Genomic DNA, 55,043 nt, shown 5'->3' with positions numbered 1-55,043 from the left:
ATCGGGGGAGCATTTGAAGTAGGATTAACCAATGCCTCTCGACGATCATTCCCCCGCACCGAACATCATCGCCCCGAACAACCTGTCGGCCGAGGCCGCCGTGCTGGGCGCCATCCTGTTCGACAATAATGCCTACCAGCGCATCGCAGATATCCTGCGCCCGTCGGACTTCTACGCCCCCGCGCACCAGGAGCTGTACGACGTTGCCGCGACGATGATCCAGCAAGGCCGCGTCGCCGACGGCGTGACCCTGCGCGAGCATTTCGAGAAGGCGGAAAAGCTGACCGAGATCGGCGGCGCCCGCTATCTGGAGCAATTGCTCGACAGCGCAGCGTTCGGTCCGGAAGTGTCCGACTATGCCCACATGATCCGCGACCTAGCGATGCGCCGTGCGCTGGTCGACATTGGCAGCGAACTTAAGGGCCGCGCCCTGACGCCCGGCCCGGACGAGAGCGGCGAACGCCAGATCGAACTGGCCGAACGCCAGCTGTTTGACCTTGCCGAACGCGGCGCCACGGGCCGGGGCTTTACCAGCTTTTCCGAGGCGCTGACCGAATCCCTGAAAATGGCCGAGGCCGCGTTCAAGCGCGAAGGCAAGATTGCCGGCATTCCGACCATGCTGCGCGACCTCGACGAAAAGCTTGGCGGCTTTCACCGCTCCGACCTTCTTATCCTCGCCGGCCGTCCGTCGATGGGTAAAACCTCGCTCGCCACCAATATTGCCTACAATGCCGCCGCGGCCTACCGGGCCGAGGTGCAGGACGATGGTTCGAAGAAGACCATCGAAGGCGCCGTTGTCGGCTTCTTCTCGCTCGAAATGTCGAACGAACAGCTCGCGACGCGTATCCTCGCCGAGCGCACGGGCATTACCACGCACCGCATCCGGCAGGGCGATCTCGACAAGTCCGACTTCGAGCGCCTGCGCGAGGCGACGGAAGAATTGCAGAACCTGCCGCTCTATATCGACGATACCGGGGGCATCTCGATCAGCCAGCTCGCGGCCCGTGCCCGCCGCCTGCAGCGTTCGGTCGGCCTCGACCTGATCGTCATCGACTACCTGCAGCTGATTACGGTCACCAATGGCAACTCGAATGCCAACCGTGTGCAGGAAGTCACCCAGATCACCACAGCGCTCAAGGCGCTGGCCAAGGATCTCAACGTTCCCATCCTCGCCCTGTCCCAGCTTAGCCGTGCCGTCGAACAGCGCGACGACAAACGCCCGCAACTGTCTGACCTGCGCGAATCCGGGTCGATCGAGCAGGACGCCGATGTCGTCATGTTCGTTTACCGGGAGGAATACTATCTCGCGCGGTCCGAGCCCGGCGCTGACCCGAATGATCCGTCCTCAAACGAGAAATGGACCCAGTGGCGCGCCCGCATGGACCAGATCTACGGCATTGCGGAAGTCATTATCGGCAAGCAGCGCCACGGCCCCATCGGCAAGGTCGACCTCGCCTTCGATGCCAACATCACCCGCTTCGGCGACCTCGAACGCAGCCGCCACCTGGAAGACACCAGCGAATAGGCGTGCGGCGATCTCCCGCTTCAGGTTTTCAGGCCGCCGCGGGAGACCTCGAGCCACGGCCAACAAGATTGCATGCCTCCGCAAAAGCCCGCATGGTGAGGCCAGTGAAATCGAGAAAAAGCAGGATGGAAGCGCATGACGGACCTCAACAGTGAACTCTTCGAACTCAGCATGTCGGAAAAGGCCAAGCCGCTTCTCGCCCGTGTGATCAAGCACCTCGAAGAGAACGTCGCCCCGTGGCGCGACGAGTTCGAGGCGCTGAATGCCGAGAAGGAGGATCGCTGGACGTGGCACCCGCGCCAGCTTGAGCTGATGGAAGCGGCCAAGACCAAGGCGAAGGAAGCGGGCCTCTGGAACTTCTTCCTGCCGGATGCCGAAACGGGCGAAGGCCTGTCAAACCTCGACTATGCCTATATTGCCGCCGAGCTGGGCAAGCATCCCTACGGTTCCGAGACGATGAACTGCAACGCGCCCGACACCGGCAATATGGAAGTGCTGGAACGGGTCGGCACGCCGGCGCAAAAGGAGCAATGGCTGAAGCCGCTGCTCGCCGGTGAAATCCGGTCGGCCTATGCCATGACAGAGCCGAACGTCGCCTCCTCCGATGCCAAGAATATCAGCACGACAGCAGTCCTCGAAGGGGATGAATGGGTCATCAATGGCGAGAAATTCTATATTTCCGGCGCCGGCAACCCGCGCTGCAAGATCATGATCGTGATGGTCAAGACCAGCCCGGATGCCCCGGTCAGCAAGCAGCAGTCACAGATCCTGGTGCCGATGGACACGCCCGGCGTGAAGATCCTTGGCGCCATGGAAGTCATGGGCGAAGACCACGCGCCCATCGGGCACATGCACCTGAAATTCACCGATGTGCGCGTACCCAAGGACAATATCCTGCTGGGTGAAGGGCGCGGCTTCGAGATTTCGCAGGTCCGCCTTGGCCCGGGCCGCATCCATCACTGCATGCGCTCCATCGGCAAGGCCGAACTGGCTCTGGAAATGATGGTCAAGCGAGCCGGAACGCGCACCGCCTTCGGCCAGAAGATCGCAAAGCTCGGCAAGAATCTCGAAGTCATCTCGCGCGCACGGATCGAGATCAATGCGATGCGCCTGGCCGTCCTGCAGGCCGCCAAGGCGATGGACGTGCTCGGCAACAAGGAAGCCCGCATCTATGTCAGCGCAGTTAAGGCCATGGTGCCTGAGAAAGTGTGCCTGATCATAGACCAGGCGATGCAGATGCACGGCGCCGCGGGCATGTCGCAATGGTTTCCGCTGGCCGGCATGTATGCCGACATGCGCCATCTCCGCTATGCTGACGGCCCGGATGAAGTCCACCACATGGTTGTCGGGCGCGCAGAGGTGCAGAAGCACGGCCTCTGGTAGGTAGGCCGGGCTAGCTTGGCCGGGCCCGCTGGGCCGGGATGACGGCGACGGTAAACCGGCACAGGCAGACGAGGCGGTCGGCCTCATCGGTGATCCGGATGGTCCAGACCTGGGTCGTGCGGCCCAGCGCCTCGGCTTTCGCTGTCGCATAGACATACCCGTCCTTTACCGGCCGGACATGATTGGCGTTGATCTCGAGGCCGACGCCGACGCTCTCATTCGAATCGAGGGCAAGGTTGGCCGCGATCGAGCCGACTGTCTCGGCCAGCGCGACGGAGGCGCCGCCATGCAGGCGTCCATGCGGCTGGAGGGTGCGGGCATCGACCGGCATACGGGCCGTCAGTGTATCTTCTCCAATACTGACCAGCGAGATGCCGAGGACGCCGCCCATCGTGCCCTGCTGGGCCGCAGTGATTTGGTCGAGGTCGATATTCGTTTGCCGCCAGATCGACATGCGTGAGCCTTTCAGATTGTGCAGGGGACTAGAGACCGCCGAGCCAGTCGAGCAGCAGGGCGTTGACCTCATCCGGGCGCTCCTGCTGGGTCCAGTGGCCGCAGCCTTCCAGCAGGGTCGCGCCGCGCAGGTCAGACAGGTTTTCCTTCATCGCGGCCAGCATGTCACCGGGTGACATCTTCAGCACAAGGTCTTTCGTGCCGCCAATATAGAGTGAAGGCTGGGCAATGGTCATGGGCGCCGGATGAGTGGTGAGAAAGGCATGGTCGCGGTGCCAGTTGCGATAGCGGTTGAGCGGCCCGCGAAAGCCCGACTGGCGGAACTGGGCGTCATAATAGGCAACATCCTCAGCTGACAGCCAGGGCAGCGGCATCGGCGGCTCCGGCAGGCGGTGCAGCAGCGTATCGCCATGCTTCTTGTCGGTCGGCCAGGTGCCCTCCGGCGCGTCGCCTGAAATCGCATAGTAGAATTTGCGGATGGTTGCTGCCGGATCGCTTTCCAGCTCGGCCTCGGGCGGGCCCTCATCCTGGAAATAGACCTGGTAAAAGAACAGGCCGCGCGCAGTGAAGAAGGCCCGCACGGCATCGATGAACACAACCTCGTTCGGCGGAATATAGGGCACCGACAGGCCGGCCACGGCGCGTAACGTGTCGGCATGGAGCCGGGCCGTATTCCAGGCGATGGGCGAGCCCCAGTCATGGCCGACCACGACGGCCTTCTCGCCGGGCGACAGGGCATGGGCGAGACCGGCAATGTCGCCGGTCAGGCTTTCCATGTCATAGGCCTCGACCGGATGGGGCCGGTCCGAGCCGCCATAACCGCGCACGTCCGGCGCCGCGACACGGTAGCCGGCCTCCGACAGCGCCTTGATCTGGTGACGCCAGGAATACCAGCTTTCGGGAAAGCCGTGCACGAGAATGACCAGCGGGCCGTCGCCCGCCGTCGCCACGCGCAGCCGGATACCGTTGGTCTCGACGTGTTGAAGGTCTGGCGTCATGGCGGTCTAGTCGTTGCCGCCAATCCAGGTGAATTCCGGATCTTCCCACCATGGGAAGAAGTTCGGCATGCCGTCGGACACTTTCACCGGGTATTCCGGCTTGCGCTTCTCGAGGAAGCTCATCACGCCTTCCTTGGCGTCCGGTGTCTTGCCGCGTGAATAAATGGCAGCCGAGTCCACGATGTGCGCCTCCATCGGGTGGCTGGCGCCCAGCATGCGCCACATCATCTGGCGCGTGAGCGAGGTGGAGACGGCCGCCGTATTGTCGGCGATCTCGCGGGCCATCGCCTTGGCGACGTCCAGCAATTCGGCCTGCGGATGCACCGACAGGACAAGGCCGCCGGACAGGGCTTCGGACGCCGGGAAGACGCGGCCGGAATAGCACCAGGCCAGCGCCTGCTGGATGCCGACGAGGCGCGGCAGGAACCAGCTGGACGCCGCTTCCGGGTTGATGCCCCTTCGGTTGAACACAAAGCCGAAGCGCGCATTGTCCGATGCGATGCGGATATCCATTGGCAGCTGCATGGTCACGCCGATACCCACGGCGGCGCCATTGATTGCGCCGATAACGGGCTTGAGGCTGTCGAAGATGCGCAGCGTCACACGCCCGCCGCCATCCCGCTGGATGTCAACATCAGCCGAGCGGCCTTCCTCGCCGGACGTGGCGCGGGCATCATAATCGAACGTCTTGGCGCCCTCAGACAGGTCTGCCCCGGCACAGAAGGCGCGGTCGCCTGCGCCCGTCACAATCACGGCGCGCACACTGTCATCCGCGTCGGTAATGTCGAACGCCTCGATCAGTTCGTACATCATCTTGCCGGTAAAGGCGTTCATCTTTTCGGGGCGGTTGAGCGTCAGGATGGCAATGCCGTCCTCGATATCCAGGATAATCTGCTCAAACTTTTTCGGCTGTGCCATGTCGTATCTCCCTTGGGGCAATCGTTGGCCCCACACTGCCCGCCCGTCAGCTAAGGTCAAGCGCGCCGCAGGGGAAACCAGCCCCCGGCTTGACCGGCTGGTGATTTCATCCTGATAGTTGCGCCAAATCACAGCTGAACAGAGTACCTTCATGACATTTTCCCGACTCCTCCTTGGCGCCGCCGCCATCGCCATTAGCGCTGCAGCGCACGCAGACCCTGTCTATGTAAAGGCAGGAACGCTTATTGATCCGGTCACGGGCAAGGTGTCGAAGGACGCCGCACTCGTCATCGACGCGGGCAAAGTCATTGCCGCAGGCACCCAGCGTGCGACGAAGGTGCCCAAAGGCGCGACGGTGATCGATCTTGGCGGCGAAACAGTCATGCCCGGCTTTATCGACATGCACACACACCTGACCGGCGACGCGGAAACCGGCCCTTACGAATCGCTCGGCCTGTCCGACGAGCGCATGGCCATCACCGGCGTCAAGAATGCGCGCAGGACACTGCTGGCCGGCTTCACGACCGTTCGCAATGTCGGCGCTGAAAGCTATGGCGACGTGGCCCTGCGGGATGCCATCAACGACGGCGAGGTGCCCGGCCCGCGCATGTTCGTTTCCGGCCCGCCTGTCGGCATTACCGGCGGGCATTGTTCGGACATCAACCTGCTTCCGTCCGAATACCGGCTCGAAGGGGAAGGCGTGGCCAATGGCCCCTGGGAAATGCGCGCCAAGGTGCGCGAGAACATCAAGTATGGTGTCGACCTGATCAAGACCTGCTCAACGGGCGGCGTCTTCTCCAAGGGCACCAGCCTCGGCGCCGCGCAGGGCACGCTGGAAGAGCTGACGGCGGCAGTCGAGGAAGCCCACGCCCGCGGTCTGAAAGTGGCAAGCCACGCCCATGGCACGGTCGGCATCCGCAACGCCATCCTGGCCGGTGTCGACACGGTCGAGCATGCCAGCATCCTGGACGCTGATACAATCGAACTGGCAAAGGAACGCGGCGTCTATTTCTCCATGGACATCTACAACACCGAATACACGCTGGCCGAAGGCGAGAAGAATGGCGTGTTGGCTGAATCGCTGGAGAAGGAAAAATCGATCTCGAAAATCCAGCGCGACAGCTTCACGGCGGCCCACAAGGCCGGCGTGAAAATGGTCTTCGGGTCAGACTCAGGCGTCTATCCGCATGGCGACAATCCGAACCAGTTCTCGCGCATGGTCCAGTTCGGCATGACGCCGATTCAGGCGATCACGGCCGCCACGGCAACCTCCGCCGAGGCGCTTGGCAAGGCTGGCCTGCTCGGCTGTCTCGATGTCGGTTGCGCGGCGGACCTTGTCGCCGTCACCGGTGATCCGCTCAAGGACATTTCCCTTCTCGAAAACGTCAACTTCATCATGAAGGATGGCCACGTCTACAAGCAGGGCGGCGCCATCATCGCCGAGCCGAAATAATGCCTGAATGGCTCGCAACCATACAGCCGACAACGCTTGCTGCGCCCGTCTTCCTCATTTCCGTCATATGGGAATGGTGGGCGGTCCGGACGGGACACGCGAAGGGCAACTACGAGACCCGGGACGCCCTGGCCTCCCTGGCCATGGGCACCGGCAGCGTCGTCGTCAACACGCTGACAGGCATGGTCACGATCTGGCTGATGATGCTGGCCTGGCCCTACCACCTGTCCATCTCGGCGATTTCCGGCTGGGGCTTCGAAGGCATTCCGTTCACCTGGTGGAGCGTTCTGCTGGCCTTCGTCCTGTATGACTTCACCTATTACTGGAAGCACAGGCTGGCCCACCGCATGCGCTGGTTCTGGATGGAACATGTCACCCATCATTCCAGCACGCACTACAATCTCACCACAGCCCTGCGCCAGCCCTGGTACGGGCCGTTCACCGGGCTGATCCTGCTAGGCGTGCCCATGGTGCTGATCGGCTTCCATCCCTACATGATCTTCTTCGTCGGCGGCCTGAACCTGATCTACCAGTTCTGGATCCATACCGAAGCCATCGACCGGATGCCACGCTGGTTCGAGGCGGTGTTCAACACGCCGAGCCATCACCGCGTGCATCATGGGATCAACCCGCGCTATCTCGATTCCAATTATGCCGGTGTCTTCATCACGTGGGACAAGATGTTCGGAACGTTCGTGTCGGAACTCGAAACCGACAAGCCGGTCTACGGTATCGTCAAGCCCCTCGGCACGTTCAACCCGTTCATCATCGCCTTCCATGAATTCGGCGGCCTGCTGCGCGACTGCACCCGTGACGGCCTGCGGCCTGACCGCTGGATCCGGCGCGCGATCAACGCGCCCGGGTGGAGCCCGGATGGCCGGCATAACCGCTCTGCCGAACTCAAGGCCATCTATGTCGCACACCATCCGGAACAGGCTGGCACGCCCGGCCTTCCACCAGCAGGAACGCATGCAGCATGAGCCCGTCCGACCTGATCGCCCGCTATTATTCCGCCTTCAACGCCAAGGACTGGGACGGCATGCTGGCCTGCGTCAGCGACAATCTCAGCCATGATGTCAATGAGGGCGGGCGGCGCGGCGGGAAGGAAAAGTTTGCGGCCTTCATCGCGCACATGGACGAATGCTACGACGAGACCCTCACCGGTCTCGCCATCATGGTTTCGCCGGATGGCAGCCGCGCGGCTGCCGAATTCATCGTCAACGGCGTCTACAAAAAAACCGATGATGGGCTTCCGCCAGCCAACGGCCAGGAATACCGCCTGCCCGCAGGCGCCTTCTTCGAGATCAGCGATGACGAAATCACGCGGGTGACCACCTATTACAATCTCCAGGAATGGATCCGACAGGTCACATGATCGTGCAGTCATTGACAGGTGCGGACATGGAACAGGCCCTGCCTGCCCTTGCCCGCCTGCGCATCAATGTCTTCCGCAGCTTCCCCTATCTCTATGCTGGGACCGAAGACTACGAACAGGACTATCTGCGCAGCTTTGGCACCGCACTGGATGCGTTCATCGTGGTGGCCGAGACAGACCATGGCAACATTGTCGGATGCGCCACCGGGTCGGCCCTGACCAGCCATCACGCAGAATTTGCCGATCCGCTACGCAAGGCCGGCTTCAACCTCGCCTCGACATTTTATTTCGGCGAGTCTGTCCTGCTGCCGGCCTATCGAGGACGGGGGCTCGGCCACGCCTTCTTCGACGCCCGTGAAGCCCACGCCATCTCCCGTGGCTACACATCCGCCTGCTTTTGCGCCGTCGACCGCCCGCCTGGCCACCCCCAGCGCCCGCCCGCCTATCGCCCGCTGGACGCATTCTGGACCAAGCGCGGCTACAACCTGCTGCCGGACACGACCTGCACGTTCGACTGGCCCGAAAGCGAGGGCGGCCCGCCCGTATCGCACCTGATGCACTACTGGCTGCGCCGCTTCTGAGGTTTCCCTTGCGTCGGCAGTGGACGCAGGATGCAGGTCGGATAAGTTTGGCCAAACCATCCGGCAGGCGCCGTGAACGGCGCCGCCAGTCCAACGGAGCGAAACGCAGATGCACCCCTTCCATCACGCCAGGACCCGGCCTGACCACCCCGCCTACACCATGGCTGGCAGCGGCGAGGTCGTCACCTTCCGCCAGCTCGACGAACGCTCCAACCAGATCGCCCATGCGCTGCGCGAAGCCGGATGCCAGCCTGGCGATACGATCGCCCTGTTTGCCGAAAACTCGGCGCGGTACTTCGAGATCTGCTGGGCCGCCCAGCGTTCGGGCCTGTATTACGTCTGCATCTCGTCGCGCCTGACCACGCCGGAAGTGCAATACATCGTCGAGGATTCCGGCTCGAAGCTGCTGATCGCGGATGCCCACAAATCCGCCGTCGCAAAGGACGTGAAGGCCGTCACCAAGCTTGACGCCTACTGGTCGATTGACGGTGATATTGCGGGCTTCACGCCGCTGGAAACGCTGCGGAGCAAATTTCCCGTCATGCCAATCCCGGACGAGATGGCTGGCACCGACATGCTCTATTCATCCGGAACGACCGGCCGACCCAAGGGCATCCGCCCGCCGCTGGAGCGAGGCCTGCCCATCGACGCCGACAACGTGCTCGTGCAGATCTGCCGCGGCCTTGCCGGCGTCACGGAGGATTCCGTCTACCTGTCACCTGCTCCCCTCTATCATGCCGCGCCGCTGCGCTGGAGCATGTCAATGACGAAGCTCGGCGCGTCACTCGTCATCATGGAGAAGTTCGATCCGGAGGCTTACCTCCAGCTTGTCGAGAAATACAAGGTGACGCATTCCCAACTTGTCCCGACCATGTTCGTGAAGATGCTGAAGCTCCCGCCGGAGGTGCGCGAGAAGTATGACGTCTCCAGCCTGCAATTCGCCATCCACGCCGCCGCGCCGTGCCCGATCCCGGTCAAGCAGCAGATGATCGAATGGTGGGGGCCCATCATCGACGAGTATTATGCCGGCTCCGAAGGCAACGGGATGACCTGGGTCAAGTCCGCCGACTGGATGACCCACAAGGGCACAGTGGGCAGGCCCGTACACGGCGTGGTCCATATCTGCGACGAGGAAGGCAATGAAGTGCCGGTCGGCGAAGAGGGCCAGGTCTATTTCAGCGGCACGGTGCCGCCGACCTATCACAATGATCCCGACAAGACCAAAGGTGCCCTCCACGCGAAGCACGCCGACTGGTCATCGCTGGGCGATGTCGGCAAGCTGGACGAGGACGGCTTCCTCTACCTGACAGACCGCAAGGCGTTCATGATCATTTCCGGCGGCGTGAACATCTATCCGCAGGAATGCGAGAACATCCTCATCACCCATCCGAAAGTCGCCGACTGCGCAGTGATCGGCGTGCCGGACGAGGAATTCGGCGAGGCCGTGAAGGCCGTGGTCCAGCCGATGCCCGGCCAGGCTCATTCGCCGGAACTCGCCGCCGAACTGATGGCGTTCTGCCAGGCCAACCTGTCGAAGATCAAATGCCCCAGGAGCATCGACTTCGACCCGGAATTGCCGCGCCATCCGACTGGCAAGCTCTACAAGCGCCTGATCCGTGACAAGTACTGGGGCAATTCCCAGAGCCGCATCGTCTGAACAGGGCGCCGAAGTGAAAACAGCCGCCCCGGAAGGAGCGGCTGTTCAATGCGTGACGTCCAGTGATACCGGATCAGAACAACCAGCTGCCCGGATTCTCGATTGCCTGGCCAGCGGACAGCGCCTGCATGCCCTTGACGCAGCGGATGATGTACCAGACCAGCGCAGCGAGCAGGATCAGCACACCGATCAGAACGGCCGTCAGCACAACGCCGATCACGCTGTAAAGCAGGCCCTTCCAGAAAATGTTGATCTGGTTGTTGTAATGGCTCTCCAGCACGGCATCGCCCTTGCCCTTGCCCAGATAGGCCATGATGACGCCGACGATCGGCGTGATGCCGACCACGATGCCGACGAGGTAGAGAATATAGATCAGGTTGGCGTTGCCCCTGGTGTTCGGATCAACGGAAATCTGGTTCGGATCAGTCATGTGCGTCTCCCATTTCAGCCCATTCATGCAGTATTTGCGAGAATCAGCCCTAGGTCCAGCGAATTGACGCTTGGTAAACCTTGCCGGAATGGCCTGCCCGCGCCAGAACTAGCGCCAGCAGAAACTCTGGAGGAAATCCCCATGGCCAATCCGAAAAAAGTCGCGTTTGCCGACCTTGAATCCCTTGCAGGCACTGAAGTCGGCGTGTCCGACTGGCACACAATCGACCAAGACCGCGTCAACATGTTTGCCGAGGCCACCGGCGACCACCAGTGGATCCATGTCGACGTCGAGCGGGCCACCAAGGCCATGGGCGGCCCCATCGCGCACGGCTTCCTCACGCTCTCGCTCCTGCCCATGCTCGGCTCCGAAGTGCTCAACGTCTCGGGCGTGACGCGCGGCATCAATTATGGCTCTGACAAGGTCCGCTTCACCAACATGGTGCCGGTCGGTTCCAAGGTCCGCCTTCGCCAAAACTGCAAGTCCGTCACCGAAAAGTCGGGCGGCAAGCAGATGATCATGGAAAGCACGGTCGAAATCGAAGGCCAGGAACGCCCGGCCCTCGTCGCCGAATCGATCACGGTTCTCTACGGCTGACCGGCAGGCCCCGCTGAATGATTTGCCCCATCTGGAGGGGCAGGAATGGGAGGCCAGCCGGGCTTCCCATTTTCATGTCAGGCATACGCCAATCATTGCTCCCGGCCTGGCTGGCAAAGGATGGCCACCATCGTTGGCGGTATCAGCAGGACGGCCTATATAGAGGACAAACCCGGCACAGGAGGCTCCCATGTCTGCCACAGGCACCAAAATCCAGCGTTCAGACCGCGAATGGCGTGACGTCCTCACGGATGAGGAATTCCGCGTCGGCGTGAAGGAAGGCACCGAACGCGCTTTCACCCCCGGCAATTACGAGGGCGAGAAGCGCAAGGGCAACTATCACTGCAAGGGCTGCGACACCGTGCTCTGGTCGTCCGAGCACAAGTTTGACAGCGGCACCGGCTGGCCGAGCTACTGGCAGCCCGCCTCCGAAGGCGTCGTCGCCACCAAGACAGACTTCAAGATGATCATCCCCCGCACAGAATGCCACTGCGCCATCTGCGGCCTGCATCAGGGCCACGTCTTCAAGGACGGCCCGCCGCCGACCGGCGAGCGCTGGTGCATCAACGGTGTGGTTCTGGACTTCCAGCCAGCCGAATAGGTCTGGACAGGCGCAGGCGCGCCTGATCCACTCCACCCGAATTCAACGCCTCAACATGACAGGAGCCGGCCGCATGCGCCTTTCAATTCTTCTCGCCAGCGCAGCCACGGCTGCCCTTCTGACCGGATGCACCATGACAGATACCAAGCCTACCGAGACCGTGGCTGAAACACCGGCCGCAACGCCCGCGCCCCAGCCTCCGGTCGCTGAGCGCATTGACCACGAGATCACGCAGGTGAACCGCACCCGCAATGATCCCTATAACTGGATGAAGGATGATAACTGGCAGGAAGTCATGCGCGATCCAACCGTGCTGCGCGCCGACATCCGCACCTATCTGGAGGCCGAGAACGCCTACACCAAGGCCGTGCTGGAAGAGCCGACAACGGCGCTGCGCGACGAACTGTTCAAGGAGATGCGCGGCCGCATCAAGGAAGACGACAGCACCGTCCCGGAAATCGATGGCCCGTGGGCCTATTACACCCGCTACCGGCAGGGCGGCGAGTATCCGATCATTGCCCGCCGGCCGGCGGTTGACGCCTTCAATCCCGAAGCAACCGAAACCATCCTCCTGGACGGTGATGCGATGGGCAAGGACAAGGAGTATTTCTCCTTCGGCGGCATCGACACCAGCCCCGACCACAAGCTGGTTGCCTATTCGGTCGATACCCAGGGCAGCGAATTCTACAAGATCCATATCCAGGACATTGAATCCGGCACTGAAACCGCCGCCGTGATCGACAATGCCTATGGCAGCTTCGAATGGTCCGCCAACGGACAGGCCATCGTATGGGTGCATCGCGACGAGAATGCCCGCCCGGACGCCGTCTACCAGCGCAACCTTGCCACCGGCGAAGACACGCTGCTCTATGAAGAGAAAGACCCGGGCTTTTTCGTCGGCATCGACAAGAGCGCCAGCGAAGAGGTGATCTTCATCAATGCCTCCGGCCACACGACATCGGAAATCCACTGGTTCAAGGCCAGTGAACTGAACCCCAACCTGCGCACGGTGGCGCCGCGCCAGACCGACAATGAATATTCCGTCGTCCATTGGGACGGCCAGTTCTATATCTCCACCAATCTTGATGGCGCGGTCGACTTCAAGATCATGAAGGCGCCGATGGAGGCCACCTCCCGCGACCAGTGGGAAGAGGTCATCCCGCACCGTCCCGGCACGCTCCTGCTCGGCATGCAGCCCCAGAAAGACTATCTCGCCCGCATGGAGCGCGAGAACGGCCTGCCACGCATCGTCGTGCGGGCCCGCGCCGACGGGGCAGAGCACCAAATCAGCTTCGATGAAGCCGCCTATGATCTCGGCCTCGACAGCGGCTATGATTTTAACACACCCATCCTGCGTTTCGATTACGCCTCGCCCACCACGCCGGACCAGGTCATCGACTATGACCTCACCACGCGCGAGCGCACCCTGCGCAAGACACGCGAAGTGCCCTCCGGCCACAATCCGGACGATTATGTCTCGGAACGCGTGATGGCGCCGTCATGGGATGGCGCGCTTGTGCCGGTCACGGTGCTGCGGCGCAAGGATACGCCCGTCGACGGGTCTGCCCCACTCCTGCTCTACGGCTATGGCTCATACGGCATCACCATCCCGGCAGACTTCCGCACCGGCCGCCTCAGCCTCGTCGATCGCGGCTTCGTGTACGCCATCGTCCACCCGCGCGGCTCAATGGCCAAGGGCTATCAATGGTATCTCGACGGCAAGCTCGAGAAGAAGACCAATACGTTCAAGGACTATATTGCCGCCGGCCAGTTCCTCGTCGATCAGGGCTATTCGTCGAGGGGCAAGCTGGTCGGCCATGGCGGATCGGCCGGTGGCCTGCTGATGGGCGCCGCGGCGAACATGGACCCGGAACTCTTCGCGGGCATCATCGCGGCTGTGCCCTTCGTCGATGTCGTCAACACGATGTCGGATGAGAGCCTGCCGCTGACACCGCCGGAATGGCCCGAATGGGGCAATCCGCTCACCAGCGAGACTGATTATGACATGATCGCGTCCTACAGCCCGTATGACAACGTCACCCGCCAGCCCTATCCGGCCATGCTGATCACCGGCGGCCTGTCCGATCCGCGTGTCACCTATTGGGAGCCCAGCAAATGGGCAGCCAAGCTGCGCCACGAGGCCCCCGAAGGCGGCCCCTACTTCCTGCGCATCAACATGGAAGCCGGCCATGGCGGCGCCTCCGGCCGCTTTGAGGGCCTGAAGGAAACCGCGATCGAATACGCCTTCGCCCTCGCCGCCGTCGGCAAGACGGACGAACTGGATCTGGAGAAGAAATAGGTAAGATGCCGGGCCTGTCTCAGCCTTCGTGCTGGGGCAGGCCGTCGGCGATGTCGTAATAGTCGCCCTTGTAAGCGACGAAGATATGAATGTGGAGACGTGTCTGCGTCGGCGTGTCGAATGCACCCATGGCAACGCCGATCCAGTCACGGTGGGGCGGATCAAAGAACAGTGACGAGCCGCAGGTGGCGCAAAAACCGCGTCTCACCTTTTCGGACGACTGGTACCAGCTGACCTTGTCCTCACCATGAACTGTCAGGCGATTCCTCGGCACATCCGTCGAGGCAAAGTAGTGGCCGGAATGCTTCCGGCACATCGTGCAATGGCAGGCGTCAGGCGGCGGCATATGGCTCGTCTCCTTCATGCACTATGACCTCGGATACGTTGACCTCGAGCAGAGAACCCTGCAGACAATCGACAACCCGTTCGGAGCAAAAGTGTAACCCATCTCTCCGGTACATACTGTTACCTATGTGTCCGGGCCGGACAACGCGAAAAATGGTCGGAGCGATAGGATTCGAACCTACGACCCCTCGCCCCCCAGGCGAGTGCGCTACCGGGCTGCGCCACGCTCCGACTCTGGCGGCTTGTAGCCAAGCCACCGGCCTTCCGCAACAAGTGAATGCCGCTTTTGGTCACCGCAGGTTTCAGGTGGCTTGCCCCGGCTGCAACAGGCACCCTGTCTCCCATCCCGATGGAGACAGACATGACCTTCCAGATAGTGCCGCTGCCCGCAGCCCCCTTTATCCCGCTCTTCAGCCTCAGCGATCAGGAACTCGCCGCCCGCCGGGCCCGGCGCGTGATGGTCGATGCGCACCCCGGCTATCCCTGCCGGGTCAGTCTCGCCGATGCCGAAGTGGGAGAAACCGTCATCCTGCTGAACCATGAGCACCTGCCCGCCGATACGCCTTACCGGTCCAGCCACGCCATCTATGTCCGTGAAGGCGCAAGCCCGTACACGCCGCCGCCCGGTACCGTGCCGGACGTGATCGCGCGGCGCCTGATCTCCGTGCGCATGTTCGACGCTTCGGGCAACATGCTCGCCGCAGACGTCAAGGAGGGAACACTACTGGCGCCTGTGCTCGAAGCGGCCTTTGCCGACCCCACGGTCAGCTTCATCCACCTGCACAATGCCCGGCAGGGCTGCTATGCGGCGAAGGTTGTCAGCGCCGCCTAGGCTGCGCGCCTGACCCGCATGGCGTCGAGCCGGGCCTTCAGATCGGTCAGGCCGACCAGCGCCCCTTCGAGCCGCTCCTGGCGCTCTGGCGCGGTTTCGGATGGAATCTCGGTATTGAACGCCTTCGCAACCGTCTGCTGCAGCTCGCGCGCCGGGCTGGCGGCCGTCGTGCCATGGCCCAGTGTTGCGGCGCCCGACAGCACGGCCTGGAGGCCCTGTTCGGCCAGCAGCGATTTGGCGCCTTTCAGCGTCAGGCCGCGCTCATGCACCAGGATCTGGATCGCGCGCAGGGCGTCAATGTCCTGAGGGCGGAACAGGCGGCGGCCATCGCTTCGCTTGACGGGTTTGACGTCGCGCGGAAACTTGGATTCCCAATAGCGCAGGACATGCGTCTCCAGACCCAGTTCGGCGGCCGCCTCGCCAATCGAACGAAAGGCCGTGGCTGATTTCTCGATGCGGTTCCGGGTGGCAGTCATGTCGCTATCCTTCTTGTGGGTCAGCCCTTGTCGACGCGGGACTTGAGCATGGGGGATGGGCGGAACGTCACCACGCGGCGCGGCGCGATCACGGCTTCTTCGCCTGTCTTGGGGTTGCGGCCTTCGCGGGCGGATTTTGACCGCACAACGAAATTGCCAAAGCGGGAGAGTTTCACTTCGTCTTCATGCTCGAGGGCGCTGCCGATCATGTCGAGTGTCCGGTCGAGCAGGTCCGAGGATTCCTGACGGGTAACGCCCACTTCGCGGACGATGGCATCAGTCACTTCAGCACGGGTCAGGGTCTGGTTGCTCATGAGGTTCTCTCGCCTTTCGTTAATGGATAGCCAATGAAACTTAACGGATTCCTAGCGAAACCGTCAGCTTAATTCGTTGAGATGTTTCGATTTGTCCGAAACGCGCCCAAAACTGTGGATCAATTTGAGGCCTATGCCTTAAAGGCGGAACAGGCTGGCGCCCCAGGAAAATCCGCCGCCCATCGCTTCAGACAGGATCAGGTCGCCCTTCTTGGCCCGGCCGGACCGAACCGCATGGTTCAGCGCCAGCGGAATGGACGCCGCAGACGTGTTGGCGTGCTCGTCCACCGTGATCACGACCTTCTCTTCGGGAATTCCGATTTTCTTGGCCACGCCGTCGAGGATGCGCTTGTTGGCCTGGTGCGGCACGAACCAGTCGATATCCTCGGCCGTCAGGCCCGTCTCGTCGAGCACGGCCTGGATCGCCGAGGAAATATTGGTCACCGCATGCTTGAAGACGCGATTGCCCTCCATGCGTACATGGCCGATCGTGCCGGTCGAACTGACGCCGCCATCGACATAGAGCAGGTCGGACTTGGTGCCGTCAGTGCGGATATGGTGGGTGATGATCCCGGCATCGGCCGCGCCGGTCCATTCCTCGGCCTCGATGACCACCGCGCCGCCGCCATCGCCAAACAGCACCGCCGTGCCCCGGTCAGACCAGTCGAGAATGCGTGTGAATGTCTCCGCGCCAATCACCAGCGCCCGGTTGAACAGGCCCTGCTTCAGCATGCTGTCAGCCGTCGCGAGGCCAAACAGAAAACCTGAACATACGGCCTGAACGTCGAACGCAGCGCCGGCACCCGTGCCCAGCTTGGCCTGCACGGCCGTCGCCGTGGCCGGGAACGTCTGGTCCGGCGTTGTCGTGGCCAGCACGATCAGGTCGATGTCTTCGGGTTTGATCCCCGCTGCATCGAGCGCATTGCGGGCTGCCGCCGTCGCAATATCGGATGTCAGCTCACCGTCGGCCGCCACATGGCGCTGCTTGATCCCGGTTCGCTCGCGAATCCATTCATCGGACGTGTCGAGCATGGTCGACAACTCGACATTGGTCAGAACCCTCTCGGGAAGGTATCCGCCCGTGCCACGAATGAAACTGCGACGTGCCATCTAATTCCTTTCCATGCCGGCCGCCCTATTCGGCAGCCATGCCGCCTTCCCTGATGCGGGCCAGGTTTGCAAGTATCTCGTCCCGGTAATGGCTGCCTGCCAGGTTGGCCGCCAGCTGGCAGGCCTGTGCAAATCCACGCGCATCGGTGCTGCCATGACTTTTGACTGACACCCCGCGCAGGCCCAGCAGGACGCCGCCATTCACATTGCTCGGATCCATCTGCGCGCGCAGCTGTTTCAGCCCGCTCGACGCGAACACGGCGCCCAGCTTGGTCATCAGGCTGGCCATGAACGCCTCACGCATCCGGTTGCCCAGCATGCGGGCCACGCCTTCGCCCGCTTTCAACGCCACATTGCCGGTGAACCCGTCAGTCACGACGACATCAACGGCGCCCTTGGAAATATCGTCGCCTTCAACAAAACCGCGATAGTCAATGTCCAGCGTGGCCGCGCGCAGCCATTCATGGGCTTCGCGCACCTCGTCATGGCCCTTCATCTCTTCCGAACCGATGTTCAGGATCCCGATGGTCGGCTTTTCGATGCCGAGGGCCGCACGGGCATAGGCTTCGCCCATGATGGCAAACGTCACCAGTTGCGCCGCATCGGCCTCAAGGTTGGCACCGACATCCAGCACCACGGTGCGTCCGCGCATCGTGGGCCACAGCGCCGACATGGCCGGGCGGTGCACGCCTTCCATCTTGCGCAGGATCAGCATGGAGATCGCCATCAGCGCGCCTGTATTGCCAGCAGACACTGCCGCGCCCGCCTGCCCCGTCTTGACCGCTTCGATGGCGTTCCACATGGACGATCCCTTGCCCCGGCGCAGGGCCTGGCTCGGTTTCATGTCACTGGTGATAACGCTGTCGGAATGCACAATCTGGCACCGTCCGGCCAGCCCGGAATGCGCGGCAACCAGAGGCGCCAGCGCCGCTTCGTCGCCATGCAGAAGAATGCCAATATCGGCGCGGTCTGCCAGCAGGCTTGCCACACCATCGACCACCACGCCCGGCGCGGCATCGCCGCCCATGGCATCAATCGAGAGTATTGTGCCTTTAGCCATTCGGGCCTTCCAGATGCCTTGGAAACCAGATGTTCCCTGAGTGGCGGTGTTTACGGCGCGTCAGGGGGGTTGGCAACGCTGCGCCTGTACCTGCTAAGGGATTTTTGGCAGGTCCTGCCAGGCGGGGTTGCCCGCCAGTATCTCGCTATCGGGCTGTTGTTTCAGGCGATCTGCGAGGCGGATCAGATATGTTGCCAGCCCGGCCGCCTTTCCCTTTTGCGTGACGCCATTGCGTTCCAGAACGCCGATGAGGGCTGATTCCCGGTCGGCATCGTCCAGCGCGGCAGATACGGCCTTGCCCAACCCGTAATGCGCCTCGGCCAGCTTGCGCACCTTGCGGGCAATCGAGGAATCGCCAACGCCCTGTTCGCGAAAGGCGGCATCGAACCCGTCCAGCACACGCCCGTTCAGCGTGGCGGTGATTTTCGCCGATTCGGCCCCGGCAATGGCGTTGATCCGCCGGATCACCAGTGCCGCATGGAGGGTGACCATCTGCGCGCGCGCCTCGAACGTGTCCGTGACGTCTCCCGCGAGATAGAAATCCGGGGCCAGTGCGGCTTTCATCAGGCCGTCATAGGCCTGTCCGGCCGCTGCCTTGCGGGCCCGGCGCCGCGCCAGCCAGCCGATTGAAAATCCCGTCACCATGTACTCCTGTGTTGCCAAGGGGGGGCTGCAACCGCTAGGTCTTTCGCGAAGCCTTATCAGGAGTTTCTCCATGTCGCGACGTGCGATTTTGGCCATTGGCCTTCTCATCCTGCCCCTCACGGCGTGCCTCACGCCGTCGCGGGACTTTCACGGCTATGTGGCAGACGATGCCCAGCCGCGAGACATGAAGCCGGACGAGGACACACGCTCCTCCGTGCTCGCCCAGCTGGGCAGCCCGTCAACGGAAAGCGTGTTCGACAACAAGACCTGGATCTACATGACCGACGTTCAGGAACGTGTCGCCTTCTTCAAGCCGAAGGTCACCAAGCGGTCGGTTACCGCCATCCGCTTTGGCGAGGATGACAAGGTCGACGAGGTGCTCGAATACGACGTCGACGATGGCGAAGTCATCAATTATGCCGCGCGCGAGACGCCAACCCGTGGCCGCGAACTCGGACTCTGGGAGCAGATCTTTGGCACGGTCGGCGGCGTACGCCTGCCGAACTCTGAGGAAGCCACTCCGGGCAACCCGACCGGCCGCCGCCAATAGCGCTGGCCTCCACCGCCCATTGATCCCAGGCCCTGGAACCCCGGTTCCGGGGCTTTTTCATTTCTGTCCGTTGTGTACTCGTGGCCCGGATGCCCATGCCTGCAGGCGAATGCAAACCTATAGACGTTCTCTATAATTCGATTCCCCATAATCGATTGGATCAATGGCGCCGGAAGGCGTATCCTCGCGCACAAGGCGAGTGGGCCGCAAGATAACAGCAATGGGAGAGCAAAATGGACGGAAATGATATGGCAAGTGCCGGCAAGTGCCCGGTGATGCATGGCGGGATGACCGCCATCGGCAGGACGGTCATGGAATGGTGGCCCAACGCGCTCAATCTCGACATCCTGGGCCAGCACGATACGAAGACCAACCCGTTGGGCAAGGGCTTCAACTATCGTGAAGAGCTCAAGAAGCTGGACGTGAAGGCCCTCAAGCAGGACCTGAACGACCTGATGACCGACAGCAAGGAATGGTGGCCGGCCGACTGGGGCCATTATGGCGGCCTGATGATCCGCATGGCCTGGCACGCAGCCGGCTCCTACCGCCTGTTTGACGGCCGCGGTGGCGGCGGCACGGGCAACCAGCGCTTTGCCCCGCTCAACTCCTGGCCGGACAATGGCAACCTCGACAAGGCGCGCCGCCTGCTCTGGCCGATCAAGAAAAAATACGGCAACAAAGTCTCCTGGGCCGACCTCTACATCCTCGCCGGCAACGTCGCCTACGAATCCATGGGCTTCAAGACGTTCGGCTTCGCCTTCGGCCGCGAAGACATCTGGGCACCTGAAAAGGACGTCTACTGGGGTTCGGAAAAGGAATGGCTGGCTGACAGCGTCCTTCGCTATGCCAATGCCGAAGACCCGACTTCGCTCGAAGCGCCGCTTGGCGCCGTCCATATGGGCCTGATCTACGTCAACCCGCAGGGCCGCGACGGCAAGCCTGATCCGCTCAAGTCCGCCCATGACGTGCGCGTCACCTTCAAGCGCATGGCCATGAATGACGAGGAAACAGTCGCCCTCACCGCTGGCGGCCACACGGTCGGCAAGGCGCATGGCAATGGCCTGGAATCCAATCTCGGCCCTGCCCCGGAAGCGGCACCGATCGAGGAGCAGGGCTTCGGCTGGATGAATCACAAGACCCGCGGCATCGGCCGCGACGCCGTGACCAGCGGCCTTGAAGGCGCCTGGACCACCCACCCGACCCAATGGGACAATGGCTATTTCGACCTCCTGCTGAACCATGAGTGGGAACTGAAGAAAAGCCCGGCCGGCGCATGGCAGTGGCAGCCTGTCGACATCAAGGAAGAGGACATGCCCGTCGACGTCGAGGATCCCTCGATCCGCAAGATGCCGATCATGACCGACGCCGACATGGCGATGAAGATGGACCCGGAATACCGCAAGATTTCCGAGCGTTTCTACAATGATTTCGAGTATTTCTCGGAAACCTTCGCGCGCGCCTGGTTCAAGCTGACCCACCGCGACATGGGCCCGAAAGCACGCTATTTCGGCCCCGAAGTCCCGCAGGAAGACCTGATCTGGCAAGACCCGGTCCCGGCCGGCAATGCCAGCTATGATGTCGATGCCGTGAAGGCGAAGATCGCCGCCAGCGGCCTGTCCATCAATGAGATGGTCTCGACAGCCTGGGACAGCGCCCGCACCTATCGCGGGTCAGACATGCGGGGCGGCGCCAATGGCGCCCGTATCCGCCTTGCCCCGCAGAAGGATTGGGAAGGCAACGAGCCGGTCCGGCTTGCCAAGGTTCTGAAAGTCCTCGAAGGCATTGCCGCCAGCACAGGCGCCAGCGTGGCGGATGTCATCGTGCTCGCCGGCAATGTCGGCATCGAGCAGGCCGCGAAGAAGGCTGGTGTCGATGTGAAGGTGCCGTTTGCACCGGGCCGCGGCGATGCGACGGCCGAGATGACGGATGCGGAATCCTTTGAACCGCTGGAGCCCATCAATGACGGTTACCGCAACTGGCAGAAGGCGGAGTATGACGTCAGCGCCGAGGAGCTGATGCTCGACCGCACACAGCTTCTCGGCCTGACGGCGCCGGAAATGACGGTTCTCGTCGGCGGCATGCGCGTCATGGGCACCAATCATGGCGGCACCAGGCACGGCGTGTTCACTGACAAGGAAGGCGCGCTGACCAATGACTTCTTCGTCAACGTGACCGACACGGAAAATTACTGGAGGCCGTCAGGCAACGGCATCTACGAAATCCGTGACCGCAAGACGGATGCCGTGAAGTGGACAGCGACACGCATGGATCTCGTCTTCGGATCCAACTCGATCCTTCGCGCCTATTCCGAACTCTATGCCCAGGATGACAGCAAGCAAAAGTTCGTCGACGACTTTGTTGCCGCCTGGACCAAGGTGATGAACGCGGATCGTTTCGACCTCGCCTGATCTCCCCCAAGAGGCAGGTCCCCGATTCAGGGAAAAGCCCCGGCGCATATGCACCGGGGCTTTTTTTATTTGCGTACGGAGCGCGCCTTAGTGCGCGGCAAGAACCGCCAGAAGCAGCAAGGCCACGATGTTCGTGATCTTGATCATCGGGTTGACGGCTGGTCCGGCCGTGTCCTTGTAAGGATCACCCACCGTATCACCGGTCACGGCAGCCTTATGGGCTTCAGAGCCCTTGCCGCCATGATGGCCGTCTTCGATATACTTCTTGGCATTGTCCCAGGCACCGCCGCCCGAGGTCATCGAGATGGCCACGAACAGGCCGGTCACGATCACACCCAGGAGCATGGCACCGACAGCTGACAGGGCTGCACCGGCCCCGGCGATCACGAAGATCACACCGAACAGCACGATGGGCGACAGCACAGGCAGCAGGGACGGCACGATCATCTCCTTGATCGCCGCCTGCGTCAGGATATCCACGGCCCGGCCATAATCAGGCTTCACTTCGCCTTTCATGATGCCCGGCATTTCGCGGAACTGGCGGCGCACTTCCTCGACCACCGACTGGGCAGCGCGCCCGACGGCCATCATAGACATGCCGCCGAACAGGAAGGGCAACAGGCCGCCAAACAGCAGGCCAACCACGACGTACGGACTGGAGATCGAGAAGTCGACCACGACATTGTCGAAGAAGGTTCCCGGGTCGGCCTGAGCGATGAAGTATTTCAGGTCTTCCGAATAGGCCGCAAACAGGACCAGCGCGCCGAGGCCCGCAGACCCGATGGCATAGCCCTTGGTCACCGCCTTGGTCGTATTGCCGACCGCGTCCAGCGCGTCGGTCGTCTTGCGCACGTCCGATGGCAGTTCAGCCATTTCCGCAATGCCGCCGGCATTGTCCGTCACCGGACCGAAGGCATCGAGAGCCACGATGATACCGGCGAGCGCCAGCATGGTCGTCGTGGCAATCGCGATTCCGTAGAGGCCCGCGAGATTGAACGTGAGCAGGATGCCCGCCATGATCGTGATCGATGGCAGCGCCGTCGACTCGAGCGAGACAGCAAGCCCCTGGATCACGTTCGTGCCATGGCCCGACTCCGACGCCTTGGCGATGGAGCGCACGGGACGGAACTTGGTCTCGGTATAGTAGGCCGTAATGTAGACAATCAGCGCGGTCACGACGAGGCCCGTGACGCCGCACAGGAACAGGTCGAAACCGGTAATGTCGCCCACCATGCCAAGCCGCGCACCGGCTTCGTTCAAGACACCGAACCCGTTGGGCAACACGCTGCTGATGGCGATGGCCAGACCGCCAACCGACAGAACGCCGGTCACGATGAGGCCCTTGTAGAGCGCCCACATGACATCCGTGGACCCTTTGCTGAGGCGCACGAAGAAGGTGCCCACGATCGAGGTGATGATACACACGGCGGCAATCGCCAGCGGCAGCATCATCACGGCGGAAATGTCCGGCGATCCGGCGAAGTAGATGCCGCCCAGAACCATGGTCGCGACCAGGGTCACGGCATAGGTTTCGAACAGGTCAGCCGCCATGCCGGCGCAGTCGCCGACATTGTCGCCGACATTGTCCGCGATGGTGGCCGCGTTGCGCGGGTCATCTTCCGGGATACCGGCTTCCACCTTGCCCACCATGTCACCGCCGACATCTGCACCCTTGGTGAAGATACCGCCGCCAAGGCGCGCGAAGATCGAGATAAGCGAGGCACCAAAGCCCAGTGACACGAGCGCATCAATGACGTGCCGCTTCTCGTCACGTACCGACAGGTCCAGCCCGAGCGGGCCGGTCAGCAGGCCGTAATAGAGAACGATCCCGAGCAGGGCGAGGCCGACCACGAGCATGCCGGTGATCGCACCAGACTTGAACGCCAGGGCAAGACCGGCGCTGAGGCCGCTCTTCGACGCTTCCGTCGTGCGCACATTGGCGCGGACAGACACGAGCATGCCGATGAAACCTGCAGCGCCCGACAGGACGGCGCCGAGGATGAAGCCGACAGCGGCCATCCAGCCGAGCAGAACGAGCAGAATGACGGCAACAACGGCGCCGACAATGGCGATCGTCCGGTACTGGCGCTTCAGGTAGGCGTTCGCGCCTTCCTGAATGGCCAGGGCTATTTCACGCATTCGTGCGTCGCCTGACGGGGCCTTCATGATCGAATTGATCTGAAGGTAACCGTACAGGACCGACACAACGCCTGCGGCGAGTGCTATATAAAACCACATGGGTACTTCCTTCCTTCCCTGAGTCTCTTTGCGGGTCCGGGTTTGCCCCGGATCTCCAAAACCTGGTTATTATGGGTAAATGCCTGCCAGCCCCTCCTGATCGAGGCAACCTGCCTCCCTTCATACGCGAGTCACTGGCGACCCGATTCATCCATGCTCGAACCCTAGGGTTTCAGGCAGGTTAACGTTCCGGCCCCGCAAAATCAGTGACAGGCCTGACATGTCAGAGATTTTCCCGATTCGGGCGAGTTGTATGCCCTCATCACTCGCCTGTTGCGCGATCGTGGCCGATGCGGCCTCCGGCGCCGTGAACAGGACCTGGTAGTCATCGCCCCAGGTCGCCAGCTTCAGCATCTCCGCCTCGCCATCCGCCCCGCCCGCAAACGGCACCGCCCCAAGGTCGATCTCCAGGCTGACCCCTGAAGCCGCCGCCAGCGACCTTGCATCAATCAGCAGGCCGTCCGACACGTCCATGGCGGCGCTTGCATGACGGGCGATGAAAGCGGCAGCGGCGAGCGGCGGCAGGTCCGGCAGCCGGTAGGCGTCCCGCCACCCCCCTGCCACCCCCTTGTCACCCCCCGAAACCGCCTCCCACCCCCTCGCGGCACCCCCGATGCACCCCGTCAGCCACACGGCATCACCCGGTTTGGCGCCCGTCCGGCGCACCGGGCCGTCAGCCAGGCAGCGCCCCGTCAGCGTCAGGGACAGGAACAGGCCGAGGGGGCTGGTCACCGTGTCGCCGCCGATCAGCTGCGCGCCCCACGCGCTCAACTCGTCGCCCAAAGCTGCAGAAAATGCTGCGATTTCCGCCTCTCCGCGGGCTTTTGGCCAGCCGAGTGTCAGCAGCGCCTCAGCGGGCTCGGCGCCACTCGCCAGCAGGTCCGACACGTTCGCCCGCACCAGCTTGCGCGCGACCGTATCAATCGGGTCGCTGGCCAGGAAATGCACCCCTTCCACCATCGCATCCACAGTGATTGCTACAGGACCCGTCGTTCCCAGCTGCGCGACATCGTCCCGCAACCCGGCCGCCCCCTGCCCTTTTGCCAGCGGCGCGAAGTAACGCGCAATCCAGTCCTTTTCCGCCATTTCAGTCGCCCAACTGGCGTGTTTCACCCGCCATGTTCAGGGGATTTGCATCTAAAGTGAAACAAAACAAGGAATTGGCCTCCAAGGATCTGGCATCAGCCTGACCGTTCGGACGCACGATTACAAGCGGCGCTTAAGCGATCTCGCGGCCGATGGCATAGAACCGGTCGCGGCGCTGGCGCCGCAATTCCTGCGGTGACATGCCTTCCAGTTCCTTGAGGGCGGCATCCAGCGCCTTCGCCGCTGCCGCCATGGCCCGCTGCGGATCGCGATGCGCGCCGCCAATCGGTTCCTTGACCACACCGTCGATCACCTTTGTCTTCAACAGGTCCGGCGCCGTGATCTTCATGGCTTCCGCCGCATCCCGCGCCTTGGCCGGATCGCGGTACAGGATCGACGCACAGCCTTCCGGCGAGATCACCGAATAGATCGCATGTTCCATCATCAGCACCTTGTTGGCCGCCGCGATGCCGATGGCACCGCCCGACATGCCTTCGCCGATGATCAGCGTCACGAAGGGAACACCCAGCGACAGGCCGCGCTGGGTGCCACGCGCAATCGCTTCGGCCTGCCCGCGCTCTTCCCCGCCCTTACCGGGATAGGCGCCCGCCGTATCGGGAAAGCTGAGGACCGGCAGGTTGAACTTCTCCGCCATGTCCATCAGGCGCACGGCCTTGCGATAGCCTTCAGGGTGAGCCATGCCGAAATTGTGTTTCAGGCGTTTCTCGGTCGTGCGGCCCTTCTCATGCCCCATGAGGACCACAGACCGGCCCTTGAACCGGGCGAGGCCGCCAATAATGGCCTCGTCATTGCCGAACAGGCGGTCGCCGGCCAGTTCCTCGAAATCCTCGAAAATCGTGGCGATATAGTCAGACAGGTGCGGGCGGTCCGGATGCCGGGCGACCTGCGTCTTCCGCCAGGCGGAGAGGTCTGAGTAGATGTCTTTCAGCTGCTTGGTCGATTTGGCCTTCAGCTTGTTGAGTTCGTCCTTGATGGACGGCCCGCCCTTCTGGCCTGAGAGGGCCTCGAGCTCCGCAATCTTGGCGTCGAGTTCAGCAATGGGCTTTTCAAAATCGAGATATGTTGTGCTCATGCGTCTGTTTCTATCAATAGTGGCCTGACTCGCCTAGCGCCCATTTCATCAAAGAATTTCCTTGAACATCACCACCGCAGGCAGAGTCAAGACGCCCAGGAGAACCGGAAAAACAAAGAAAACCAATGGCAAAGTGAGTTTTGCGGGCAAGGCCATGGCCTTTTCTTCAGCATACAGGATGCGCCGCTGGCGCATGTCCGCGGAGAAGACGCGAAGCGTCTGCCCCAGGCTGGTGCCCATTTCTTCGGCCTGGCGCAGCATGGTCGCCAAAGACCCCGCCTCTTCAATTCCCATCCGGTCTGCAAAACCCCGCCAGGCAGTCTTTCGGGCCCGTCCGGCACGCAGCTCAAGCGAGAGCGACCGCATGAAGCCCGCAATGATGGGGTGGCGCAGTTCCAGCTCTTCGCCGACACGCTGGACAGACGCATCAAGGCTGAGCCCGGCCTCCACGCAGGCGACGAGCAAGTCCATCATGTCGGGAAAGCCGGCCGAACATTCCTGCCTCCGGGCCTTGGCGCGCTTATCCAGATACATTCCAGGCGCGATCAATCCGATCATGACCAGCATGACAGAGATGATGAGCGGCGTGTTGCCGGGCAGGTGTGCAAGGTAGGGCAACGCCGCCAGGAGGCCGAGTTGAGGCAGTACGATACAGACAAGCCGGGCAAAATAGTAACGGCCGACAGCAGACTTGCTGGTAAAACCTGCTGAGGCGAGGCGTGCCTTGGCGGCGCTGACGCCCTGCTCGTCATCGCCGGGCGCCATCTGGTCGGCCATCCCCGCCACCGCCTTGCCGATTCGGCTCTGGTTCCGGCGCTGTTCGGTGTTTGCAATGGCCGGTCCGCGCCGCTCCAGCCGGCGCTCGACGCTTTCAAGGTCGCGGCGACTGCGCAGAAAGGACAGCAGGCTTGGGAACAACAGCGCAACCGCCGCGCCCAGCATCAGAATGGGCGCCCAGATTTCCGGAGAAGATGACAGGTCGAGGTTCACTTCGGCGTCCTACATCTTGAAATTGATCATCTTGCGCATGACCATGTTGCCGATGAACATCCATACGAACAGGCCTGCGAACCCATATCGGATGAGCGGATCGTGGATCACGTTGCCGTAGAATTCCGGCCGCGTCAGATGGATGGCCAGCATGACGAGGAATGGTGCCGCCGTCAGGATCAGCGCCGACATGCGCCCCTCAGATGATGCTGCCTTCACTTTCAGGCGCATTGTCTGGCGTTCGCGGATCGTCGTTGTGTTGGCTTTCAGCAAGTCACACAGGTTGCCGCCCGTCTTCTCCTGAAGGCGGACGGTCGCGCCGAACAGCTCGACATCCGGATCGCCTGAACGCTCGGCCATGCGCTGGACGGCATTGGTCAGCGAAAAGCCATAGGACACTTCATCCGCCGTCATGCCGAATTCCGTTCCGATCGGGTCAGGCATTTCCCGCGCCACTAGCGCGACAGCCGTCGCCACGGGGTGGCCAGCCTCAAGGCTGCGGCAGACGATCTGCAAGGCATCCGGCAGTTGCGCCGCCAGCTTCTTGCGGCGCTTGCCGGCGACATGCTTGAGCACAGCCAGTGGCCCGAGAAAGAACACCACAATCGCAATGCCGCCAGCCGGCAACCAGCCGCCAACAAAGTGGACATAGGCAATCGCCGCGACCAGTCCGGCTGCGAGCGACATGGCGGCCCATCTCAGAGGCTGGTACGGCAGGCCGGAACGAACAACGAGACGGTTGAACCGCTCGAGCGGCATCGCAAAGTTGCCGTCGGCATCAAGGCCCCGGCTCTTGCGCAGTTCGACCATGGCCTCGCTTGTGCTCGCAAACTTGACCTTGAACTGAAGCCTGCGGTTCACAATGCGCTGGGTCTTTGCCTGTGTGACAAGCTCCGACCCCGCCTGGATCACGAAAAAGAATGCACCCGCCGCCATGATCGCACAGATCACGAGGAACATATTGTAACCGGACATATCTGGCAGGCCGAGCACGTCGCGAACCTCTAGAAAACAGTTGCAGGGTCGAACATGCCGGCGGGCATGGGAACACCGCGCCGTTCCATCTCGTCTAGAAATTTCGGGCGCAGGCCGGTCGCGACGAACTTGCCGATCACCTTGCCCTCTGCCGTCGTGCCAGTGCGTTCGAACTTGAAGATTTCCTGGATCTGGATGACCGAGCCTTCCATGCCGGTAATCTCGGCAATCGACATAACCTTGCGCGAACCGTCTGATAGGCGTGAGGCCTGAACGATGAAGTTCACGGCAGAGGCAATCTGCCCCCGGATGGCTTCTTCGGAGATCTTCATTCCGCCCATCATGACCATCTGTTCGAGGCGCGTGATGGCATCGCGCGGATTGTTGGCGTGGATGGTCGCCATCGACCCTTCATGGCCTGTATTCATGGCCTGCAGCATGTCAAATGCCTCTTCACCCCGCACCTCGCCGAGAATGACCCGGTCAGGCCGCATGCGCAGCGCGTTCTTGACCAGTTCTCGCTGGCGGATTTCGCCTTTGCCCTCGATATTTGGCGGGCGCGTTTCCATCCGCGCGACATGCGGCTGCTGCAGCTGGAGTTCGGCGGCATCCTCAATCGTGATCATACGCTCTTTCGGGCTGATCGCCGATGACAATGCGTTGAGAAGCGTTGTCTTGCCTGAACCCGTACCGCCCGAGATGACGGTTGACGCCTTGCACTTGACCGCTCCGAGAATGAACTCGGCGACAGGCCCAGGAATGGCGCCAAAGCTGACCAGCTTGTCCATCGTCAGCGGAGACTTGGAAAACTTGCGGATCGAAACCAGTGGGCCGTCAATCGCAATCGGCGCGATGGCGGCGTTCACGCGGCTGCCATCCAGAAGGCGCGCATCGACCAGCGGCTGGCTTTCGTCAACGCGGCGGCCTACCGCGGAAACAATCCGCTGCACGATGCGCAGCAAATGGTCGTTGTCGGCAAAGCGGACTGGCGCCAGCTGAAGTTCGCCATGGCGTTCGATGTAGACCTGATCGTAGCCGTTGATCAGGATGTCTGCGATGGAATCGTCCTTCAGCAGGGGCTCGATGGGTCCCAGACCGGTCATTTCATCCATCACGGCATCGGCGAAGGATATCTCTTCCGACGAGGAAAGCGCCATTTCTTCCTTGCGGATGATTTCCGAAATGATCCCGCGCACACGCTGGCGCATCGTGCCGTCATCCAGCTTGTCCAGCGCCGACAGGTCAAGTTCGTCGATCAGTTTTGCATGCACGCGCAGCTTGGCGTCGAGCAGGTCGAATGCCTTGGTTTCGTCCTTGGCTTTCGTGAGCACCTGAGCAAGCAGCGCTTTTGCGTCATCGGGTTTCGCAGTCGGCATGATGACCGGCGCAGGCGCCGCAGTACTCGATCCGAACCGGCTCATTTCGCGCGCTTCCTTGCTTGGGGTTGTGCCGCTCCCGCGGCAACGTCATCCGGCAGGAGCCGGTCAACGAATTGTTGGACGTCCAGCACGAGCTGGCTCTTGGGCTTCACGTCGGCAATGGGCTTGCCGAGATTGACTGCCGTGCGCGCCGCGTCCCAGTCGGACGCGATCGTCGTGTGTATCTCCCGCTCGATAGCCTGTTCGGCCTTGTCGACCGCAAACTCGGCACGGAAGCGCTTCTTGGGGAACATGCGGTTCAGCACGAGTTTCGACGTGCCGCGGTCGCCCCGCAGGGCATCCGTTTCCCGGCACATGTCAGCGGCCGCATGCAGGCTCGGCACCGTCAATTCGCTTACGATGATCGCCTCGTCGACGGCGCTCAGAATGGGCTTTGTCCAGGGCATCATGTGGCGAGGCATATCCACCAGCACGTATTCGAATGCGCTGCATGCCACATCCAGCAGGCGAAGCATGGCAGGCTCGCCAGCCAGAAGATCGGCATCCGGGTTGCGCGGCGCGGCGATCAGCGACACGCCGTCGGCGTGCTCCCAGCACCAGGCCGCCAGCAGGCGCTGGTCAAGGCGTTCAGGCGCATCGGCGAGGGCATAGAGATCCAGCTTCGGCACGGCTTCCAGAAATGACGTGACCATGCCGTCGGCGACGTTCAGGTCGACCAGGCAGACCTTTCCGGGGCCCACCTTGCGCGCCAGAGCAAAGGCGCTTTCAATGGCCAGCGTCGATACACCCGCACCGCCAACCGCGCCGCGAAATGCCCAGCATTTCGATGTCGCGCCAGACCCCTGAACTGACTGCGTCTCACGCAATTGCTCGGCAGCATCGATCACTTCCTCAATGCCGGCCGAACCGGGCACGATATCGGATGCATCCAGCTTCATTAGTGCCCTGACCATATGGCCAGGCAACTGGTCGGATACAACGATGACCGCCGTGTTGGGACGCTCCACAGCCAGTGTCAGGATCACCTGGTCATAGCCGTCAACGCCCTGCTCGACGAGCACCAGGCCCCCGCCATGGCGCAGGACGATCTCGGACGATGAAAGCCCCGAGAGATCTGAAAACTCTGCGCAACAGGCCTTGAGCGCCGCCATCCGCTCGGGGCTGGCCAGCGCGGCAAGCGAAGGGATCACCCGGTTCGACGGCGGCAGTGTCGGTTCCGGTTTCAGGACGGGTTCAAACATGTCAGCGGCCCGTTCCGCCGGCGGACGCCTGACGCAGTTCTTTCGGCTTGCCTTCGTTCAGTGCCTTCACGGCATTCGCGGCTCTTACGCCCGACGTCGACTCGATCTGCCGCGAGTTCGGAAGATTCACATCGCGCACGGATTGGGCGGCAATGTTTGTCTCGGTCGCACCACCCAACAGGTAAACATCCTGATGGTCGTGGCTGGCGCATGCGGTCAGCAGGGCAAGGGCGGCGATCGTGCCGGTGCTCCGGTTGTATTTTCTCATGTCGTGGCCTCCCTAGTTTGCCAGTGGAACGATGGCCGTCTGGTCCAGCAGGAACAGCTCGGCTTCAGTCGGTTCAGCGAATGCATCCAGCGGCGAACTGAGCATGTCCGGATGCGGCGCCGGCTGCACGAGACGCGGCGTAACGATGATTACAAGCTCGCTCTCATTCTTCTGGTAGCGCTTGGACGCGAACAGCTGGCCCAGCACTGGCACATTGCCCAGCCACGGCGTCTGGCGCACATCATTGGAATAGTCGTTTTGCAGGAGGCCCGCGATCGCAAAGGCCTGGCCGTCGTGCAGCTCGATCGTCGTATCGGCCCGGCGCACGGAAATACCCGGTATTTCAATGCCGGCCGACCGGATGCCATTGGCGCGGTCCAACGACGACACTTCCGGACGCACACGCAGGTTGACGAGTCCGTCGCCCAGAACCGTTGGCGTGAAGTCCAGGCTCACGCCGAATTTCTTGAATTCCACACTGATCTGGTTGTTCTCGTTGGCAACCGGAATGGGATACTCACCCCCCGCCAGGAAGCTGGCCGTGTCACCCGACAGTGCCACAAGGTTCGGCTCTGCCAGTGTACGGATGACTCCCTTCTGCTCCAGTGCACGCAAGGTGATATCGACATTCTCGTTTCCGACATTCGTGAACAAGGCGATTGTCTTCTCTGCAATTCCCGAAATCGTGCCGCCGTCAGTCACGCCGACAACATCATTGGCATCGAACGAATTGCCAAAGCCGATTTCCTTCACCGCACTGCGGCTGGCCTCGACAAAGCGCACTTCGAGCAGGACCTGCTGGCTCTGACCGACTGAAAGCCCATTGGCCACTCCGCCCGGCACATGCCGCTCGGCAAGTTGCAGCGCCATTTCGGCCGCCGCCGCTGTTGTCAGTTTGCCATCCAGGAAGACGCCATCATGCACGGCGTAGACATTGATGTCTTCGCCTGGCAGAAGATTCTTCAGGTCCGTTCTCAATTCATCAAGGCCAAGCTCGACTTCGACTTCAATGAGCTCGGCGATTTCACCGGCGGCATCATAGATCAGGACCGTTGTCGTGCCTGGCAGCTTGCCGCGCAGGAAGAAGGACCGGTTTGATGTTGCCATCGCGTCGGCAATTTCGGGATCGGCGACAACCAGTGTTGCAAACTTGAGATCGGCTTCGACGACCGTCGAGCGGCCCTTTTCGAGCACGAGCACCGTCGCACCATCAGGTGCGTTGCGCTGTATCCACGCGCCAGAGGACGGGGCCGCCAGGATGATCGCCGCAAAACAGGCTGTCAGGAATTTCTGGAAACTTTTCATTTGCTGGCACCTCCGGCCGGAGCCTTTTCCTTGGCCACCGGCGTGGTGACTTCCGTTTCTGCATCGCCGTTGATCACCCGGATACGCGCCGTCGATGGAGCCCGTACCACGCGCGGCCGTGACACGACACGCACCGGCTCCGGGGCCTTGCGTATCTCGGCTACCAGATCGGCTTCCTCGCGGCGTCCGATCAGGGCCAGGCCCAGCGCACCGCGCTGGCTGGCTGCGCTCAATGCAAGCGCATCATCCGGCGTCACCTCAAGGGTCACCGTGCTGGAGGGGCGTGCGCCTTCGAGGCCGGCTTCAAACGTCTGGTCGATGGCCAGCACATTCACATTCCTGAGCACGGATCGCGCGATCACGTCGCCCGATGCACGCTCGCCATCGCGCACAGAGGAGCGGCCGCTTTCCTCAAGCGACACAAATTCGTTCACATCGACCCTGTCGCCTGGAAGGACAAAGCCTGCCACTCCCGTATCATTGCCCACAACAACGGATACGGCTCGCATGCCCGGCGTGATCGACGCGGCAAGCGTCAGCACTGACCCGGTTTGATCGAGCTTGGTTCGCATCAGGGGCTCGCCCGGCACAATCAGTCCGCGCGCATAGGCAATCTCATTGAGCTCATCAAAGCTGCGCAGGGCATCGGCCGGAACCGAATCGGCCGGCCAGGGCGTTGCCTTCAGTGCGGAGCGATCGATGAGGTCTCCGGTCTCGATAACCGAGGTGGCGACGAGCACGGACGACATCTCGACAGCTGGCATGAGACTTGCTGCAGATGCATCAGACGTATTCGACGTCATGTAGTTGCGGCCAAGGAAAACCGCACCTGCGCCCAGCAACAGCGATAGCCCCAGACTTATCAGGGTTGTTGGCTTCATCGTCGGATACCCTCTTTCCCATGACCGCCACCTGGTCAGATTGGGACACTAGAGTGCAGGCGATAAAGTCTGTTGAAGAGCGCCGTCCAAATCTTGGACAGCGCCCGAACCCCCTGTTAACCAAAACCTAAGAGGTATTAAGCGGTGTTGAATCATGCCGTTGCGGGCAATTCATCGCTCTGTCGATAGGGATTCTCGGTTCGTTTTCTTAGCTATGAAGGAAACGCGGTTCGGCGCCTGGCACAAGGATCGCCGCCGTCAGTTTCCCGCCATAGACCGCCCCGGTATCAAGATTGATCCTGCGCCCATCGGCTGCGACATCGGGCTTCCAGTCCATCGTTGGCGTATGACCGTGCACCACGACCTGGCCAATCAGGGCCGGCGCGGTCCAGCATCGCGTATCAAAGAATTCCCGGCGCCGCGTCCACATACGCACACGTTCGCCGCACTCGGGAAACGCGTCCGGGTCAACCCCGCCATGAACGAAGACGAGTCCCTGCTGTTCGTCCCGGTGGATGGTCGGCAGGGCGTGCAACCAGTCAAGATGGACGTCCGTCGGTCCATCCAGCCCCCGGCGATGATAGCTCTCCATGGTTTCCTCACCGCCCCATTTCAGCCAGTTGGTGCGTGAGGCCTCGTCATCGAACCGAAGCGACTCGATCATCATCTGCTCGTGGTTGCCCCGAAGGGTTATGCAGCGCGGCCCCAGGCGCGCTTCCATTTCGATCAGGTGATCGACCACGCCGCAGGAATCCTCGCCCCGGTCGATCAGGTCGCCGAGGTGCACCCAGGTCAGGTCCGCCCCGCCCAGCTCCCTGTCGGCGTAAAACCGCACCTGGTCGTGTAATTCCTTCAGGCGATCAAGTTCACCATGAATATCGCCGATTGCAGCATAAACGGTTTGTGTCATGCCTCACACCTAATGCCAGACTACGGGCATAAAAGGGCCGCACGGCCAAAAGGTGTCAGGGTCAGGCCGCACAAGAAGATAACCCATCATCAGCCCGGCCGGCGCAATCAGCCGTCGGTCGACAGAACCTCGGCGAATTGAGCCGCATCGACATTGCCCCCCGTCACCACCACCCCCACACGGCCCCCTCGCCACGCCGCTGGAACCCCCTTCAACACCCCCGCCAGCGCCGCTGCTCCACCCGGTTCGGCCACGATTTTCAGGTGCCTGAAGGCCTGCCGCATGGCCCCGCGCACGTCCGCATCGCTGACGGTCAGCGCGCCTGCCAGAAGGCGTTTGCCGAGCGGAAACGTCAGGTTCCCCGGCTTCGGTGTGAGTATGGCATCGCAAATCGACCGCGTACCCGGCGCATTCTCAATGATTTCGCCGGCTGCCAGCGAGCGGCGCCAGTCATCATGCCCCTCAGGTTCAGCCGCCCAGATTTCAGTTTTCGATGACAGCTGCTCGAATGCCAGTGCCACGCCAGTAATCAACCCGCCGCCACCGGTGCAACAGACCAGGTAATCCAGCGGCTTGCCCATCGCCGCGACTTGCCGCGCAAACGCGAGACCGAGCGTCCCCTGGCCTGCAATAATGTCCGGATCGTCATAACTCGGCACCACGATGGCCCCGCGATCAGCAGCCAGTTCAGCCGATATCGCTTCACGGCTTTCCGAATTCCGGTCGTAGAAGTGCACTTCGCCGCCATCGGCGAGCACGCCATCCACCTTCACCTGCGGCGCATCGGACGGCATGACAATAAGTGCCGGCATGCCGAGCAGCCGCGCCGCCCGTGCGACGCCCTGCGCATGGTTGCCGGATGAAAATGCGACCACGCCTGCCTTGCGGCCGCTCTCGGGAATCTGCGCCAGCCTGTTCATTGCGCCGCGTATCTTGAAACTGCCGGTGACCTGCAGGCACTCTGCCTTCACGAGCACTTCCGCGCCCGCAGCAGCATCGAGGGCCGGATGGGTCAGGACAGGCGTTTCGCGCACGACGCCCGCAACCCGCGCTTCAGCGGCGAGGACATCATCAAAATCCGGAAGTTTGAATGGCTGGCACATGGACACAGCCCTAGCCTGTCCCGGACCTGCCTTCAAACCCCCTTCATCCTGTTATTTTGTCAGGCGAAGTTCCCGGGCAGCAATTGCCGAAAATGTCTTGTCCAGTTGCGATGACGTGATGTTGAACGTCCGGTCCGCATCAGCCGCGCAGTCGCCCAGAAGCTTGATCGCGGCGCTATCGGAAATATCCACAGCAATCGTGTAAAGCTCGATGTCATAGTCTTCGCGGATGGCCTTGCAGGAATCCAGTGTCAGGCCGTCAAGGCTGTCACCGTCGAGGCTTTTCATGCCCTTGGCCTTCCAGCACTTGCCCGCAGCACCGCGGTCGCCGGATTCGTTACATCCATAATAGCCTTCGAAATGGTACGGGGCTTCGTTCCTGCCGTCCGTCAGCAGGATCATGATCTTGCGAACGCCCGCATCCTTGAACGGTTTTGGTTCCTGATCACCGGTCGTCCCGAAGAAGCTGGCCCAGGTCGAACGGGGAGACAGCGCGCGCAGTCCCCACATCAAGCCTATGTCAGCCTGCGTGCCGCCCTGTACAGGATACATGTGATCGAGCTTTTCGAGGATCTGGCCCCGGTCACCTGACAGCCCGAGCATTGCCGTCGGACAGTTCATGTTGGGCCCGGAGACGGGCTTGTAGCTCGACCACGGGAAAATATCCTGCTGCCAGGCACAGGCCTTTCCGCCACTGGCGAAATAGCCGAATTCTGTCGGGTCAGACACACAGGCAGGTGACATGACACTCAACGGCTTCTTGTAGGCCGTAGCACAAAGCTGCGTCTCGTTCATGTAGACGTTCCGAAGACCGTCATAGCCGGCCTGATTGCTGCTTTGGGTACATTTCAGCAAGCGATTGCCTGGAATGTCGAGCGAAGCATTCTGGATTGGCGGCGCAAGGTCAATGATAGACCCCTGCGGGCCCGGAACCGGCGGCTTGGGTGGCGGTGGCGGGGACGGCGGTGATGGAGGCGATGGTGGTTTCGGCGTCTTCGGCGGCTTTGGTGGTTTGGGCGGCGAAGGGGGTGACGGAATACTGTAGGTCTGCAGCTCCGGCTCCAGCCAGGAGGCATGCCAGCGCATGCCAGAAACCGCATCGTCGGTCAGGCGCTTGGTGACGAATCCACCCGTGCTGACGACACGTTCATTCGGTGCCGATCGCACGCAGCCGCGCCATTCGACCGGTGCGAAATCACGCGCCATGGCAGCGGCCGTGTAGGCTTTTTCAGCTTCCGGTTCGTAAAGGTACTTCCGGCGGCTTTCGAACGGGGCGTTTGGCGTGCGGGCCGAGCCATACACAGGCGGTGTGCCAGCCATGGCTGGCGCCGGATTCCATGCGCCTGGCGCTTCGGAATTGATGTTGACGACGGATGCCCAGGGCACGACACCAATCGACATCAGGCCAGCGGCTGGTGTCTGGTCGAACATCGTGTTCACAAAACCCTTGGAAGCCTCCCGCATCTTGGTGAAGCGGTCCTGCTCAAACATGGAACTCGTATTATCGAGGGCGAGGATCACTTCGATCTTGCGGCTGTCGCCGGCCTGCGCCGCTCCCGTCACTGACAGCTGCTGAAAGGAGCGGCCAAAGAAGGCACCGAAAACCATGGGCAGGTCGGATACCGCAACGGCCGAAACTTCTCCGAGATCGGTGATGGTTGACGTAACCTTTGCCTTGCCGAGATCAGTGTGAGCGGTCGCAACATCCTGATGGTACATGTTCTCGATCGCAGCCTTCGTGAGCGCCTTGCGATCCGCATCGTCCGTTGCAGCATTGTTCACAAATTCACGCGCGCCATTCAGAACGGCGGCGTCCATCGACGCTTGCATGTGCTTCTTGGCCGAAACCATGCGCGCCCCATCGACTGCCACGCCGACAAACATGGTCAGAGGCAGCAGGCACAAGGCATAAATCACCGCCGTGGCGCCATTGATGTCACGCTTGAAATCCCGGGCTTTCGCTTTGATCGGACGTTTCATGTTAGAACACTCACCAAGCTATTCCCCTGACACGTGCAATACGCATGCCATGGTGCCCGCCTGAGGGGACATTCCGTAAAAGCGGAAAATCCGGAATTTCCGAATGTTTACAATCTTTTAGTGCGTTTTAACCACTGAAAAACCGCCGAAGACCGGTCCTGTCGGGCGTTTAATTCGTGTCAGATTGGAGCTTGCCTAAAGTGACGCCGCAAACTTGCGGATGAGGTCACGCGCGCCTTCGGCGGTTTCCTCATTGTCGACCGCATGGGCCATGACGGCTTCGAAATAGCCGAGTTTCGACCCGCAATCATATTCACGGCCTTCAAACTCGTAAGCGTAATAGCTTTGGGTTTCCATCTGGCGCGCCATGGCGTCGGTCAGCTGTATTTCTCCGCCAGCACCCGCGGCCTGGTCAGCCAAAAGGGCAAAGATTTCAGGCTGGAGAATGTAGCGGCCCGTGATCTTCAGGTTCGAAGGTGCCGATTCCATTGGGGGTTTCTCGACCATGCCCGACATCTCGATCAGGCGGCCATTACGCGATTTCGGCGCGATCACGCCATAGGACGACACACGTTCCATCGGAACCGGATCGACCGCAACAATGTTCCCGCCCACTTCATTATACGCCGAAACCATCTGCGCGAGGCACGACGGACTGGATTTGACGATCACATCGGGCAGCAACACGGCAAATGGCTCATTGCCGATGATGTCGCGCGCGCACCAGATCGCGTGGCCAAGCCCGAGCGGTGACTGCTGGCGAACGAAACTCGCGGCCCCAGCCGGCAGCACGGTGCGCTGCACTTGCTCGAGGATCGCATCCTTGCCCTTCTGCCTGAGGGACACATCCAGTTCGTAATTGATGTCGAAATAGTCCTCGATCGCGCCTTTGCCACGACCGGTGACGAAGACGATATGCTCGATTCCGGCTTCGAGGGCCTCATCGACAACGTACTGAATGGCCGGACGGTCAACGACGGGCAGCATTTCCTTCGGGATGGCCTTGGTCGCAGGCAGAACCCGCGTGCCCATGCCAGCGACCGGTAGAACTGCTTTCCTGACGCGCATCGGCGGCTCCTGTTTCATATCGTATCAGCGCGTCCCTATCGCTCAAAAGCGGCGGTAAGGCCAGAGAACAATTCGCGATCAGAGCGCGGCGTAGAGAACGAAACCGGCTAGCCAGGTCGACAGGCTGAGCACCAGTAATGTGGCAATAATCCTGCGCACAGACCTGCGGTCAGGCTTGGACAGCTCGGACAATATCCGCGCCTGCAGGGCATGCGCCGGAGAGGCGACATGCTCGGGAGTGTGGTGCTTTTCAACAGCCTGAACGCCAGTTTTGCCTGCAGCGGTATCCGCTTCAGGCACGTCCGCCTGGTGGGGCGGCTGGTTATGTACAGGCAGCGCAGCCATGGAGCTCTCCGGTCATCTCACAGGGACAGATGCCATGGATGCCCTAAGTTTTGGCTAACATACTGCAGCAAAATGGTTTCACATAGATTCACCATCGGGCATTATGCGACCGCTTCGAACACGCCCTGACCATTCCGCCGGACGCCAAACACGCGGGCGAGGCAGCCCGCATCAAGTGCCTCATCAGGCGGGCCGTCCGCAACAATCGTCCCCTGGTCCAGCACGATGATGCGGCTGCAAAAGCGTGAAGCGAGGTCAAGATCGTGGATCGCCGCCACGACAGCACGTCCGGCGTCGCACTGTTCCTGCAACACCCGCATGAGGGCGAGGCGGTGAGCAATGTCGAGCGCGGCGCCCGGCTCGTCCAGCAAGAGGGTGCGGGAGGGGGTGGCAAGGGTGCGGGCGAGGTGAAGACGTGCCTGCTCGCCGCCCGACAATGTGTGCACTGCACGGTGGCGGTATGGGGTCGCCCCGGCGCGCTCCATGGCGTCGTCGATGGCTTCCTTGTCGGCCGGCCCGCAATGCTCATACGGCGCGGGACTGGTGACGAAGCGGCCCAGCGCGACAAGGTCTTCCGCGATCAGGTTCCAGGCCACGGGCCGCGCCTGGGGTAGCCAGGCGACCAGCAAGGCGCGCTCGCGATGGGTCAGCGATGCGATATCGGCATCCCCATAACTGACCTTGCCCTGCCGGGGCGCCAGCAGGCCGGTCATCACGCGCAGCAGCGTGCTCTTTCCGGCGCCATTGGGCCCGACGAGCCCGACGAATTCCCCCGGCGCGAGGCCGAATGACACGTCGGACAGGACTGGACGGTTGCCGAGATCAACATGAACACCTGACACAGTGATCATCGCGTGCTGCCTCCCAGTCGCGCAGCGATCCAGATGAACACGGGTGCGCCGAACAGGGCGGCGGCAACGCCGAGCTTCAATTCCTGCGAAAACGGCAGCACGCGCACCAGCATGTCGGCGCCGAGCAACATGCCCCCTGCCGCCAGCGCCGAAGGGAGCAGGACACGCTGGGGATCATGCTTCACAAGGGGGCGCACAATGTGGGGGGCGACCATGCCGACGAAGCCGATCGTGCCCGCCAGAGCGACACTCGCCCCGGCCAGCAGCGACGTGCCGACAATGATCAGCAGGCGTACTCGGGCAGGGCTCACACCAAGTGACGCGGCCGTCTCCTCGCCAAGCGACAGGGCCCGAAGCGACGGTCCCGCCATGAGGACGGCCGCCGCACCGAGTGCCCAGGCCGGAACGGCCATGCCGACGTCAGTCCAGGACCGGTTGGCGACTGAGCCGAGCATCCAGTTTATCAGGTCGGACAGGCTGTAGGGGTTTGGGGCAAGGTTCAGCGCAAGCGACATGAGCGCGCCCGCAAGGCTCGACAGGCCAATACCGACCAGAAGGAGCGTTACCGTGCTGGCACCACGCCCGGCGGCGAAGAGCAACAGTGCGACGGCGAGCCCCGAAAAGAGGATGGCAGCCAGGGGCACGGCGAAACTGCCCGCTGCTGCCAGGCCGAAATAGATGGCAATCACGGCCCCAAGCGACGCGAAAGCCGATACGCCGAGCACACCGGGCCCGGCGAGCGGGTTCTGCAGCAATCCCTGCAAACCCGCACCCGACAGGCCAAGCGCCGCGCCGACACCAAATGCCGCCACAGCGCGCGGGAGGCGGATTTCCCAGACAATGAGGCGCGAAGCTTCCGTCCCCTGCCCGATCAAGGCCGCAAAGGTCTCACCCAGCCCCAATGGCGCACTGCCAACCAGAACCGAAAGCGAGAGCAGGACCACGCACCCGGCCGCAAGGATGAGCGAAACATGCTTCATGGCGCAGCCTGCAGTGCCGCAGCCACGTGGCGGGCTTCATCAGCGACGAACCATGCAGGACATGTCAGGCGGCTTTCAGTCATGCGCACGACTGTTGCATCCTTCAGCGCATAGGCAAGCGCCGGATGGCGCGCGCTGCTCCATTGATCGAAAGCGTAATCATCAAACCCGAAAAAGGCGGTCAGGGCGACGGCGGGCGGCTGCATGACCAGTTTTTCCAGGGGCAGGCTGTGCCAACCGGCACCTGTTGCGGCGTTCTGAAGTCCTGCCCGGTGCATGATCGCATCGACCATCGTGCCCTCGCCGGCGGTGACGGCGCCGGGAGTGATGTAAAGCGCGCTCGCGCCCGTGGCCGGCTCGGCGTCCGGCATCGACGCCACGAGCGCATTCGCCCGCGCCGCCTGCCCCAGCGCCGCGCCGACTTCACGGGTCACACGCGCGGCACCCTCCATGTCCGTCGCGTATCCGATCTGGACCGTGCGGATGCCCATCCGTTCGAAGAATGCCAGGGCCCGCGCATCACCGCCCCAGCTGCGCACGACAATATCAGGCTGCAGCGCGATCACATCCTCTGCCGTGGCGCGGACTTTGGGCAATCCCTCAGCCCGCTCGTGCAGGAAACTGAATGGACGCTCTGCATCCCTGGAAAGGGCGCGGACTTGTTCGCGATCGGCCAGGCCGAGCACAAACTGGTCCGCACAATAGTCGAGCGAGACGACAGTCGGGCGCACTTCGTCTGCTGCCGCCAAGGGGGACAGCGTCAGCAGGAAAAGGAGCGCCCATCGCATCATCGCAGTTTCACCCCGACCAGGGCTGCTGCGCCCGGTGTTTTATATCCGAACACGTCTGTTGCCGTTTCATCAAACAGGTTTTCACCGCGCAGGGTGACCGCCATTCGTTTGGTGATCGGGTATTCGAAGCTGGCCGAGAACAGCGTGTACGCATCGAGTGTGACACGGCGCGACGGGAAGCTGCCAAAGTCAAAGTCATCCTGATCGCCGACATAATCGAGCGCGGCGCCGATACGGTAGCCATCAGGTTCCGGCTGCCAGTCGACCGAAATGGACGCCGTCTTGTCAGGCACGCGGATCTCGTCACTGCCATCATCGCTTTCGCTCTGCAGGAAGGTTACCTGCCCGGCGACGCTCAGCGCATCGGATGCCTGCCAGCGCCCGGACAGTTCGACGCCGCTACGTTTGGATTTTCCGTCGCGGTTCGCTGCCGTCGAATTGAAGCTGGAATCAAACGCCGTGTAGATTTCATCCTCAAGGTCAGCTTCAAAGTAAGCTGCCGACAGCGTTGCCGCGCCGAATTGCTGGTCCCAGCCGATTTCCCAGCTGGTGGACTGCTCCGACTTGAGATCGGGGTTGCCGATAAAGCTTCCCGGGAAAAAGCCGAACAATTCCGTGAACGTGGGGTTTTTCACCCCCGTTCCGACCGATGCCCGCGCACGCGCACTGATCGCGTCAAAGGCGTAGCCCGCACCAATGCGCCATGTCGTGGCATCATCGAACCGGCCATGATTGTCATCGAAGCGGCCAGAGGCGCTGAGATCGAGCGCTTCAAGCTTCACGCGGTATTCAAGCGCAAGGCCCACGCTCTCGAAGGTTTCCGACGCATCCGTCGCGCCGGCATAAGCAACGTCTGTGCGGTCATAATCTTCCTTTTCGTAGTCGATTAGACCGGTCAGTTCCTGATTGGCAAAACCGAGCGACGGGCTCCACGATACCTTGAGGCGCTCGCCAGCCGAATCGTCCGTCCTGGCACCCTCGGTCGTATTCTCGCGTGTCACTTCATTATAGCTGGTGCGGAAGACATGACCGATCTGGCCGATCTTGCCGGACAGGGACGTGCCTATGATATATTGATCGGCTTCCATTTTCTTGTCGACATTGTTGAGCAAGCCATCAAAATCGGTGTCGGAATCGAAGTCGGCATTCGACCGGCGCGCGAGAGCGAGCCCCGAAAGCGTCCAGTCTGTATCGAGATCGATGGCGCCGCGGACGACAACGGACAGCGCGTCGGATCCATCCTTCTCGCCGCCGAGGCCCGAAACATCTACGCCGGCTGTCGTGAAGCCGCTGATGCCCATTCCATAGCGCGCAGCGCCGCTTTCGCCTGTATAGGACGCACTGGCGCGGGCCGTGTCTTCCGTGCCGATCTCGCCGAACGCCTGCAGGCCTCTGGCACCCTCGGTCGACAGGGACACCACGCCGCCAATGGCATCAGAGCCGTAGATTGACGAGGCTTCGCCGCGCAGCACTTCGATACGCGTGGCGCCAATGCCGGTGAGCAGTCCAAAATCGGTCTCGCCATTGACCGGGTCGGACACCTCGATCCCGTCGAGCAGGACAAGCGTGTGATTCGCCTCGGCGCCGCGCAGGCGAACCTGGCTAAGCGCGCCGGTGCCACCCGAACGCGACACGCCCACGCCGGGAACAGCGCGCAGCTGGTCTGCGGCGTTGGGCGACATGCGAATGGCAAGGTCGTCCGCCGTCAGCACGCTGACGCTGGCAGTGATGTCGTCGGCTGGCGCAGGCCGGAGGCCGATGACAGATACGACTTCGAGATCAAGGGCTGATTCCTGCGCCGTCGCGGCGCCGGATAGGACCAGCACGGCTGCGCCGGCCAGAAGGTATTGTTTGAGCATCGCTCACACTCCGTTGTCCCGGCGCAATGGCCGGGCGTTACACCAAAAGTGTCGCGTAGACGGAGTATCAGCCTCCGCTGCCATTGGTCTGAACCCGGACCAGGGCAAACGACGGCAAGAGGCAGGTCTCCTGGCTTGCGGATCGGTGGAACAGGCCGCCTTCCCGGGAAATTCCCAGTGGCTTTATGGCCAGTCCCTCTCCGCTTACAGTTACGGGCATAGCGCCGGATTCTCACCGGCTTCCCTTTTCACCTGCGGTTAGGCAGGCACCTTTTGCGTGGAACAGGCTTTAGTCCCGTGATTCCGGGATGGCAAGATCAAAGCGGCATCAGCGTGTGGCCGCCATCGACGACGATGGTTGCGCCGGTCATGAAACTGCCAGCGTCGGACGCGAGCAGCAGGAGAGGGCCCGACAGTTCGGAAACATCGCCGATACGGCGCTGGGCGATTCGGCGAATCATTTTCAGGCCCTCTTCCGATTCGAGGAAATCATCATTGATCTCGGTCTTGAAATAGCCGGGCGCGATCGCGTTCACGCGGATTCCGAAGCGTGCCATCTCGACGGCCATCTGGCGGGTCATGTGGTCGACCCCGGCTTTGGAAACCGAATAGGCGGTCGTCATCATCTGCGTACGCAGGCCCGTTATCGAGGCAATATTGATGATGGACCCGGGCACCTTGGCGGCCGTCATCGCGTTGGCGCCATGCTTGGCAACACGCCAGACGCCTGTGAGGTTTGTGTCGATGACAGCATTCCAGTCGTCTTCGGGCATTTTCGTGAACCAGCCTTCACGCGACATGCCGGAATTATTGACGATGATGTCGCACGGACGCCCCAGTGCGTCGGCGATTTCCGCGTAGGCGCCTGTCACGCTGTCTTCGCTTGTCACGTCCATTTCCACTGGCAAGGCCTTGCCGCCGCGCTTTTCAATTTCTGCAGCGACAGCCTCGAGGCGATCCATCCGCCGCGCCGCCACCACGACATGGGCGCCGGCCTCTGCCAGAACGCCCGCAAAATGGCGGCCAAGCCCGCTGGACGCGCCGGTAACCAAAGCCGTTCGATTAGCCAAACTAAACATACCCATGCCCTCAACCTCCAAATTTCATGTTGCGTCACGCAATAATTTGCCTCTATCTCAGCGGCATGAAAATATCAGTGCTGAGGGAGCGACGCTCCGGTGAGACCCGTGTGGCCGCAACACCGGAGACCGTCAAGAAGTTGGTCGGTCTGGGACATTCTGTAACCGTCGAGACGGGTGCAGGCGTGGTCGCAGGCTTTATGGATGATGCCTACAAGGCGGAGGGGGCAGTGATCGGCAGCAATGCTGCCGAGGCCGCCAAGGGCGCCGATGTGGTGTTCAAGGTGCGTGGCCCGGAGGTCGCCGAGATCGCGTCCCTGCCGGACGGTGCGGCCCTGCTCGCCCTGATGGACCCGTTCGCGCTTGAACCCGGCCTGCTGGACGCGCTCAATGGCAAGAAAATCGCATCCCTGTCGATGGAATTCACCCCGCGCATATCCCGCGCACAGTCCATGGACGCCCTGTCTTCCCAATCCAACCTCGCCGGCTACCGCGCCGTGATCGAAGGCGCGCAGACCTATGGCCGCGCGATGCCGATGATGATGACGGCGGCCGGTACGATCGCGCCCGCCAAAGTGTTCATCATGGGCGTCGGCGTTGCCGGCCTGCAGGCCATCGCCACGGCCCGCCGCCTCGGCGCCGTGGTGACGGCAACGGACGTTCGTCCCGCCGCCAAGGAACAGGTCGCCTCGCTGGGCGCCAAGTTCATCGCGGTCGAGGATGAAGAGTTCAAGGCCGCCGAAACCGCTGGCGGCTACGCCAAGCAGATGTCACCGGAATATCAGGCCAAGCAGGCTGAACTCACGGCGTCGCACATCACCAAGCAGGACATCGTCATCACGACGGCCCTTATCCCCGGCCGCGCTGCACCGGTGCTCGTCACCGAAGCCATGGTGAAAACGATGAAGCCCGGTTCAGTCATCGTCGACATGGCGGTCAGCCAGGGCGGCAACTGCCCGCTGTCGAAATCCGACGAGATTGTCGATGTGGGCGGCGTGAAAATTGCCGGCTTCTCGAATCTGCCTGCGCGCCTGCCGGCCGATGCGAGCTCGCTGTACTCCAAGAACCTGCTGGCCTTCCTGCCGCTTGTCACCGCCGAGGATGGCGCGCTCAACCTCGATACAGACGACGAAATCGTCACCGCCATGCTGCTCACGCGCAATGGTGAAACCGTGAATGACAGGGTGAAATCATGAAACGCCTCAGCAGCCTCGCCGCGACGGCGCTCCTTCTCGCCGCGCCTGCCTTTGCAGAGTCCGGCGGCGTGAACCCGACCATTTTCCTCGCCGCTATCTTCGTTCTGGCCTGCTTCATCGGCTATTACGTGGTCTGGAGCGTGACGCCCGCCCTGCACACGCCACTGATGGCCGTGACCAATGCCATTTCGTCCGTGATCATCGTCGGCGCCCTTGTGGCCGCTGCCGCAGCCGGCCTCACCGCCGACAACTGGATCGCCAAGATCCTCGGCGGCGTCGCCGTCATGCTCGCCAGCGTCAACATTTTCGGCGGATTCCTCGTCACCCAGCGCATGCTGGCCATGTATAAAAAGAAGGGGGAGTAGTCTGATGGACAGTTTCCACTCCACCTGGGCGCCCGCGCTCTACCTCGTCGCAGGCGTGCTCTTCATCCTGGCGCTGCGCGGCCTCTCCAGCCCGGCCACCAGCCGCAAGGGCAACCGCAACGGCATGATCGGCATGGCCATTGCCGTGGGCACGACCATCGTCCTGCTCTGGAACCAACTTGATCTCGCCACCTGGGGCATCATCCTTGGCGGCGTCGCGATCGGAGGCACCATAGGCGCCGTCATCGCCAAGCGCATCGCCATGACGGCCATGCCGCAGCTCGTCGCCGCCTTCCACAGCCTTGTCGGCCTCGCCGCCGTGCTGGTGGCGGCCGCCGCACTTTACGCTCCGCTCGGCTTTGGCATTGCAGACGCCCAAGGCATCCACGCCGCCTCGCTGATCGAACTCTCGCTCGGCTCGGCCATCGGCGCGCTCACCTTTACCGGCTCGCTGATCGCTTTTGCCAAGCTCAACGGCAACATGGGCGGCGCGCCGATCATGCTGCCCGGGCGCCACATCCTGAACATCGCGCTCGCAGCCGGCATCATCGTGCTGGTCGGCGTGCTGATGGCCAGCCACGGCCATGCGCACTGGGCCTTCCTCCTGCTCACGCTGTTCGCCCTGATCCTCGGCATCACGCTGATCATCCCCATCGGCGGCGCCGACATGCCCGTCGTCGTGTCGATGCTGAACTCCTATTCCGGCTGGGCCGCTGCGGCGCTCGGCTTCACGCTTGGCAACTTCGCGCTGATCATCACCGGCGCGCTCGTCGGCTCGTCAGGCGCGATCCTGTCCTACATCATGTGCAAGGGCATGAACCGCAGCTTCATCTCGGTCATCCTCGGTGGCTTCGGCGGCGACGATGCCGCCGCTGCTGGCGGCGTGCAGGTCGACCGCCCGTTCAAGCGCGGTTCGGCAGAGGACGCGGCCTTCATCATGAAGAACGCTTCCAAGGTCATCATCGTGCCCGGCTACGGCATGGCTGTGGCGCAGGCCCAGCACGCCCTGAAGGAAATGGCCGACAAGCTGAAGGAAGAAGGCGTTGAAGTGAAATACGCCATCCACCCTGTTGCAGGCCGGATGCCGGGGCACATGAACGTCCTGCTCGCCGAAGCGCAGGTGCCTTATGACGAGGTGTTCGAACTGGAAGACATCAACTCCGATTTCCGCAATTCCGAAGTGGCGTTCGTTATCGGTGCCAATGACGTGACCAACCCGGCGGCGAAGACCGACAAGACATCGCCGATCTACGGCATGCCAGTCCTCGATGTGGAAAATGCCGGGACGGTCCTCTTCATCAAACGCTCGATGGGTTCCGGCTATGCCGGCATCGAGAACGAACTCTTCTTCCGCGACAACACGATGATGCTGCTCGCCGACGCCAAGAAGATGGTCGAGGATATCGTCAAGAACCTCTAGGCCATGACGCCCGGAACATGAGGGGCGCGCTGAAAGGCGGGCCCCTTATTTCGTTTCGAGAACCGCCTTGATGAGTTCCGTGGCCTCGTCATCGACAACGCAATCATTCGGCCTGGCCGCTGCCTGCAAGGCCTTGGCGCGTGCGTCCATCCGCTGGTTGCCCAGCGTCAGGTCAGGCGCGATTTCAGCCAGCGGCGCAATGACGAACAGCCGTTCGGACATGCGCGGATGCGGTAGGGTCAGATCTTCGGTCCGCATCTCCACGCCGGGAATGATCAGCAGGTCGATATCGATCTCACGCGGCCCCCATCGCTCTGATGCCGTGCGGCCCAGCGACGATTCGACGTCCTTCACCGCAGCGAGCAGGTCTGCCGGCGACAGATCCGTATCGATCAGGGCGCACATATTGATGAATTCGCCCTGGTCTGTCTTTCCCCACGGGCGCGTCTTGTAGGCAGATGAAACCCTTGTCAGCCTGCAGCCAGGCAGCGCGCCGATGGCACGCAGGGCAGACGCCAGAAAACCTGTGCGGTCTCCCACATTGGACCCCAGGGCGATTGCTGCCTCAGTCATCGCGGCCTCTCGTTACGGACACGCCGACATGGTCGACAATATGCTTTATCGGCGCCGACGGCTTGCGCACGGTGACCATCACCTGGTGCACCATGGCAAAACGCGACAGGATCGCCGCTGCAATATCATGCGCCAGCGTTTCAATCAGGTTGAAATCGTCCTGGGCCGATACTTCGGCGGCAAGGTCACATAGATCAGCATAGTTCACCGTCCCGCTCAGCCTGTCGATGGCATCGGCCTGCCGAATGACGCGGCAATCAATATCGACCATGAATTTCTGGCCGAGCGATTTCTCCGCGTCCATCACGCCATGATGGCCGTGAAGCCTGAGATTCGAAACGAAAACCCGGTCTGTCATTGTGCCTCGCCTATCGCATTCCACATTTTCAGTGCGTCCGCGTGGGCGCCCACATCATGGACGCGCAGAATCGAAGCGCCTCTCTGGACGCTTGCGAGACCTGCGGCAAGGCTTCCGATCAAACGATCATCCACGTCACGGTCCAGCAATTTGCCAATAAAGGACTTGCGAGACACGCCGACCAGAACCGTCACGCCATAGTCGAGCATGACATCGAGACGTGCCAGCACGCCAAAATTCTGTTCCCATGTTTTACCAAATCCGACGCCGGGATCGAGGATCATATGCTCGCGCGGCACACCGGCCTCCTGCGCAACACCGAAAGCCTGATCGAAGAATGCGCGCATGTCATCGACGAGGTTCAGGTCCGGGTCGGCTTTCCCGCGATTATAGGTCACGACCACGGCGCTTGCGGTGTCAGCGACGGCCTGCGCCATGCCGGCGTCCCGCGTCATGCCCCAAACGTCATTGATGATCACCGCTCCGGCCTCCGCCGCTACGCGGGCGACGCTGGCCTTGTATGTATCGACAGAGACCACGCGCGATCCATCGGCGCAGAGGCCGGGCAGGACCGACAGGACACGCTGCGCTTCATCCTCCGCGCTGACAGGGGCTGCACCGGGACGTGTCGACTCCCCGCCGATGTCGAGAATGTCAGCGCCTTCGGATTCCATCCGCTGCGCCTGCGCTATGGCCGCAGCCGAATCAAAAAATACCCCGCCATCTGAAAACGAGTCCGGCGTGACGTTCAGGATTCCCATCAGGAGCACACGCCTGCGGGCCTCCTCCAGGATTGAATCCCGCAAGCTCGCCCGCCTGATCCTGTCTGCACTCATCCGACTCGCCTTTCGCCACACCGTGACAGGCTTATCGGATCGCTGCAGGCACGGGCAAGGTGTCGCAAGTTCAGCCCTTGGTGTCCACGCCGGGATCGTTTTTCGAATAGGCATCTTCGAGTTCGGTATTGCCCGGTGCGGGCTTCACCGCGCCCGGCGTTGCCTTGCGGCTGCCCTTGTCGGCATCCAGCATTGCCGGCGTGTTCGGAGACCTGTCATCATCCGGGCTGATGACAGGGTTGGACTGCGCATCGATAGGCTCGCCTTCGTCACCTACCGGGCGTCGCTGGCCATCATCCCGCAGGATGCCATGATCATCGTCTGAACCGGTGGCCTGCCCAGCCCGAAAACCGGATTCGGCCGTATCGTCACCGCGCCCCGGTGTTTCACCGTAGCCGCGCTGCCGGCTCAGTTCCTGTTCACGTTGAGGGTCTGTATCGGCTTTGGTATGTTTCATTGAGGACTCCTGTGTCTGGAGAACCAATGGCTGAACCAGCGGGGCGTTCCGCACGCCAGCAAGATGGGCGTCCAGAGGCGCCGCGATCCTGCCGCGAAAGCGGTGTTTCCTGGCAGTTCGGGAGGGTAATGGTGTGCCCAGCAGGGTTCGAACCTGCGACCTACTGATTAAAAGTCAGTTGCTCTACCAGCTGAGCTATGGGCACGCCGAAGGCGCCATTTAGGCAACGGCGCTTCCCGGGTCAACCGCTACCTGCACAGCGAGGCTTGATGTCGCCATATTTTTCGCATCACCCTGACAGCATGAGCACAAGATTACTTTGTTTTGGCGCCTTTGCCGCGCTTGCCGCATGCGCCAGCACCCCACAGTCAACGGTCCCGGCCGATGGCAGCACCGCTCCCTCCCTGAGCAGCCAGATGGGCACCGTAACGACCAGCGCGATGGAACAGACGCGCGACGGCCTGCCGGACGCTGCATTGTCCTCTCTGGACGACCTGAACCTTCGGAGGGACGAGATTCCGCCGTTACTGGCAGGTATGGAGAGCCCTTACGAACTTTCGCCGGTTCTGACCTGTGAAGCGGTTGAAGCCCAATTGGCCAGGCTTGACCTTGTCCTCGGGCCGGACTGGGATACGCCCAATCCGGACGCGCGCCTGCGCACCGAAATCCTCGCCGATTCGGCCGCTGAAGCGACATTGAACATGCTGGCATCCGAGGCCCGGGGATTCATCCCTTTCCGCGGCCTGATCCGGAGAGCCAGCGGCGCGGCCGAGCATGAGAAAAAATACAACAAGGCGTTCAAGATCGGCGCACAGCAACGCGCCTATCTGAAGGGCTATGGGCTGGCCAAGGGCTGCCCGCCGCCTGCGCGTCCGGACTTCATGGTCCACCCTTCAGTGAGTGACGACATCCTGTTCAAGGGAGATTTTCCTCAGCCGCCTCCGGCCGGGCCTATGCCTCAGTCTCCGCCTTCGGAGACGACTTTGTCCCAGCCCACCGCGCCGCCAATTCAGAGCGAAGGGCTTCAAACCGTCCCTCCTGAATACTGAGACGGATTTCGGCCATCAGAGCCTGGAAGAAGGCTGTATTGTGCCAGCTGAGCAACATGGGGCCGAGATACTCACCCGCCTTGAACAGGTGGTGGTAATAGGCCCGCGAATAGTCGCGGCTGGCAGGGCAATCGACACCTTCGTCAATTGGCGACAGGTCTTCCGCAAACTGCGCATTCTTGACATTGACCGGCCCGGCCCATGTCCAGGCCTGTCCGTGGCGGCCTGACCGGGTGGGCAGCACGCAGTCAAACATGTCGATGCCGCGCGCGACGCTTTCGACCAGGTCGATCGGCTTGCCGACGCCCATGACATAGCGCGGCAGGGCGTCAGGCAGGTGCGGGACCGTCATGTCGATCGTCGCGCACATCTGCTCATGCCCTTCACCCACAGCCAGTCCGCCCAGCGCGATTCCGCCGAAGCCCTGCGCGACCACGCCCTTGGCAGACTGTTCGCGCAGGTCTGCGAAGTTCGATCCCTGGATGATGCCGAACAGGGTCTGGCTGTCCCGGTCGCCAAAAGCATCAAGGGATCGCTGGCCCCACTCCAGCGACAGGGTGAGGCTGCGCTCGGCCTCCTTGTGGGTGCAGGGGAAATTCGTGCATTCGTCGAGCTGCATGGAAATATCGGCGCCCAGGAGATCGGCCTGAATCTCGATGCTGCGTGCGGGTGTCAGCCGGTGCGTTGACCCGTCGATATGACTCTGGAACGTCACCCCGTCGGCATCCATCTTGCGCAGCTGGGCAAGGCTCCAGACCTGAAAGCCGCCACTGTCGGTCAGTATCGGGCCCTTCCAGCCGGAAAACGTATGCAGGCCGCCAAGGCGCTTCACGCGCTCCGCGCCGGGCCGCAGCATCAGGTGATAGGTGTTGCCCAGGATAATGTCGGCCCCGGCCGCCTTCACCTGGTCCATGTAGAGCGCCTTGACCGTGCCGGCGGTGCCGACGGGCATGAAGGCCGGCGTGCGGATCTCGCCGCGCGGCGTGGTCAGCGTGCCAGTGCGGGCCGCGCCTTCGGTTGCCTTGATCTGGAAAGGGAAAGTCGCCATGCGCGAGGCCTATAAGCGGTGCGGCCTTGTCTGCCTAGGCTTCCGATGCGTTATGGCTTGTCCTGACGGCCCGCACGTCGCAAGCTGAAAGAAAACGAGGGACGGACATGAAAGATCTGGCTGGAAAGACAGCGTTCGTAACGGGTGCAGCATCAGGCATCGGTTTGGGTATCGCCACGGCACTGGCGCAAGCGGGTGTCAAAGTAATGATGTGCGACATCGAGAAAGACGCGCTGGACAAGGCGACAAGCGACCTGAAGCAGACGAATGCGGATGTCGACGGCGTGATCGCGGATGTGTCCCTCAAGGACGAGCTGCAGGCCGCCGCTGACGCCACGATCGAACGCTTCGGCAAGGTCCACATCCTCGTCAACAATGCCGGTGTCGGCGGTGGCGGCAGCTACGGCCAGTGGACTGATGCCGGCTGGAACTGGACGCTCGGCGTCAACCTCATGTCGGTCATCTGGGGCATCGAGATTTTCGGGCCGCTGATCGAGGCGCATGGCGAGGGCGGCCAGATCGTATCGACCGCGTCCATCGCGGGCCTCGTTGCGGCTGTTGCCCCGCCCTATAATGTCACGAAGTACGGCGTGGTGGCGCTTTCGGAAGGCTTGCGCGTGGAACTTGCGCCGCGCGGCATTGGCGTCTCCGTCCTCTGCCCCGGCTTCATTCGGACCAGGATCATGGAATCAGCCCGCAATGTACCTGATCGGTTCGCCGGCGCTGTGGATACGACCGGCGCGGCAGCCGATCTGGAGAGTTCAGAATTCGCCGCGGCGGCGGCCGAGGCCATCGCGCATGGCATTGATCCCCTCTATGTGGGTGAACTGGTGCGCGAAGCGATCGAGGGTGACTGGCCGTACATCATGACAGACACCGAATTCGAACCGGCCGTGGATGCCCGTTTTGCTGCGATCAAAGAGGGATTCGACAGGATCCGGGACCGCAAGCCCCGCCACTAGAACTCGATTTCAGCGCCAATCAGCTCCGGCAATTGCAGGACGATCAGGAGGTCGCGCATTTCCTGGCGCGCGGCGACATGGCTCATCGTGAAGGAGACGTTCGAGCCCTTCTCGGTGAGGTCAAGCAGGGTCAGGCCGGCTGGAAAGAGTTCGCGATAGATCACGCGCTCTGACAGGCCGGGTGCGAGGCGGAAACCGATGCGCTTGGACAGGTTTTCAAGCGCTTCGCCGACGCGTTCCTTGTTCTTGGCGGCCAGCGGCGACATGCGATTGCGCATGACGATCCAGTCGATCGGACGGCGGCTCGCCTGCGCCTTCTTCTTGCGGCAGGACCAGACCATTTCCGAGTAGAAGCTGGGCCGGATCACTTCGAGCGTCTGCGGGTTCACGTCGCCCAGCAGGTCGAAGTCCACGAAGCTGTCATTCAGGGGCGTAATCAGGCTGTCGGCGCTGACATGCGCGAGGCGCGAGAGGAATGTGTCACCGCCGGGCGCATCGACCAGGACGAAATCACATGCCTTTTTCAGACGCGCGAGGCTGGACAGGAAACGCTGGGTTTCCTCGGCCTCGGCCTTGTCGAGATCCCGCTCTGTGCTGGCATCGACGCGGATGATTTCCGGCATCGGCAGCTTTGCACCGGTCGAGGTCATCCAGCGCAGGCGGTTTTCGAGATAGCGGGTCAGGGTGCGCTGGCGCACGTCAAGGTCGATGATGCCGACCTTCTTGCCCATGCGCATCAGCGCAACGGACAGGTGCATGGAAACGGTCGACTTGCCGGCACCGCCCTTTTCGTTACCGATGACAATCACCCGTGCATCGCGTTGCTGCACTGACATGTCCGGGCCACCCACCTGACTTACCGGGGCGAATCCATCTGCGGGCATGTTGGGCGACTCCACACGATCTCAGCGGTTGAAAGACAAGGAACGAATTCCTCAGGCGACTCGCGAAACTTCCTCACTGCCGCGACGAGCCGCGGCGGGCAGGAAGGCAGACCGATCTTCGAACAGGTCTGCATCTTCAATAGGCGCCGGACCGTAGCTTGCCGCCATGGGCTCGCCATCGAAGAGAATCGAATCGCCAATGAGCGCACCGAATGGCACACCTTCCGGCATCCTGTCGAGCACCGGCGCGTGCGCCGAAATCTGTGTGAGCAGTGACCGCAATCCGCTGAGGGCGCCTGAAACCCGCGACATCTCGCGCGAGAACACATAAGCCTCCGCCGAAACCGGCGTGACCCGCGAATCAAACATCCATTCGTCAGACACGTGTTCCGGCTCGAAGGACCGAACCCGCGGCTCTGGTGCCACAGCTTCAAGGATCCTTGACCTGCCTGCAGCGACCCGGAGGGCTGCAGAAAGCGCGAAAGACTTAATCGGAGCGAGGATGCGGTATGTCATGGCTTTAAAATTCCCTCGTTTGGGTTAACAAGTCGTTTACTTCATAGCCAGTCGGGGCCTTTTCAAAGTGAATTCGAGTACAGGTAAACCGGTCACGGTCGTGAACACACGTGCCCAGCTGGCACAGTGCATCCGGGCATGGAAGCAGGCAGGCGAGACGGTGGGATTCGTGCCCACAATGGGGGCGCTGCATGGGGGGCACCTCTCGCTCGTTGAAAAGGCACGGGAAAAGGCTTCCCGGACCGTTGCCAGCATCTTCGTGAACCCCACGCAGTTTGCCCCCGGAGAGGATTTCGATACCTATCCGCGCGACCCAGATGCCGACATTGCCAGGCTCGAATCTGTCGGCTGTGATCTTGTGTATTTGCCGTCCGTTGAAGAGATGTATCCCGCAGGCAACACCACGAACGTGCGGGTCGAGGGCATGTCCGACCTGCTCGACGGGGTGTACCGGCCGCATTTCTTCTATGGCGTCACCACGGTCGTCGCCCGTCTGTTCCTGCACGTGCAGCCCGACGTCGCGGTCTTCGGCGAGAAGGATTACCAGCAGCTGCAGATCATCCGCCGCATGGTGCGCGACCTCGGATTTCCGGTCGAAATCCTGGGAGGAGAGACAACGCGCGATGCCGATGGCCTCGCCCAGTCCTCCCGCAACCTCTACCTCAAACCGGACGAGCGAATCGCCGCCGGCGCGCTGCAGGCGGCGCTGCACCGGGCATCCGTGCGGCTGGCGATTGGCGTGACGCCGTCGGTTGCGCTGGACGAAGCGCGGGCGCTGATCATGGCGGCCGGCTTTCGAACACTGGACTATGTGAGCCTCGTTGACCCCGACACCCTGCTGGACCTGCCGGATACGCCGCTGGCGCCCGGAACGGCCGCGCGGCTGCTTGGCGCCGCGTGGATGGGCAAGACGCGCCTGATCGACAATATCAGCGCGACGCGGTGAA

56 protein-coding genes, 2 tRNA genes and 1 riboswitch are annotated in these 55,043 nt (G+C 62.1%); of the genes, 19 read left to right on the top strand and 39 right to left on the bottom strand.

Features of this window, described 5'->3' with window-relative positions:
* The first annotated feature begins 31 nt into the window (after positions 1-31).
* Together VR74_RS15115 and VR74_RS15110 are read left to right on the top strand one after the other, a co-directional pair.
* Positions 32-1,525, top strand: coding sequence for a replicative DNA helicase (locus VR74_RS15115; RefSeq protein WP_045698208.1), 1,494 nt, complete (start codon positions 32-34; stop codon positions 1,523-1,525).
* A 135-nt stretch (positions 1,526-1,660) separates the two neighbouring features.
* The gene (locus VR74_RS15110) at positions 1,661-2,908 is read left to right on the top strand and encodes an acyl-CoA dehydrogenase family protein (protein WP_045698206.1); all 1,248 of its coding nucleotides are present in this window, start codon (positions 1,661-1,663) and stop codon (positions 2,906-2,908) included.
* A 10-nt stretch (positions 2,909-2,918) separates the two neighbouring features.
* Here the strand turns inward: VR74_RS15110 and VR74_RS15105 are convergent, their stop codons facing one another.
* The 3 genes from VR74_RS15105 to VR74_RS15095 are packed head-to-tail and all read right to left on the bottom strand — an operon-like array spanning position 2,919 to position 5,277.
* Positions 2,919-3,362 carry a hotdog fold thioesterase gene (locus VR74_RS15105; protein ID WP_045698204.1) on the bottom strand — a complete coding sequence of 148 codons (444 nt, stop codon included), beginning with the start codon at positions 3,360-3,362 and terminating at the stop codon, positions 2,919-2,921.
* 28 nt (positions 3,363-3,390) lie between these two features.
* Positions 3,391-4,359 (bottom strand): alpha/beta hydrolase, encoded by a 969-nt coding sequence (locus tag VR74_RS15100; protein WP_045698203.1) that lies wholly within the window; start codon positions 4,357-4,359, stop codon positions 3,391-3,393.
* 6 nt (positions 4,360-4,365) lie between these two features.
* On the bottom strand, positions 4,366-5,277 hold the full coding sequence (locus VR74_RS15095; protein ID WP_045698201.1) for a crotonase/enoyl-CoA hydratase family protein: 912 nt from the start codon (positions 5,275-5,277) through the stop codon (positions 4,366-4,368).
* Positions 5,278-5,428: 151 nt separating this feature from the next.
* Here VR74_RS15095 and VR74_RS15090 point away from each other — a divergent pair, with 151 nt between their 5' ends.
* The 5 genes from VR74_RS15090 (at position 5,429) to VR74_RS15070 (ending at position 10,343) form a co-directional block, all read left to right on the top strand.
* Positions 5,429-6,730, top strand: coding sequence for an amidohydrolase family protein (locus VR74_RS15090; RefSeq protein WP_045698200.1), 1,302 nt, complete (start codon positions 5,429-5,431; stop codon positions 6,728-6,730).
* On the top strand, positions 6,730-7,710 hold the full coding sequence (locus tag VR74_RS15085; RefSeq protein ID WP_045698198.1) for a sterol desaturase family protein: 981 nt from the start codon (positions 6,730-6,732) through the stop codon (positions 7,708-7,710). Before VR74_RS15090 ends, VR74_RS15085 begins: the two co-directional genes overlap by 1 nt.
* A complete protein-coding gene (locus VR74_RS15080) occupies positions 7,707-8,105 on the top strand; it encodes a ketosteroid isomerase-related protein (RefSeq protein ID WP_045698196.1) in 399 nt (132 codons plus the stop codon). The genes VR74_RS15085 and VR74_RS15080 overlap by 4 nt, the downstream gene beginning before the upstream one ends.
* Before the next feature lie 26 nt (positions 8,106-8,131).
* On the top strand, positions 8,132-8,686 hold the full coding sequence (locus VR74_RS15075) for a GNAT family N-acetyltransferase (RefSeq protein ID WP_299950772.1): 555 nt from the start codon (positions 8,132-8,134) through the stop codon (positions 8,684-8,686).
* A 109-nt stretch (positions 8,687-8,795) separates the two neighbouring features.
* Positions 8,796-10,343 carry an acyl-CoA synthetase gene (locus tag VR74_RS15070; RefSeq protein WP_045698193.1) on the top strand — a complete coding sequence of 516 codons (1,548 nt, stop codon included), beginning with the start codon at positions 8,796-8,798 and terminating at the stop codon, positions 10,341-10,343.
* A 73-nt stretch (positions 10,344-10,416) separates the two neighbouring features.
* On the opposite strand, the gene VR74_RS15065 is transcribed toward VR74_RS15070, so the two are convergent.
* Positions 10,417-10,773 (bottom strand): DUF4870 domain-containing protein, encoded by a 357-nt coding sequence (locus VR74_RS15065; RefSeq protein ID WP_045698248.1) that lies wholly within the window; start codon positions 10,771-10,773, stop codon positions 10,417-10,419.
* A gap of 141 nt (positions 10,774-10,914) precedes the next feature.
* On the opposite strand from VR74_RS15065, the gene VR74_RS15060 reads away from it, so the two are divergent.
* From VR74_RS15060 to VR74_RS15050, 3 genes are all read left to right on the top strand, one after another.
* A complete protein-coding gene (locus VR74_RS15060) occupies positions 10,915-11,370 on the top strand; it encodes a MaoC family dehydratase (protein ID WP_045698192.1) in 456 nt (151 codons plus the stop codon).
* Positions 11,371-11,560: 190 nt separating this feature from the next.
* Entirely contained in the window at positions 11,561-11,971 is a 411-nt protein-coding gene (gene msrB / locus VR74_RS15055) for a peptide-methionine (R)-S-oxide reductase MsrB (protein ID WP_045698191.1), read from the top strand.
* 73 nt (positions 11,972-12,044) lie between these two features.
* Positions 12,045-14,270 carry a S9 family peptidase gene (locus tag VR74_RS15050; RefSeq protein ID WP_045698247.1) on the top strand — a complete coding sequence of 742 codons (2,226 nt, stop codon included), beginning with the start codon at positions 12,045-12,047 and terminating at the stop codon, positions 14,268-14,270.
* 19 nt (positions 14,271-14,289) lie between these two features.
* On the opposite strand, the gene VR74_RS15045 is transcribed toward VR74_RS15050, so the two are convergent.
* Positions 14,290-14,616, bottom strand: coding sequence for a GFA family protein (locus VR74_RS15045; protein ID WP_299950769.1), 327 nt, complete (start codon positions 14,614-14,616; stop codon positions 14,290-14,292).
* Between the two features lie 153 nt (positions 14,617-14,769).
* A tRNA-Pro gene (locus VR74_RS15040) sits at positions 14,770-14,846 on the bottom strand.
* A gap of 130 nt (positions 14,847-14,976) precedes the next feature.
* Between VR74_RS15040 and VR74_RS15035 the strand changes: the two genes are divergently transcribed.
* Complete coding sequence (locus VR74_RS15035) at positions 14,977-15,447, top strand: DUF1203 domain-containing protein (RefSeq protein WP_045698246.1); 471 nt, start codon at positions 14,977-14,979, stop codon at positions 15,445-15,447.
* Here the strand turns inward: VR74_RS15035 and VR74_RS15030 are convergent.
* The 5 genes from VR74_RS15030 to VR74_RS21160 all read right to left on the bottom strand — a co-directional run bounded on the left by VR74_RS15030 (position 15,444) and on the right by VR74_RS21160 (position 19,049).
* Positions 15,444-15,923, bottom strand: a complete 480-nt coding sequence (locus tag VR74_RS15030) for a MerR family transcriptional regulator (RefSeq protein WP_045698188.1) — start codon at positions 15,921-15,923, stop codon at positions 15,444-15,446. The genes VR74_RS15035 and VR74_RS15030 overlap by 4 nt on opposite strands.
* A 20-nt stretch (positions 15,924-15,943) precedes the next feature.
* Positions 15,944-16,237 (bottom strand): integration host factor subunit alpha, encoded by a 294-nt coding sequence (locus VR74_RS15025; RefSeq protein ID WP_045698186.1) that lies wholly within the window; start codon positions 16,235-16,237, stop codon positions 15,944-15,946.
* A 138-nt stretch (positions 16,238-16,375) separates the two neighbouring features.
* The gene (locus VR74_RS15020) at positions 16,376-17,347 is read right to left on the bottom strand and encodes a beta-ketoacyl-ACP synthase III (protein WP_045698184.1); all 972 of its coding nucleotides are present in this window, start codon (positions 17,345-17,347) and stop codon (positions 16,376-16,378) included.
* A gap of 25 nt (positions 17,348-17,372) precedes the next feature.
* Positions 17,373-18,407 carry a phosphate acyltransferase PlsX gene (gene plsX, locus VR74_RS15015; protein WP_299950766.1) on the bottom strand — a complete coding sequence of 345 codons (1,035 nt, stop codon included), beginning with the start codon at positions 18,405-18,407 and terminating at the stop codon, positions 17,373-17,375.
* A 93-nt stretch (positions 18,408-18,500) separates the two neighbouring features.
* Positions 18,501-19,049, bottom strand: a complete 549-nt coding sequence (locus tag VR74_RS21160; protein WP_299950763.1) for a ubiquinol-cytochrome C chaperone family protein — start codon at positions 19,047-19,049, stop codon at positions 18,501-18,503.
* 73 nt (positions 19,050-19,122) lie between these two features.
* Between VR74_RS21160 and bamE the strand changes: the two genes are divergently transcribed.
* Both bamE and katG read left to right on the top strand, forming a co-directional pair.
* Entirely contained in the window at positions 19,123-19,602 is a 480-nt protein-coding gene (gene bamE, locus VR74_RS15005; protein ID WP_045698182.1) for an outer membrane protein assembly factor BamE, read from the top strand.
* Between the two features lie 233 nt (positions 19,603-19,835).
* Positions 19,836-22,010 carry a catalase/peroxidase HPI gene (gene katG, locus VR74_RS15000; RefSeq protein ID WP_045698181.1) on the top strand — a complete coding sequence of 725 codons (2,175 nt, stop codon included), beginning with the start codon at positions 19,836-19,838 and terminating at the stop codon, positions 22,008-22,010.
* Positions 22,011-22,097: 87 nt separating this feature from the next.
* Here the strand turns inward: katG and VR74_RS14995 are convergent, their stop codons facing one another.
* From VR74_RS14995 to VR74_RS14900, 20 genes are all read right to left on the bottom strand, one after another.
* Positions 22,098-24,248, bottom strand: coding sequence for a sodium-translocating pyrophosphatase (locus VR74_RS14995; RefSeq protein ID WP_045698178.1), 2,151 nt, complete (start codon positions 24,246-24,248; stop codon positions 22,098-22,100).
* 147 nt (positions 24,249-24,395) lie between these two features.
* Entirely contained in the window at positions 24,396-25,361 is a 966-nt protein-coding gene (gene thiL, locus VR74_RS14990; protein WP_299950760.1) for a thiamine-phosphate kinase, read from the bottom strand.
* A 106-nt stretch (positions 25,362-25,467) separates the two neighbouring features.
* The gene (locus VR74_RS14985) at positions 25,468-26,427 is read right to left on the bottom strand and encodes an acetyl-CoA carboxylase carboxyltransferase subunit alpha (protein ID WP_045698174.1); all 960 of its coding nucleotides are present in this window, start codon (positions 26,425-26,427) and stop codon (positions 25,468-25,470) included.
* 48 nt (positions 26,428-26,475) lie between these two features.
* Positions 26,476-27,417 carry a type II secretion system F family protein gene (locus VR74_RS14980; RefSeq protein WP_299950757.1) on the bottom strand — a complete coding sequence of 314 codons (942 nt, stop codon included), beginning with the start codon at positions 27,415-27,417 and terminating at the stop codon, positions 26,476-26,478.
* A gap of 9 nt (positions 27,418-27,426) precedes the next feature.
* Positions 27,427-28,392, bottom strand: a complete 966-nt coding sequence (locus VR74_RS14975; protein WP_299950754.1) for a type II secretion system F family protein — start codon at positions 28,390-28,392, stop codon at positions 27,427-27,429.
* Positions 28,393-28,421: 29 nt separating this feature from the next.
* Positions 28,422-29,813, bottom strand: coding sequence for a CpaF family protein (locus tag VR74_RS14970; protein ID WP_045698172.1), 1,392 nt, complete (start codon positions 29,811-29,813; stop codon positions 28,422-28,424).
* Positions 29,810-31,012 carry a hypothetical protein gene (locus VR74_RS14965; RefSeq protein ID WP_045698171.1) on the bottom strand — a complete coding sequence of 401 codons (1,203 nt, stop codon included), beginning with the start codon at positions 31,010-31,012 and terminating at the stop codon, positions 29,810-29,812. Before VR74_RS14965 ends, VR74_RS14970 begins: the two co-directional genes overlap by 4 nt.
* 1 nt (position 31,013) lies before the next feature.
* Complete coding sequence (locus tag VR74_RS14960) at positions 31,014-31,280, bottom strand: hypothetical protein (RefSeq protein WP_045698169.1); 267 nt, start codon at positions 31,278-31,280, stop codon at positions 31,014-31,016.
* Between the two features lie 12 nt (positions 31,281-31,292).
* The gene (locus VR74_RS14955; protein WP_299950751.1) at positions 31,293-32,585 is read right to left on the bottom strand and encodes a type II and III secretion system protein family protein; all 1,293 of its coding nucleotides are present in this window, start codon (positions 32,583-32,585) and stop codon (positions 31,293-31,295) included.
* Entirely contained in the window at positions 32,582-33,466 is an 885-nt protein-coding gene (cpaB, locus tag VR74_RS14950) for a Flp pilus assembly protein CpaB (protein WP_045698167.1), read from the bottom strand. The genes VR74_RS14955 and cpaB overlap by 4 nt, the downstream gene beginning before the upstream one ends.
* Before the next feature lie 208 nt (positions 33,467-33,674).
* Positions 33,675-34,376 carry a metallophosphoesterase family protein gene (locus VR74_RS14945; RefSeq protein WP_045698166.1) on the bottom strand — a complete coding sequence of 234 codons (702 nt, stop codon included), beginning with the start codon at positions 34,374-34,376 and terminating at the stop codon, positions 33,675-33,677.
* Between the two features lie 107 nt (positions 34,377-34,483).
* Positions 34,484-35,479, bottom strand: a complete 996-nt coding sequence (locus VR74_RS14940; protein ID WP_045698164.1) for a threonine/serine dehydratase — start codon at positions 35,477-35,479, stop codon at positions 34,484-34,486.
* Positions 35,480-35,530: 51 nt separating this feature from the next.
* Positions 35,531-37,459, bottom strand: coding sequence for a TadE/TadG family type IV pilus assembly protein (locus tag VR74_RS14935; RefSeq protein WP_045698162.1), 1,929 nt, complete (start codon positions 37,457-37,459; stop codon positions 35,531-35,533).
* A 195-nt stretch (positions 37,460-37,654) separates the two neighbouring features.
* On the bottom strand, positions 37,655-38,527 hold the full coding sequence (gene galU / locus VR74_RS14930) for a UTP--glucose-1-phosphate uridylyltransferase GalU (protein ID WP_045698240.1): 873 nt from the start codon (positions 38,525-38,527) through the stop codon (positions 37,655-37,657).
* A gap of 78 nt (positions 38,528-38,605) precedes the next feature.
* Positions 38,606-38,872: a hypothetical protein gene (locus tag VR74_RS14925; RefSeq protein WP_045698161.1), complete on the bottom strand. Its 267-nt coding sequence runs from the start codon at positions 38,870-38,872 to the stop codon at positions 38,606-38,608.
* Positions 38,873-38,973: 101 nt separating this feature from the next.
* A complete protein-coding gene (locus VR74_RS14920) occupies positions 38,974-39,723 on the bottom strand; it encodes an ABC transporter ATP-binding protein (protein ID WP_045698159.1) in 750 nt (249 codons plus the stop codon).
* Positions 39,720-40,703, bottom strand: coding sequence for an iron ABC transporter permease (locus VR74_RS14915; protein ID WP_045698157.1), 984 nt, complete (start codon positions 40,701-40,703; stop codon positions 39,720-39,722). Before VR74_RS14915 ends, VR74_RS14920 begins: the two co-directional genes overlap by 4 nt.
* A complete protein-coding gene (locus VR74_RS14910) occupies positions 40,700-41,494 on the bottom strand; it encodes an ABC transporter substrate-binding protein (RefSeq protein ID WP_299950748.1) in 795 nt (264 codons plus the stop codon). Before VR74_RS14910 ends, VR74_RS14915 begins: the two co-directional genes overlap by 4 nt.
* Positions 41,491-43,353 (bottom strand): TonB-dependent receptor, encoded by a 1,863-nt coding sequence (locus VR74_RS14905; RefSeq protein ID WP_299950745.1) that lies wholly within the window; start codon positions 43,351-43,353, stop codon positions 41,491-41,493. Before VR74_RS14905 ends, VR74_RS14910 begins: the two co-directional genes overlap by 4 nt.
* A 102-nt stretch (positions 43,354-43,455) precedes the next feature.
* Positions 43,456-43,642: riboswitch (cobalamin riboswitch) on the bottom strand.
* Between the two features lie 28 nt (positions 43,643-43,670).
* Positions 43,671-44,438: an SDR family oxidoreductase gene (locus tag VR74_RS14900; protein ID WP_045698155.1), complete on the bottom strand. Its 768-nt coding sequence runs from the start codon at positions 44,436-44,438 to the stop codon at positions 43,671-43,673.
* A 59-nt stretch (positions 44,439-44,497) separates the two neighbouring features.
* On the opposite strand from VR74_RS14900, the gene VR74_RS14895 reads away from it, so the two are divergent.
* From VR74_RS14895 to VR74_RS14885, 3 genes are read left to right on the top strand one after another with little or no spacing between them, the layout of a single operon-like run.
* Positions 44,498-45,628: a Re/Si-specific NAD(P)(+) transhydrogenase subunit alpha gene (locus VR74_RS14895; protein WP_045698234.1), complete on the top strand. Its 1,131-nt coding sequence runs from the start codon at positions 44,498-44,500 to the stop codon at positions 45,626-45,628.
* Complete coding sequence (locus tag VR74_RS14890) at positions 45,625-45,993, top strand: proton-translocating transhydrogenase family protein (protein WP_299950739.1); 369 nt, start codon at positions 45,625-45,627, stop codon at positions 45,991-45,993. Before VR74_RS14895 ends, VR74_RS14890 begins: the two co-directional genes overlap by 4 nt.
* A gap of 4 nt (positions 45,994-45,997) precedes the next feature.
* Positions 45,998-47,413 (top strand): NAD(P)(+) transhydrogenase (Re/Si-specific) subunit beta, encoded by a 1,416-nt coding sequence (locus VR74_RS14885; RefSeq protein ID WP_045698153.1) that lies wholly within the window; start codon positions 45,998-46,000, stop codon positions 47,411-47,413.
* Positions 47,414-47,458: 45 nt separating this feature from the next.
* On the opposite strand, the gene folK is transcribed toward VR74_RS14885, so the two are convergent.
* From folK to VR74_RS14860, 5 genes are all read right to left on the bottom strand, one after another.
* On the bottom strand, positions 47,459-47,986 hold the full coding sequence (gene folK, locus VR74_RS14880; RefSeq protein ID WP_045698151.1) for a 2-amino-4-hydroxy-6-hydroxymethyldihydropteridine diphosphokinase: 528 nt from the start codon (positions 47,984-47,986) through the stop codon (positions 47,459-47,461).
* Entirely contained in the window at positions 47,979-48,344 is a 366-nt protein-coding gene (folB, locus tag VR74_RS14875) for a dihydroneopterin aldolase (RefSeq protein WP_045698149.1), read from the bottom strand. Before folB ends, folK begins: the two co-directional genes overlap by 8 nt.
* On the bottom strand, positions 48,341-49,180 hold the full coding sequence (gene folP, locus VR74_RS14870; protein WP_299950736.1) for a dihydropteroate synthase: 840 nt from the start codon (positions 49,178-49,180) through the stop codon (positions 48,341-48,343). The genes folB and folP overlap by 4 nt, the downstream gene beginning before the upstream one ends.
* Before the next feature lie 70 nt (positions 49,181-49,250).
* Positions 49,251-49,637: a hypothetical protein gene (locus tag VR74_RS14865; RefSeq protein ID WP_045698145.1), complete on the bottom strand. Its 387-nt coding sequence runs from the start codon at positions 49,635-49,637 to the stop codon at positions 49,251-49,253.
* A 129-nt stretch (positions 49,638-49,766) separates the two neighbouring features.
* Positions 49,767-49,842: transfer RNA gene (locus tag VR74_RS14860), tRNA-Lys, on the bottom strand.
* Positions 49,843-50,053: 211 nt separating this feature from the next.
* Between VR74_RS14860 and VR74_RS21155 the strand changes: the two genes are divergently transcribed.
* Positions 50,054-50,686 carry a hypothetical protein gene (locus VR74_RS21155; protein WP_299950735.1) on the top strand — a complete coding sequence of 211 codons (633 nt, stop codon included), beginning with the start codon at positions 50,054-50,056 and terminating at the stop codon, positions 50,684-50,686.
* Here the strand turns inward: VR74_RS21155 and tgt are convergent.
* Positions 50,589-51,734, bottom strand: coding sequence for a tRNA guanosine(34) transglycosylase Tgt (tgt, locus tag VR74_RS14850; RefSeq protein ID WP_045698142.1), 1,146 nt, complete (start codon positions 51,732-51,734; stop codon positions 50,589-50,591). The genes VR74_RS21155 and tgt overlap by 98 nt on opposite strands.
* A 107-nt stretch (positions 51,735-51,841) precedes the next feature.
* Between tgt and VR74_RS14845 the strand changes: the two genes are divergently transcribed.
* On the top strand, positions 51,842-52,696 hold the full coding sequence (locus VR74_RS14845) for an SDR family NAD(P)-dependent oxidoreductase (RefSeq protein WP_045698140.1): 855 nt from the start codon (positions 51,842-51,844) through the stop codon (positions 52,694-52,696).
* Here the strand turns inward: VR74_RS14845 and VR74_RS14840 are convergent.
* Both VR74_RS14840 and VR74_RS14835 read right to left on the bottom strand, forming a co-directional pair.
* Positions 52,693-53,580 (bottom strand): division plane positioning ATPase MipZ, encoded by an 888-nt coding sequence (locus VR74_RS14840; RefSeq protein WP_299950732.1) that lies wholly within the window; start codon positions 53,578-53,580, stop codon positions 52,693-52,695. The genes VR74_RS14845 and VR74_RS14840 overlap by 4 nt on opposite strands.
* Before the next feature lie 51 nt (positions 53,581-53,631).
* A complete protein-coding gene (locus tag VR74_RS14835; RefSeq protein ID WP_299950729.1) occupies positions 53,632-54,006 on the bottom strand; it encodes a hypothetical protein in 375 nt (124 codons plus the stop codon).
* Between the two features lie 157 nt (positions 54,007-54,163).
* Here VR74_RS14835 and panC point away from each other — a divergent pair, with 157 nt between their 5' ends.
* The gene (gene panC, locus VR74_RS14830) at positions 54,164-55,042 is read left to right on the top strand and encodes a pantoate--beta-alanine ligase (protein ID WP_045698136.1); all 879 of its coding nucleotides are present in this window, start codon (positions 54,164-54,166) and stop codon (positions 55,040-55,042) included.
* Position 55,043: the final 1 nt, after the last annotated feature.

Origin of the sequence: Hyphomonas sp. BRH_c22 (assembly GCF_000961795.1) — a bacterium.
Lineage (GTDB): Bacteria > Pseudomonadota > Alphaproteobacteria > Caulobacterales > Hyphomonadaceae > Hyphomonas.
Note: the sequence above shows the minus strand (reverse complement) of the source record. Positions and strands in the feature narration are given on the sequence as shown.

Excerpts from the sequence above, each read along its gene's own strand:
- VR74_RS15115 (WP_045698208.1), top strand. The coding sequence starts at position 32 with ATGCCTCTCGACGATCATTCCCCCGCACCGAACATCATCGCCCCGAAC.
- VR74_RS15110 (WP_045698206.1), top strand. The coding sequence starts at position 1,661 with ATGACGGACCTCAACAGTGAACTCTTCGAACTCAGCATGTCGGAAAAG.
- VR74_RS15105 (WP_045698204.1), bottom strand. The coding sequence starts at position 3,362 with ATGTCGATCTGGCGGCAAACGAATATCGACCTCGACCAAATCACTGCG.
- VR74_RS15100 (WP_045698203.1), bottom strand. The coding sequence starts at position 4,359 with ATGACGCCAGACCTTCAACACGTCGAGACCAACGGTATCCGGCTGCGC.
- VR74_RS15095 (WP_045698201.1), bottom strand. The coding sequence starts at position 5,277 with ATGGCACAGCCGAAAAAGTTTGAGCAGATTATCCTGGATATCGAGGAC.
- VR74_RS15090 (WP_045698200.1), top strand. The coding sequence starts at position 5,429 with ATGACATTTTCCCGACTCCTCCTTGGCGCCGCCGCCATCGCCATTAGC.
- VR74_RS15085 (WP_045698198.1), top strand. The coding sequence starts at position 6,730 with ATGCCTGAATGGCTCGCAACCATACAGCCGACAACGCTTGCTGCGCCC.
- VR74_RS15080 (WP_045698196.1), top strand. The coding sequence starts at position 7,707 with ATGAGCCCGTCCGACCTGATCGCCCGCTATTATTCCGCCTTCAACGCC.
- VR74_RS15075 (WP_299950772.1), top strand. The coding sequence starts at position 8,132 with ATGGAACAGGCCCTGCCTGCCCTTGCCCGCCTGCGCATCAATGTCTTC.
- VR74_RS15070 (WP_045698193.1), top strand. The coding sequence starts at position 8,796 with ATGCACCCCTTCCATCACGCCAGGACCCGGCCTGACCACCCCGCCTAC.
- VR74_RS15065 (WP_045698248.1), bottom strand. The coding sequence starts at position 10,773 with ATGACTGATCCGAACCAGATTTCCGTTGATCCGAACACCAGGGGCAAC.
- VR74_RS15060 (WP_045698192.1), top strand. The coding sequence starts at position 10,915 with ATGGCCAATCCGAAAAAAGTCGCGTTTGCCGACCTTGAATCCCTTGCA.
- msrB (WP_045698191.1), top strand. The coding sequence starts at position 11,561 with ATGTCTGCCACAGGCACCAAAATCCAGCGTTCAGACCGCGAATGGCGT.
- VR74_RS15050 (WP_045698247.1), top strand. The coding sequence starts at position 12,045 with ATGCGCCTTTCAATTCTTCTCGCCAGCGCAGCCACGGCTGCCCTTCTG.
- VR74_RS15045 (WP_299950769.1), bottom strand. The coding sequence starts at position 14,616 with ATGCCGCCGCCTGACGCCTGCCATTGCACGATGTGCCGGAAGCATTCC.
- VR74_RS15035 (WP_045698246.1), top strand. The coding sequence starts at position 14,977 with ATGACCTTCCAGATAGTGCCGCTGCCCGCAGCCCCCTTTATCCCGCTC.
- VR74_RS15030 (WP_045698188.1), bottom strand. The coding sequence starts at position 15,923 with ATGACTGCCACCCGGAACCGCATCGAGAAATCAGCCACGGCCTTTCGT.
- VR74_RS15025 (WP_045698186.1), bottom strand. The coding sequence starts at position 16,237 with ATGAGCAACCAGACCCTGACCCGTGCTGAAGTGACTGATGCCATCGTC.
- VR74_RS15020 (WP_045698184.1), bottom strand. The coding sequence starts at position 17,347 with ATGGCACGTCGCAGTTTCATTCGTGGCACGGGCGGATACCTTCCCGAG.
- plsX (WP_299950766.1), bottom strand. The coding sequence starts at position 18,407 with ATGGCTAAAGGCACAATACTCTCGATTGATGCCATGGGCGGCGATGCC.
- bamE (WP_045698182.1), top strand. The coding sequence starts at position 19,123 with ATGTCGCGACGTGCGATTTTGGCCATTGGCCTTCTCATCCTGCCCCTC.
- katG (WP_045698181.1), top strand. The coding sequence starts at position 19,836 with ATGGACGGAAATGATATGGCAAGTGCCGGCAAGTGCCCGGTGATGCAT.
- VR74_RS14995 (WP_045698178.1), bottom strand. The coding sequence starts at position 24,248 with ATGTGGTTTTATATAGCACTCGCCGCAGGCGTTGTGTCGGTCCTGTAC.
- VR74_RS14985 (WP_045698174.1), bottom strand. The coding sequence starts at position 26,427 with ATGAGCACAACATATCTCGATTTTGAAAAGCCCATTGCTGAACTCGAC.
- VR74_RS14975 (WP_299950754.1), bottom strand. The coding sequence starts at position 28,392 with ATGTCCGGTTACAATATGTTCCTCGTGATCTGTGCGATCATGGCGGCG.
- VR74_RS14970 (WP_045698172.1), bottom strand. The coding sequence starts at position 29,813 with ATGAGCCGGTTCGGATCGAGTACTGCGGCGCCTGCGCCGGTCATCATG.
- VR74_RS14965 (WP_045698171.1), bottom strand. The coding sequence starts at position 31,012 with ATGTTTGAACCCGTCCTGAAACCGGAACCGACACTGCCGCCGTCGAAC.
- VR74_RS14960 (WP_045698169.1), bottom strand. The coding sequence starts at position 31,280 with ATGAGAAAATACAACCGGAGCACCGGCACGATCGCCGCCCTTGCCCTG.
- VR74_RS14955 (WP_299950751.1), bottom strand. The coding sequence starts at position 32,585 with ATGAAAAGTTTCCAGAAATTCCTGACAGCCTGTTTTGCGGCGATCATC.
- cpaB (WP_045698167.1), bottom strand. The coding sequence starts at position 33,466 with ATGAAGCCAACAACCCTGATAAGTCTGGGGCTATCGCTGTTGCTGGGC.
- VR74_RS14945 (WP_045698166.1), bottom strand. The coding sequence starts at position 34,376 with ATGACACAAACCGTTTATGCTGCAATCGGCGATATTCATGGTGAACTT.
- VR74_RS14940 (WP_045698164.1), bottom strand. The coding sequence starts at position 35,479 with ATGTGCCAGCCATTCAAACTTCCGGATTTTGATGATGTCCTCGCCGCT.
- VR74_RS14935 (WP_045698162.1), bottom strand. The coding sequence starts at position 37,459 with ATGAAACGTCCGATCAAAGCGAAAGCCCGGGATTTCAAGCGTGACATC.
- galU (WP_045698240.1), bottom strand. The coding sequence starts at position 38,527 with ATGCGCGTCAGGAAAGCAGTTCTACCGGTCGCTGGCATGGGCACGCGG.
- VR74_RS14925 (WP_045698161.1), bottom strand. The coding sequence starts at position 38,872 with ATGGCTGCGCTGCCTGTACATAACCAGCCGCCCCACCAGGCGGACGTG.
- VR74_RS14920 (WP_045698159.1), bottom strand. The coding sequence starts at position 39,723 with ATGATCACTGTGTCAGGTGTTCATGTTGATCTCGGCAACCGTCCAGTC.
- VR74_RS14915 (WP_045698157.1), bottom strand. The coding sequence starts at position 40,703 with ATGAAGCATGTTTCGCTCATCCTTGCGGCCGGGTGCGTGGTCCTGCTC.
- VR74_RS14910 (WP_299950748.1), bottom strand. The coding sequence starts at position 41,494 with ATGATGCGATGGGCGCTCCTTTTCCTGCTGACGCTGTCCCCCTTGGCG.
- VR74_RS14905 (WP_299950745.1), bottom strand. The coding sequence starts at position 43,353 with ATGCTCAAACAATACCTTCTGGCCGGCGCAGCCGTGCTGGTCCTATCC.
- VR74_RS14900 (WP_045698155.1), bottom strand. The coding sequence starts at position 44,438 with ATGGGTATGTTTAGTTTGGCTAATCGAACGGCTTTGGTTACCGGCGCG.
- VR74_RS14895 (WP_045698234.1), top strand. The coding sequence starts at position 44,498 with ATGAAAATATCAGTGCTGAGGGAGCGACGCTCCGGTGAGACCCGTGTG.
- VR74_RS14890 (WP_299950739.1), top strand. The coding sequence starts at position 45,625 with ATGAAACGCCTCAGCAGCCTCGCCGCGACGGCGCTCCTTCTCGCCGCG.
- VR74_RS14885 (WP_045698153.1), top strand. The coding sequence starts at position 45,998 with ATGGACAGTTTCCACTCCACCTGGGCGCCCGCGCTCTACCTCGTCGCA.
- folK (WP_045698151.1), bottom strand. The coding sequence starts at position 47,986 with ATGACTGAGGCAGCAATCGCCCTGGGGTCCAATGTGGGAGACCGCACA.
- folB (WP_045698149.1), bottom strand. The coding sequence starts at position 48,344 with ATGACAGACCGGGTTTTCGTTTCGAATCTCAGGCTTCACGGCCATCAT.
- folP (WP_299950736.1), bottom strand. The coding sequence starts at position 49,180 with ATGAGTGCAGACAGGATCAGGCGGGCGAGCTTGCGGGATTCAATCCTG.
- VR74_RS14865 (WP_045698145.1), bottom strand. The coding sequence starts at position 49,637 with ATGAAACATACCAAAGCCGATACAGACCCTCAACGTGAACAGGAACTG.
- VR74_RS21155 (WP_299950735.1), top strand. The coding sequence starts at position 50,054 with ATGGGCACCGTAACGACCAGCGCGATGGAACAGACGCGCGACGGCCTG.
- tgt (WP_045698142.1), bottom strand. The coding sequence starts at position 51,734 with ATGGCGACTTTCCCTTTCCAGATCAAGGCAACCGAAGGCGCGGCCCGC.
- VR74_RS14845 (WP_045698140.1), top strand. The coding sequence starts at position 51,842 with ATGAAAGATCTGGCTGGAAAGACAGCGTTCGTAACGGGTGCAGCATCA.
- VR74_RS14840 (WP_299950732.1), bottom strand. The coding sequence starts at position 53,580 with ATGCCCGCAGATGGATTCGCCCCGGTAAGTCAGGTGGGTGGCCCGGAC.